49 protein-coding genes (2 of these 49 cut by a window edge) are annotated in these 57,671 nt (G+C 67.0%); 11 read left to right on the top strand and 38 right to left on the bottom strand.

The features are described 5' to 3' along the window. On the bottom strand, positions 1-1,269 hold the 5' portion of the coding sequence (ilvA, locus tag GOACH_RS15165; RefSeq protein WP_005176413.1) for a threonine ammonia-lyase IlvA. Its footprint begins 144 nt before the window's first position; only the first 1,269 of its 1,413 coding nucleotides appear in the window; it begins with the start codon at positions 1,267-1,269; the stop codon falls past the left edge of the window. Positions 1,270-1,425: 156 nt separating this feature from the next. On the opposite strand from ilvA, the gene GOACH_RS15160 reads away from it, so the two are divergent. After that, a complete protein-coding gene (locus GOACH_RS15160) occupies positions 1,426-2,433 on the top strand; it encodes an SMP-30/gluconolactonase/LRE family protein (RefSeq protein WP_005176410.1) in 1,008 nt (335 codons plus the stop codon). Here GOACH_RS15160 and GOACH_RS15155 read toward each other — a convergent pair. From GOACH_RS15155 to lspA, 5 genes are all read right to left on the bottom strand, one after another. Next, a complete protein-coding gene (locus GOACH_RS15155) occupies positions 2,394-2,672 on the bottom strand; it encodes a hypothetical protein (protein WP_005176407.1) in 279 nt (92 codons plus the stop codon). The genes GOACH_RS15160 and GOACH_RS15155 overlap by 40 nt on opposite strands. Before the next feature lie 119 nt (positions 2,673-2,791). Continuing rightward, positions 2,792-4,468, bottom strand: a complete 1,677-nt coding sequence (locus GOACH_RS15150) for an NAD-binding protein (RefSeq protein WP_005176406.1) — start codon at positions 4,466-4,468, stop codon at positions 2,792-2,794. Between the two features lie 22 nt (positions 4,469-4,490). Continuing rightward, positions 4,491-8,033: a DNA polymerase III subunit alpha gene (gene dnaE / locus GOACH_RS15145; RefSeq protein WP_005176404.1), complete on the bottom strand. Its 3,543-nt coding sequence runs from the start codon at positions 8,031-8,033 to the stop codon at positions 4,491-4,493. 194 nt (positions 8,034-8,227) lie between these two features. Continuing rightward, positions 8,228-9,154 carry an RluA family pseudouridine synthase gene (locus GOACH_RS15140; protein WP_005176403.1) on the bottom strand — a complete coding sequence of 309 codons (927 nt, stop codon included), beginning with the start codon at positions 9,152-9,154 and terminating at the stop codon, positions 8,228-8,230. After that, complete coding sequence (gene lspA / locus GOACH_RS15135; RefSeq protein ID WP_005176401.1) at positions 9,147-9,800, bottom strand: signal peptidase II; 654 nt, start codon at positions 9,798-9,800, stop codon at positions 9,147-9,149. Before lspA ends, GOACH_RS15140 begins: the two co-directional genes overlap by 8 nt. 39 nt (positions 9,801-9,839) lie before the next feature. Here lspA and GOACH_RS15130 point away from each other — a divergent pair, with 39 nt between their 5' ends. Beyond that, positions 9,840-10,832: a hypothetical protein gene (locus tag GOACH_RS15130; RefSeq protein ID WP_005176398.1), complete on the top strand. Its 993-nt coding sequence runs from the start codon at positions 9,840-9,842 to the stop codon at positions 10,830-10,832. A gap of 109 nt (positions 10,833-10,941) precedes the next feature. Here GOACH_RS15130 and GOACH_RS15125 read toward each other — a convergent pair whose 3' ends face one another. Beyond that, positions 10,942-11,475 (bottom strand): WKL family lipoprotein, encoded by a 534-nt coding sequence (locus tag GOACH_RS15125; protein ID WP_005176395.1) that lies wholly within the window; start codon positions 11,473-11,475, stop codon positions 10,942-10,944. Positions 11,476-11,763: 288 nt separating this feature from the next. On the opposite strand from GOACH_RS15125, the gene GOACH_RS15120 reads away from it, so the two are divergent. Then, entirely contained in the window at positions 11,764-12,717 is a 954-nt protein-coding gene (locus GOACH_RS15120) for an asparaginase (RefSeq protein WP_005176392.1), read from the top strand. A gap of 82 nt (positions 12,718-12,799) precedes the next feature. Here the strand turns inward: GOACH_RS15120 and GOACH_RS15115 are convergent, their stop codons facing one another. Continuing rightward, positions 12,800-14,197 carry a DNA polymerase IV gene (locus tag GOACH_RS15115; protein WP_083859076.1) on the bottom strand — a complete coding sequence of 466 codons (1,398 nt, stop codon included), beginning with the start codon at positions 14,195-14,197 and terminating at the stop codon, positions 12,800-12,802. 32 nt (positions 14,198-14,229) lie between these two features. Then, positions 14,230-14,670 carry a nitroreductase/quinone reductase family protein gene (locus GOACH_RS15110; RefSeq protein ID WP_005176387.1) on the bottom strand — a complete coding sequence of 147 codons (441 nt, stop codon included), beginning with the start codon at positions 14,668-14,670 and terminating at the stop codon, positions 14,230-14,232. A gap of 109 nt (positions 14,671-14,779) precedes the next feature. On the opposite strand from GOACH_RS15110, the gene GOACH_RS15105 reads away from it, so the two are divergent. Beyond that, a complete protein-coding gene (locus tag GOACH_RS15105) occupies positions 14,780-15,478 on the top strand; it encodes a TetR/AcrR family transcriptional regulator (protein ID WP_040518837.1) in 699 nt (232 codons plus the stop codon). A 93-nt stretch (positions 15,479-15,571) separates the two neighbouring features. Here GOACH_RS15105 and ileS read toward each other — a convergent pair whose 3' ends face one another. The 22 genes from ileS to GOACH_RS14990 all read right to left on the bottom strand — a co-directional run bounded on the left by ileS (position 15,572) and on the right by GOACH_RS14990 (position 42,403). Continuing rightward, on the bottom strand, positions 15,572-18,760 hold the full coding sequence (ileS, locus tag GOACH_RS15100) for an isoleucine--tRNA ligase (protein ID WP_174320836.1): 3,189 nt from the start codon (positions 18,758-18,760) through the stop codon (positions 15,572-15,574). A 448-nt stretch (positions 18,761-19,208) separates the two neighbouring features. Next, the gene (locus tag GOACH_RS23135; RefSeq protein ID WP_005176384.1) at positions 19,209-20,111 is read right to left on the bottom strand and encodes a hypothetical protein; all 903 of its coding nucleotides are present in this window, start codon (positions 20,109-20,111) and stop codon (positions 19,209-19,211) included. 33 nt (positions 20,112-20,144) lie between these two features. After that, positions 20,145-20,984, bottom strand: coding sequence for a DivIVA-like cell division protein Wag31 (gene wag31, locus GOACH_RS15090; RefSeq protein ID WP_005176383.1), 840 nt, complete (start codon positions 20,982-20,984; stop codon positions 20,145-20,147). 337 nt (positions 20,985-21,321) lie between these two features. Then, positions 21,322-21,648, bottom strand: coding sequence for a YggT family protein (locus GOACH_RS15085; RefSeq protein ID WP_005176382.1), 327 nt, complete (start codon positions 21,646-21,648; stop codon positions 21,322-21,324). Positions 21,649-21,784: 136 nt separating this feature from the next. After that, positions 21,785-22,504, bottom strand: coding sequence for a cell division protein SepF (locus GOACH_RS15080; RefSeq protein ID WP_157227745.1), 720 nt, complete (start codon positions 22,502-22,504; stop codon positions 21,785-21,787). A gap of 93 nt (positions 22,505-22,597) precedes the next feature. Further along, complete coding sequence (locus GOACH_RS15075) at positions 22,598-23,347, bottom strand: YggS family pyridoxal phosphate-dependent enzyme (RefSeq protein ID WP_005176377.1); 750 nt, start codon at positions 23,345-23,347, stop codon at positions 22,598-22,600. Next, complete coding sequence (gene pgeF / locus GOACH_RS15070) at positions 23,344-24,075, bottom strand: peptidoglycan editing factor PgeF (RefSeq protein WP_005176375.1); 732 nt, start codon at positions 24,073-24,075, stop codon at positions 23,344-23,346. Before pgeF ends, GOACH_RS15075 begins: the two co-directional genes overlap by 4 nt. A 28-nt stretch (positions 24,076-24,103) precedes the next feature. Then, complete coding sequence (gene ftsZ / locus GOACH_RS15065) at positions 24,104-25,276, bottom strand: cell division protein FtsZ (RefSeq protein ID WP_005176371.1); 1,173 nt, start codon at positions 25,274-25,276, stop codon at positions 24,104-24,106. A gap of 272 nt (positions 25,277-25,548) precedes the next feature. Next, positions 25,549-26,214: a cell division protein FtsQ/DivIB gene (locus tag GOACH_RS15060; RefSeq protein WP_005176366.1), complete on the bottom strand. Its 666-nt coding sequence runs from the start codon at positions 26,212-26,214 to the stop codon at positions 25,549-25,551. Positions 26,215-26,246: 32 nt separating this feature from the next. Next, positions 26,247-27,812: a UDP-N-acetylmuramate--L-alanine ligase gene (gene murC / locus GOACH_RS15055; RefSeq protein WP_005176363.1), complete on the bottom strand. Its 1,566-nt coding sequence runs from the start codon at positions 27,810-27,812 to the stop codon at positions 26,247-26,249. Then, the gene (gene murG / locus GOACH_RS15050; RefSeq protein ID WP_005176361.1) at positions 27,809-29,137 is read right to left on the bottom strand and encodes an undecaprenyldiphospho-muramoylpentapeptide beta-N-acetylglucosaminyltransferase; all 1,329 of its coding nucleotides are present in this window, start codon (positions 29,135-29,137) and stop codon (positions 27,809-27,811) included. The genes murC and murG overlap by 4 nt, the downstream gene beginning before the upstream one ends. Before the next feature lie 129 nt (positions 29,138-29,266). After that, complete coding sequence (gene ftsW / locus GOACH_RS15045) at positions 29,267-31,096, bottom strand: putative lipid II flippase FtsW (RefSeq protein ID WP_005176358.1); 1,830 nt, start codon at positions 31,094-31,096, stop codon at positions 29,267-29,269. Beyond that, positions 31,093-32,673, bottom strand: a complete 1,581-nt coding sequence (gene murD / locus GOACH_RS15040) for a UDP-N-acetylmuramoyl-L-alanine--D-glutamate ligase (protein ID WP_040518833.1) — start codon at positions 32,671-32,673, stop codon at positions 31,093-31,095. The genes ftsW and murD overlap by 4 nt, the downstream gene beginning before the upstream one ends. Positions 32,674-32,678: 5 nt before the next feature. Further along, positions 32,679-33,776: a phospho-N-acetylmuramoyl-pentapeptide-transferase gene (gene mraY, locus GOACH_RS15035; protein WP_005176345.1), complete on the bottom strand. Its 1,098-nt coding sequence runs from the start codon at positions 33,774-33,776 to the stop codon at positions 32,679-32,681. A gap of 79 nt (positions 33,777-33,855) precedes the next feature. Then, the gene (locus GOACH_RS15030) at positions 33,856-34,317 is read right to left on the bottom strand and encodes a UDP-N-acetylmuramoyl-tripeptide--D-alanyl-D-alanine ligase (RefSeq protein WP_005176343.1); all 462 of its coding nucleotides are present in this window, start codon (positions 34,315-34,317) and stop codon (positions 33,856-33,858) included. Continuing rightward, positions 34,314-35,927 carry a UDP-N-acetylmuramoyl-L-alanyl-D-glutamate--2,6-diaminopimelate ligase gene (locus GOACH_RS15025; RefSeq protein ID WP_005176340.1) on the bottom strand — a complete coding sequence of 538 codons (1,614 nt, stop codon included), beginning with the start codon at positions 35,925-35,927 and terminating at the stop codon, positions 34,314-34,316. The genes GOACH_RS15030 and GOACH_RS15025 overlap by 4 nt, the downstream gene beginning before the upstream one ends. Positions 35,928-36,074: 147 nt before the next feature. Then, positions 36,075-38,030: a peptidoglycan D,D-transpeptidase FtsI family protein gene (locus tag GOACH_RS15020; RefSeq protein WP_040518831.1), complete on the bottom strand. Its 1,956-nt coding sequence runs from the start codon at positions 38,028-38,030 to the stop codon at positions 36,075-36,077. Positions 38,031-38,051: 21 nt separating this feature from the next. Further along, positions 38,052-38,948 carry a cell division protein FtsL gene (gene ftsL, locus GOACH_RS15015; RefSeq protein ID WP_005176324.1) on the bottom strand — a complete coding sequence of 299 codons (897 nt, stop codon included), beginning with the start codon at positions 38,946-38,948 and terminating at the stop codon, positions 38,052-38,054. Continuing rightward, on the bottom strand, positions 38,945-39,955 hold the full coding sequence (gene rsmH, locus GOACH_RS15010) for a 16S rRNA (cytosine(1402)-N(4))-methyltransferase RsmH (RefSeq protein WP_005176317.1): 1,011 nt from the start codon (positions 39,953-39,955) through the stop codon (positions 38,945-38,947). Before rsmH ends, ftsL begins: the two co-directional genes overlap by 4 nt. Positions 39,956-40,254: 299 nt before the next feature. Continuing rightward, positions 40,255-40,698, bottom strand: coding sequence for a division/cell wall cluster transcriptional repressor MraZ (gene mraZ, locus GOACH_RS15000; RefSeq protein WP_005176306.1), 444 nt, complete (start codon positions 40,696-40,698; stop codon positions 40,255-40,257). Positions 40,699-41,224: 526 nt separating this feature from the next. After that, positions 41,225-41,617, bottom strand: coding sequence for an SCO2097 family morphological protein (locus tag GOACH_RS14995; RefSeq protein ID WP_005176295.1), 393 nt, complete (start codon positions 41,615-41,617; stop codon positions 41,225-41,227). Positions 41,618-41,884: 267 nt separating this feature from the next. Beyond that, positions 41,885-42,403, bottom strand: coding sequence for an SAV_6107 family HEPN domain-containing protein (locus tag GOACH_RS14990; protein ID WP_052004026.1), 519 nt, complete (start codon positions 42,401-42,403; stop codon positions 41,885-41,887). A gap of 346 nt (positions 42,404-42,749) precedes the next feature. Between GOACH_RS14990 and GOACH_RS14985 the strand changes: the two genes are divergently transcribed. The 3 genes from GOACH_RS14985 to GOACH_RS14975 are packed head-to-tail and all read left to right on the top strand — an operon-like array spanning position 42,750 to position 46,178. Next, entirely contained in the window at positions 42,750-43,430 is a 681-nt protein-coding gene (locus GOACH_RS14985; RefSeq protein ID WP_005176290.1) for a GNAT family N-acetyltransferase, read from the top strand. Further along, the gene (locus tag GOACH_RS14980; protein WP_040518829.1) at positions 43,427-45,061 is read left to right on the top strand and encodes a phytoene desaturase family protein; all 1,635 of its coding nucleotides are present in this window, start codon (positions 43,427-43,429) and stop codon (positions 45,059-45,061) included. The genes GOACH_RS14985 and GOACH_RS14980 overlap by 4 nt, the downstream gene beginning before the upstream one ends. Next, positions 44,997-46,178: an LppM family (lipo)protein gene (locus tag GOACH_RS14975; protein ID WP_245551911.1), complete on the top strand. Its 1,182-nt coding sequence runs from the start codon at positions 44,997-44,999 to the stop codon at positions 46,176-46,178. Before GOACH_RS14980 ends, GOACH_RS14975 begins: the two co-directional genes overlap by 65 nt. Before the next feature lie 13 nt (positions 46,179-46,191). Here GOACH_RS14975 and GOACH_RS14970 read toward each other — a convergent pair whose 3' ends face one another. After that, positions 46,192-47,148 (bottom strand): methylenetetrahydrofolate reductase, encoded by a 957-nt coding sequence (locus tag GOACH_RS14970; RefSeq protein WP_040518828.1) that lies wholly within the window; start codon positions 47,146-47,148, stop codon positions 46,192-46,194. A 30-nt stretch (positions 47,149-47,178) separates the two neighbouring features. Between GOACH_RS14970 and GOACH_RS14965 the strand changes: the two genes are divergently transcribed. After that, a complete protein-coding gene (locus tag GOACH_RS14965; protein ID WP_005176276.1) occupies positions 47,179-48,330 on the top strand; it encodes a polyprenyl synthetase family protein in 1,152 nt (383 codons plus the stop codon). A 9-nt stretch (positions 48,331-48,339) separates the two neighbouring features. Beyond that, positions 48,340-49,845 carry an alpha-(1->6)-mannopyranosyltransferase A gene (locus GOACH_RS14960; protein WP_040518871.1) on the top strand — a complete coding sequence of 502 codons (1,506 nt, stop codon included), beginning with the start codon at positions 48,340-48,342 and terminating at the stop codon, positions 49,843-49,845. Here GOACH_RS14960 and GOACH_RS14955 read toward each other — a convergent pair. Next, the gene (locus GOACH_RS14955; protein ID WP_005176272.1) at positions 49,814-50,179 is read right to left on the bottom strand and encodes an Rv2175c family DNA-binding protein; all 366 of its coding nucleotides are present in this window, start codon (positions 50,177-50,179) and stop codon (positions 49,814-49,816) included. The two genes, GOACH_RS14960 and GOACH_RS14955, sit on opposite strands and share 32 nt — an antisense overlap. Positions 50,180-50,367: 188 nt before the next feature. Between GOACH_RS14955 and GOACH_RS14950 the strand changes: the two genes are divergently transcribed. Beyond that, positions 50,368-51,597, top strand: coding sequence for a protein kinase domain-containing protein (locus tag GOACH_RS14950; protein WP_005176269.1), 1,230 nt, complete (start codon positions 50,368-50,370; stop codon positions 51,595-51,597). A 19-nt stretch (positions 51,598-51,616) separates the two neighbouring features. Here the strand turns inward: GOACH_RS14950 and GOACH_RS14945 are convergent, their stop codons facing one another. Next, positions 51,617-53,047: a class II 3-deoxy-7-phosphoheptulonate synthase gene (locus GOACH_RS14945; RefSeq protein WP_040518827.1), complete on the bottom strand. Its 1,431-nt coding sequence runs from the start codon at positions 53,045-53,047 to the stop codon at positions 51,617-51,619. A gap of 99 nt (positions 53,048-53,146) precedes the next feature. Then, entirely contained in the window at positions 53,147-53,638 is a 492-nt protein-coding gene (locus GOACH_RS14940) for a polyadenylate-specific 3'-exoribonuclease AS (protein WP_005176264.1), read from the bottom strand. A 108-nt stretch (positions 53,639-53,746) separates the two neighbouring features. On the opposite strand from GOACH_RS14940, the gene GOACH_RS14935 reads away from it, so the two are divergent. Next, entirely contained in the window at positions 53,747-55,084 is a 1,338-nt protein-coding gene (locus GOACH_RS14935) for a glycosyltransferase 87 family protein (protein ID WP_040518826.1), read from the top strand. Positions 55,085-55,114: 30 nt separating this feature from the next. On the opposite strand, the gene GOACH_RS14930 is transcribed toward GOACH_RS14935, so the two are convergent. From GOACH_RS14930 to GOACH_RS24300, 3 genes are all read right to left on the bottom strand, one after another. Continuing rightward, entirely contained in the window at positions 55,115-55,834 is a 720-nt protein-coding gene (locus GOACH_RS14930; RefSeq protein ID WP_005176260.1) for a lysophospholipid acyltransferase family protein, read from the bottom strand. A 249-nt stretch (positions 55,835-56,083) separates the two neighbouring features. Further along, positions 56,084-57,079: an ROK family protein gene (locus GOACH_RS14925; RefSeq protein ID WP_005176257.1), complete on the bottom strand. Its 996-nt coding sequence runs from the start codon at positions 57,077-57,079 to the stop codon at positions 56,084-56,086. Beyond that, positions 57,079-57,671: the 3' portion of a hypothetical protein gene (locus GOACH_RS24300; RefSeq protein WP_005176253.1), read on the bottom strand. The gene runs 76 nt beyond the window's last position; the window shows 593 of its 669 coding nt (coding positions 77-669); its start codon lies beyond the right edge, outside the window — the gene reads right to left on this strand; it ends in the stop codon at positions 57,079-57,081. Before GOACH_RS24300 ends, GOACH_RS14925 begins: the two co-directional genes overlap by 1 nt.

Genomic DNA, 57,671 nt, shown 5'->3' with positions numbered 1-57,671 from the left:
GTTGCGTTTGACGTATTCGAACAGGGTGATGTCGTCGTCGGGGCCGAGCACCTCGTCGAGGAAACGACGCAGCGCCCCCGGCTCCTGCGGGAAGTCGACGAGGAAGTAGTGCTTGAGTCCCTTGTGGACGAGCGATCGCTCGATGATCTCGTTATACCGTGACACGTCGTTGTTGCCGCCCGAGATCAGGCAGACCACGTCGGCGTCTGCGGGCAGCGACAATCGCGACAGGCCCGTGACCGCGAGCGCACCTGCAGGCTCGGCGATGATGCCCTCGTTCTGGTAGAGGTCGAGCATCGTCGAACAGATCGCACCCTCGTCGACGTGCGTGATGTGCGTGGTACCCGGGGTCACGACAAGCGGATCATCGACGGAAAGCACTGGTGCGTGCGACGATCCACCCTGCTTCGCGACCTGCCGACGCACCTCGGGATGATCAGCGACAGTTGCTCCCATCGAGGCGAGCACCTGGTGGCCGAGTGCTCCGATGCGCTTGACCGCGGCACCGTCGACGAACGGATCGATCTCCTCGAGCGTGACCGGCCCGCCTGCCACGAGTGCTGCCGACAGCGACGCCGCACCGTGCGGTTCGACGCCGATGATCGCGACGTCCTCGGATCTCGACCGCAGATAGGTCGCGATGCCCGCGAGACAACCGCCTCCGCCCACCGGAAGGACGACGACATCGGGGACCCGGCCGAGTTGCTCGACGATCTCCACCGCGCTGGTGCCCTGTCCCGCTGCGGTACGCGGATCGTCGAAGGCATGAATCCATGCCGCCCCGGTCCGGAGAACATCGTCCTGTGCCGCTGCCGCGGCGGCGTCGTAGGTGTCGCCGACCGCGATGAGTTCGACGAAGTCCCCGCCGTGCCAACGGATCCGATCACGCTTCTGCTTCGGCGTCGTGGTCGGAACGTAGATCCGGCCGGGCACCTGCATCGTGCGGCACGCATACGCGACACCCTGCGCGTGGTTTCCTGCGCTCGCCGCCACGACGCCGGCCGCACGTTCGTCGTCGGAGAGCAGCGACATGGTGTTGTAGGCACCGCGGATCTTGTAGGACCGCACGGTTTGCAGGTCTTCTCGCTTGACGTGGACCCTCGTGCCGTACGCCTCCGAGATGCGCGGCACCGCCTCGAGCGGGGTGCGCGTCACCGCGGGGGAAATTCGCTCGACGGCCGCCTCGATCGCGGCGGCGGAAAGCTGCTGCTCCGACGGCGTTGGCTGCGAATTGTCGACTCCGAGGTGGTGCGTACTCACGCACTCCATCGTCTCACCTCGAAAAATCCCTCGTCGGGCGACCCGATCGTCGTAGCATCGGAAACGTCCATCCATGTCGTCGCGGCCTCGCCGGCACCTCCTTCGTCCAGCACAGTGGCGACTCGACTCACAGCAGTCGCGGCGAACGACACGCAGGAGGTCGGCATGTTCCGACGCCTCATCCCCGGTCTCGGCCTTCGACGGACCGCCGCACTCGCCACCACCGCACTCGTCACCACCGTCGCCGCAGCCACGGCTTCGGTGGTCACCGCTACCTCTATCGGCGCAGGGTCTGCCGATGCTGCTGTACCGTGCGCGGGCGGCGCGGTGCCCGCCCGCCTTGTCGGCACTGTCCCCGGCGCAGCCCTGGAAGGGCTGACCGTCGATGCACGCGGGCGGCTATACACCACCGACCTCGTCAGCGGACGGGTGTTTCGGCTCGATCGTCCCGGCGCGGGTGCCGTGCCGATCGCCAAGGTTCCCTCCGGCGGCGCCGGAGCGCTTGCATGGGCCCCGGACGGCACACTGCTCGTCGGCTACGGCTCCGACCCTCGGGTGTTTCTCGGCGACGCGATCCGTCCGGGCGCGATCGCTCGCCTCGACGTCAACACCCTCGCCCTCCGGCCATGGGTCGGTGGACTGTCCGCGGCAGATGGAATGGACGTGTCGGCACGCGGAAATGTGTACGCCACCAACGGCTTCGGCAATCTGGTCGGCCGTATCACGCCTACCGGGGCGGTACAGGGCAACTGGGGCGCCATCCCGAGCGCGAACGGCGCCGTACTGAACCGCGATGACAGCTTCCTCTACGTCTCCCGAACGTTCGCCAATCCTGGAGTCAGCCGCATCTCCACCGCCAACCCCCGCGTCATCCAGAGTCTGTTGACCCTCGGTGGCGCCGACGCGCTAGCGGCACCGGACGGGCTGACACTCGACGCCGCCGACCGACCGGTGGTTCCGTTCAACGCGAGTGGCCAGATCGTGCGGATCACGTCACCCGGACGCTACTGCGTGCTGGCGAGCGGGCTGCCGTTGTCGAGTGTGGTGTCGTACGGGAGATCGACAGGCGGTTTCTCCGCCGGACACCTCTACCGGGCAGGCTTCGACGGACGGATCTTCGAGATCCCCGGCGGTTACTCGGCCGGATCCGTCGCCGCGTTCCCCGGCCGCTGACCGCGTGTAAGACACCCGACGGCGAACCACACCGCAACGCCCGTCGCGGCAGACGACCACGCGGCGCTCTCGGGTGACCGGGTCACGACAAGGACGACGAGCGCAGCGACGGCGGCAGCGACCACCGCGTAGAGCTTGTGTGCGGGCCAGCACACTCCGGCGATCTCGATCGTGTGTGTGGCATCAACTGAGCGTCCCCGGCTCCGGTGGGAGCCGTTGGACTCGATCAGAACTGTCATCGGACACCTCGTTCGCTTGGCCTTGGTGTCGAGTATAGACCCACCTGCGAGGAATTGTTCGGGCGCCCGAAACATTTGTTTCGCATGCCTCTGGCCAGGTAGTTCGTCGGTGATCGAGGTCACCGTCCGTCGCGGAGTGTGTCGAAGAGCTCGTGATAGGGGCCAACCAGGTAGACGGTATCGTCAGCGGCGAGACGGTCGTCGCGTCGGGGATGGAGGATCGAGCCTCCCCCGCGCACGATGGCAATGATGCGGGTTCTCGTCGGGAGCTCCTCCATGGCAAGGCCGTCGAGTGCACTCCCCTTCCGGATGAACAGTCCGCCGACCATGAATGACCTCTGCCCCGCCGAGAACGTGGCGATCACCTGCAGTCCCAGTGCGGCGCCGATGAACCAGGGTGCGGCGAGTTCGACGGTCGAGCGCACATTCTGAAAGCCGAACCGGTGGGCGACCGCCGAGCCCAGTGCCTGGTCGTAGACACGCATCACCACCGGCACACCCGGCCTGGCTTCGGTGCGCGTCCAGCGCCGACCGAGCAGTTCGCGCACGATGATGCCTGTCTCGATGTTGACCATGTCGTCATGGGTCAGCACCGCGACCGCCCGCGCCCGTTCGATACCGGCGTCGGAGAGCGTTCGACGCAGCGTCGCATCGCCGAAGACGACCGGGACGTCGAGTTCGGCGGCTGCGTCGAGATAGCGGTTGTCGTCGTTGCGCTCGATGACCGCGACATCGTAGCCAAGCGCCGTGAGGTCGCCCGCGACGCGGATGCCGAATGAACCCAATCCCACCACGACGACGTGTCCGGAGTACTCGCGCACCCTGCGACGCCCAGCGGACACCGAGAGACGTTGCGACAGCAAAAGATCAGCGATGAACGCCATGAGGATGGCCGTCGTCGTGATGCCCGCGAACATCAGCGCGATGGAGAACAGCCGAAGCCAGGTCGGCTGCCCGACGAAACTGAAATCGCCGTATCCGACGGTCGCAATCGTCTCGGTGGAGAAGTAGAGCGCGTCGACGAAGCTCATGCCAGGGCGATGATAGGTGTACCGCAGGAGCACGGTCGCCCCGAGGAGCAGTGCGAGCGATACCCCGAGCGCCCGGAAGAGGTTGGGGTTGACGTCATCTCGAAAGGCCCTGAGCCCTGTGAGAATTCGGTGCGGCAGCGGTCGATGGTGTCTGCGGTGCCCACCCGTCGCATCACGGTCGACGACGATGTGCTGCTCGGCGAGCTGACCGGGAGTGCCGATCAACGTCACCCAGTCGCCCTCGGCGACATCGAGGTCGCGGCCCGGTGACGGCACCACCTCGCCGGGCGTGGCGCTGTTCTCGCCGCGCAGCACGGCCACGGGCGCGAGATCGCCATACAAGGCACGCAACGTCGCAGCCCGCGGCGCGTACGCACCGGAAACGACGAACTCGTTGTCTGCGACGGTGATCGGATGAGTTGTCCGGCCCAGGCACGCCTCGACCACGGACGGCCCCGCGAGTTCGGCGACGTCGAGGACGGCACCCGGGCCGTTGCCGAGAGCCACCGCGTCGCGCAGCACCCCATTGGATACGTTGGCGACGACGCGCACGGTGGCACTGAGTTGTCGAGCGAGCAGCGCTATCTCGAGGTTGACCGCGTCGTCGGAACCGGGACACACCACAGCAGCGGCGTGCCCGACGTCGAGGTCGACGAGCTCGGCTGCATCGTGCAGCGACACGACGGTCGCTCCGGCGCTGCGGAGTTCGTCACTGATGCGCTCGGTGAGTGCGTCAGCGCCGTGCACGATGATGTGACCGGGCATTGATGGAGCGTACCCGCGCCGGTCAGCCCAGGCAGGCCGGTCCGAGTAGCGCCTTGAGATCGCCCATCAGTGCCGAACTGGGCGTGACACGCAATGACTCGGTCAGCTTCAGCACCGTCGAGCGCTCGTCGCTGATGAGTGTCACGTGCACGTCCGCCGGACCCGGGTGCCGGGTGAGGACCTGCTTGAGTGCCTGCATGCGGTCGGGAGTGCAGGCACGCGCGGCAAGCGTGAGCGCAACCGGTTTGGTTGCCCCGGCAGCATTCAGGTCGGGAACCGCCAGATCGTTGGCGCTGATCATCATCGAGTCGTCGCGCATGTTCACGCGCGCTTTCACCAACACGATGTTGTCGGCGACGATGTCCATCCCGTAGGTCTGGAATGCCCGGGGGAAGAAGTAGACCTCCACGCCACCGACCATGTCTTCAAGGGTGACGGCTGCCCACGGCTCGCCCTTCTTGTTCACCCTGCGGGTGACCGACGAGATGATGCCGCCGATCGTGATCTGCGCTCCGTCGGAGATGTTGCCCTCGAGCAACTGGGTGATGGAGGTGTCGGTCTGCGCTGCGATCGCGTGCTCGACGCCGCTGAGCGGATGCCCGGACACGTAGAGCCCCAGCATCTCTCGCTCGAGTGCGAGCTTGTGTTTGGAGTCCCACTCCTGGTCGGGCACCTTGACCGCGAACACCTCGGCCATGGTGTCGTCGGCTCCGCCCGCATCGCCGAACAGATCGAATTGGCCGATTGCCTCGGCCTTCTTGGTGCCGATGACCGACTCGACCGCCTCGACATGGATGAGGAACAGTCCCTTGCGCGGGTGATCGAGCGAGTCGAAGGCACCGGCCTTGATCAACGATTCGGTGACCTTCTTGTTGCAGGCTGTGACGTCGATCTTGTTGAGGTAGTCGGAGAAGCTGGTGAACTTACCCTTCTCGTCGCGCGCGGCAAGGATCGACGACACGACGCCGGACCCGACGTTGCGGATCGCGGCGAGACCGAACCGGATGTCGGCCCCGACAGCGGCAAAGTTGTGCTGCGATTCGTTGACGTCGGGCGGCAGCACCGTGATGCCGAGCTTGCGGCAGTCGGCGAGGTAGATGGCGGCCTTGTCCTTGTCGTCGCCGACGGAGGTGAGCAGTCCTGCCATGTACTCGGCGGGGTAGTTCGCCTTGAGGTAGGCGGTCCAGAAGGAGACGAGACCATAGCCGGCCGCATGCGACTTGTTGAACGCGTAGCCGGCGAACGGGAGCACGGTGTCCCACAGCGCGGTGATGGCGCCCTGGGAAAACCCGTTGTTGCGCATCCCCTCGGCGAAGCCGTCGTAGGCCTCGTCGAGGATCTCCTTCTTCTTCTTGCCCATCGCGCGGCGTAGGAGGTCTGCTTGTCCGAGCGAGTAGCCGGCGACCTTCTGAGCGATCTGCATGATCTGCTCTTGGTAGACGATCAGGCCGTAGGTCTCGGCGAGGATCTCCTTGAGTGGTTCCTCGAGTTCGGGATGGATCGGCTTGATCTGCTGCAGACCGTTCTTGCGCTTTGCGTAGTCGGTGTGGGCGTTCACGCCCATCGGGCCGGGGCGATACAACGCGAGCACGGCGACGATGTCTTCGAACCCGGTGGGCTGCATCATCTTCAGCAGCTCGCGCATGGCGGCGCCGTCGAGCTGGAACACGCCGAGCGTGTCGCCCTTGGCCAGCAACTCGTAGGTCTTGGTGTCCTCGAGTGGCAGGGTGTCGAGATCGAGCTCGATACCGCGGTTGAGTTTGATGTTCTCGAGCGCGTCGCCGATGACGGTGAGGTTGCGCAGTCCGAGGAAGTCCATCTTCAACAGGCCGATGGCCTCACACGACGGGTAATCCCAACCGGTGATGATCGCGCCGTCCTGCGCACGCTTCCAGACCGGGATCGCGTCGGTGAGCGGCTCGGACGACATGATCACCGCGCACGCGTGCACACCTGCGTTGCGGATCAGACCCTCGAGTCCGATCGCGGTGTCGTAGATCTTCTTGACGTCGGGGTCCGTCTCGATCAGCGTACGAACCTCGGTGGCCTCACCGAACCGCTCGTGCTCGGGGTTCGTGATGCCCCAGACCGGGATGTCCTTGGCCATGATGGGCGGTGGTAGCGCCTTGGTGATCCGGTCGGCGATGGCAAATCCCGGCTGGCCGAACTGAACCCGTGCAGAGTCCTTGATCGCGGCCTTGGTCTTGATGGTGCCGAAGGTGATGACCTGGGCGACCTTGTCGACTCCCCAGCGCTCGGTGGCATAGCGCACCATCTCACCGCGGCGACGATCGTCGAAGTCGATGTCGATATCGGGCATCGAGACGCGTTCGGGATTGAGGAATCGCTCGAAGAGCAGTCCATGCGGGATGGGGTCGATGTTGGTGATTCCCAACGCCCAGGCGACGAGAGATCCCGCTGCCGAACCACGACCCGGTCCGACGCGGATACCCACCTCGTGTGCGTGACGGATCAGATCGCCGACCACGAGGAAGTACGCCGGGAACCCCATCTGGATGATGACGTCGAGCTCATAGTTTGCTCGGCGCTGATAGTCCTCGGGGACCTCCACACCGGCGAAGCGGCGCTCGGCGAGTCCCTTGGCGACCTCTTTACGCAGCCAGGTCTGCTGCGACTCACCCTCGGGTACGTCGAACACCGGCATGCGGTCGCGGTGTGTGAACACGTCGGCGTAGGACTGGACCCGCTCGCCGATCTCGAGGGTGCTGTCGCACGCACCGGGGATGACCGAATCCCACTGCGCCCGCATCTCGTCGGCGGATTTCAGGTAGTACCCGTCGCCGTCGAACTTGAAGCGGGTCGGGTCGGACAGCGTCTTCCCGGTCTGCACGCACAGCAGCGCCTCATGGCTGGAGGCGTGGTCTTTGGTCACGTAGTGGCAGTCGTTGGTGACGACCGGCTTGATGCCGAGCTTGCGACCGATGTCGAGCAGTCCGTCGCGCACGCGGCGCTCGATCTCGAGACCGTGCTCCATCAATTCGAGGTAGAAGTTCTCCTTGCCGAAGATCTCCTGCCACTTCGCGGCGGCCTCGAGCGCCTCCCGGTCGTGGCCGAGCCGCAGGCGCGTCTGTACCTCACCCGACGGACACCCCGTTGTCGCGATGATGCCCTCGGCGTACTCCGCGATGAGTTCGGCATCCATACGTGACCACTTGCCGAGCTGGCCTTCGATGGACGCCAGCGACGACAGCTTGAACAGATTGCGCAGTCCGGTCGCGTTCTCGGCGACCATGGTCATGTGCGTGTACGCGCCCGAGCCGGAGACGTCGTCGTCCTTCTGATCGCGGGTACCCCACTGGATGCGCTTGGTGTTGAACCGCGACTCCGGGGCGATGTACGCCTCGATACCGATGATCGGCTTGATCTCGTTCTTGACAGCGGTGTTGTAGAACTCGCTGGCACCGAACATGTTGCCGTGGTCGGTCATGCCGATCGCGGTCATACCCAGCCGTTTGGCCTCCGCGAACAGGGGCGACACCTTCGCGGCACCGTCGAGCATCGAGTACTCGGTGTGGTTGTGCAGGTGGACAAACGAACCGGCCACGGATGCCTCTCACCTCGGAGGGACGTCCTCTCACGAGAACGTCACTGATGTGCGTGTGTTGATCGATCCCAACCGATCGATCCCAACCACTGTAGGACTCCCCTCCGACAGTCACGGAGATGCCGCGCCTGGGTGTGACAGATGAGGCGGGGATCCCGGAGTGTCGCCCGCGGCGTGTCGTCGCGGGCGCACGATCAGGTCTCCCGGAGGACGTCGAGAGCGTGCGCAAGGTCTGCCGGATAGGGACTCGTGAACTCCACCCAACGACCGTCGGCGGGATGCGTGAACCCGAGCGAGCGAGCGTGCAGCCACTGACGTTGTAGACCGAGGCGCGCGGCCAACACCGGATCGGCGCCATAGGTCAGGTCACCGCAGCACGGATGGTGCAGCGCGGAGAAATGCACGCGGATCTGGTGCGTCCGACCTGTCTCGAGATGAATGTCGAGCAGCGATGCGGCGGCGAACATCTCCAGAGTGTCGTAGTGGGTGATGCTCGGCTTGCCGTTGGCGGTCACCGCGAACTTCCAGTCCGCACCGCGATGTCGGCCGATGGCCGCGTCGATGGTCCCGGTCGGCGGATCGAGATGTCCCTGCACCAGGGCGTGATACCCCTTCTCGACCTCGCGATCGCGGAACGCGCGCTTGAGCATCGTGTACCCGTGCTCTGATGCCGCGACAACCATCAAGCCCGACGTCCCTACGTCCAGACGCGACACGATGCCCTGCCGTTCTGCCGCCCCCGACGTCGAGATCCGGAATCCCGCGGCATCCAGTGCGCCGACGACGGTCGGACCGCTCCATCCGAGCGACGGGTGCGCAGCGACGCCAACAGGTTTGTCGACGACGATGATGTCGGAATCGTGATAGATCACCGTCAGGTCTTCGACAGGTGTCGGCTCGACACGCAGCGGCTCGTCGGGCTCGGGCAGCAGGACGTCGAGCCAACTCCCGGCGGCGAGCTTGTGCGATTTGCCCACCGCGACCCCGTCGACGGTCACGTCGCCCGCATCGGCGAGGTTGGCCACCACCGTCCGGGAGAGTCCCAGGATGCGGGAGACGCCCGCATCCAGACGCATGCCTGCGATGCCGTCGGGAACCGGCATGGAGCGCGAGTCACGCATCTCGTTCCTCCGTGGTCGACGCCGACTTCTCGTCGGCGCGCGCACCGTCGGCATCGTGATGCCCGGCGCGGCCGGCCGCGAACCCCGAGCGCGTGCCGTCGTAGTCGAAGCCGAGCAGCGACAGCACGACGAGCAGCACCGCACCGCAGACGACCGCGGAGTCGGCGACGTTGAACACCGGCCACCAGCCGACCGAGACGAAGTCGACGACGTGACCGCGTAGTGGCGCCGGGTCGCGGAAGATCCGGTCGATCAGATTGCCGATGGCACCGCCGAGGACGAGACCGAGTCCGAGAACCCACCATCCCGACCGCAGTCGGCCGCTGAACCGGATGATGACGACCACGACAGCGAGCGCGATCAGTGTCAGCACCCAGGTATAACCCGAGGCCATCGAGAACGCGGCGCCACTGTTGCGTACGAGCCGCAGCGTGACCGCGTCGCCGATGATGTGCACCGGTCGTTCTGGATCGAGAAACGCGACGACCAGCGATTTGGTTGCCACGTCGAGTGCGATCACGATCATCGCGATCACCGCCAGCAGTGCCAGTACCGCTGTCGAGGTGCGCAGCTTTCCGCCGCGGCTGTTCTCACCGGTCTCCCCGGGATCGGTCGGGTTCTGCGTCGGGTCGGGTCGCTCATCCACCTCATCATCATCCCTGACACGTGCAATACGCTGACTGGCGTGTCCGATCCGACCCGTCGTACCGCCGGTCAACCGACTTCTCGACGCCACGCCGCGCGCCGTCGACTCGCGCTGGGATCCGCCGCAACCGCACTGGTCTGCGGGCTCGTGCTGGCGGGGTGCGGCTCCGATCCCGCCGACGACCACCCGTCCGCGGACACCTCGTCCGGGGCCGGCTCCGGGTGCACCACCACCTCGACGTCGGGCCACGCCGACGCGAACCTGATCCCCATACCTCCCGCGGCGGTCGTCGTGACCTCAGCAGGCAACCAACCGCACCGGGTGGTCGGCGGCGCCCCCGATCGGACGCGACCACAGACGTCGAACTTGGCCACGACGTCGTCGGTCGCGTCGACCGACGCCACGACCGAGCAGACCGTTGACATCCCGATCACGGCGGCCTTCCATTGCACCGACAACACCGATCTCGAGATGACGCTCGGCGCCCCGACCTCGCCCGACCCGACGCTCGACGAGCAGTTGGCCGCGGCAAGGGACGCGAAGGCAGGCGTGGCGCTCGGCCCCGGAGCTGCGCCGGTGTCGCTGCGGCTGATCCCGACGCGCGATTCGGGGTCCGAGGCCCGCAGCGCGATCGAGCAGGCGCTGGTCCAGACGTTTCAGAACGCGATTCCCTTCCCCACGGAGCCGATCGGTGTTGGCGCGACGTGGCGAACCGAACGAACCATCACCGCGGCCACGACCCTGACGCAGACGATCACCGCGACACTCAAGGCGTGGGAGGGCAACCGTGTGACCGTCGACTTCACCACCGACGAGTCGCCGGTCAACTCGGTGTATGCGATACCCGGAGCGGACACCACGCTGACCATCGCCCGTTACTCCTACACCGGCTCGGGGAGCCTGGTCATGGATGTCACTCGCGGCCTACCCATCAGCGGCACGGGCACCTACACGGGGGCACGCGAACTGATCGGCGCCGATCCGGCCCAGCCGCTTCTGCAGAAGATCGGCTTCTCGTACACCTGGAAGTGACGCGCCGGAGCAATCGCGACACGCACGAACGCCCCTGTCCCGCGCGGGACAGGGGCGTTCGTCGTGACTCGGAGCGCCGACTCGGCAGTTGCCGTCAGCCGGTGTCAGGTCACTTGGGGCACATGGCGCTCTTGACGTTGTTGCCGGACAGGATCGGGCACACCGAGTCGCTCGCGAGCTTCCAGCGTCCGCCGTCGTACACGATCTGGGCGTCGAGCTTGGTCGGCGGGTTGTCGGGCAGCTTCACCTGAACCTTGACCGTCGCCTTGTTCGGTCCGGCCGGGATGACCGGCGGGAAGATCTGGTAGGTGACGTCCTTGTTGTCCTGGCGGGCCTTGACCAGCTTGTCGAAGAGCTGGGGATCCTTCTCCGATCCCTGGACGAGCTCGGTCTTCTCCGAGTTGGGCACCTCCGGGTCGAGTGCCTTGTCCAGCATCGCGTTCAGCGTGGCGACGCTCGGACGGACGTTCGGGTTGGTGACCCCGGCGTCTGCACCCGACGCACCCGCCTCGGACGTTGCGGCGGCGCTGGTCGTCGTGGCAACCGTGGGAGCGTCGTCGGAATCGTCGCTGCCACACGCCGCGAGGGAGGTGGCAACTGCCGCGGCCATGATGGTGGCACCTACGAACTTAGGGAACTTCAAGGATCTTCCTCACATTCAACGTCGACGATGAGAGTTCTCGGCGGAGGTCGGTTCGCGCGGTCGTGCGCTGTTGGCGAACCGTTCACCGGTCACCGCACCACCCCCGTGGCCAAAAGCTCCCACCACTATGCCAAACACATCGACTCCGCCCAACGACAAGTACCCGCCGAGAGGGCACACCGCTGACGATCGTCGATGAGCACTGCTGGTCTCGTGGGTGGTCTCACGAGCAGTGCCGACCGGTGAAACGGTTGACGTCCGACATCGGTTCCGGGGACGCTGTCTGGCATGACGCAACCGCGAATCGCGCTGATCACCACGGGCGGCACGGTCGCCGCTCGGCAGAGCGCAGACGGAGCGGTCCCGGTCCTGACCGCGTCCCAACTCCTCGCCGAGGCGTCGACGCCCGCGACGCCCGCCCCCGCGATCGACGCGATCGACCTCATGTCGGTGGACAGCTCGGCGATCACGGTCTCCCAACAGGCCCAGGTGGTGCGCGCGGTCATGGCGGCGCTCGCCGATCCCGACCTGACCGGGGTCGTCGTCACACACGGCACTGACACCATGGAGGAGACGGCTTTTCTGGTCGACCTCGCCGCCGACGATCCGCGGCCCGTCGTGTTCACCGGCGCCCAGTACCCGGCGGATACCCCCGACGCCGACGGACCCGCGAACATCGCGGCGGCCCTCGACGTGGCTGCCGATCCTGCGAACCGGGCTCGCGGCGTCCTGCTGGCATTGGGTGGACGCGTGCTGGGTGCCCGAGGCGCATTCAAGGCCTCGACCACCGCGATCGAGGCCTTCGACACCGTTCATGAGGCGCTGCCGCGGCCCCTTGTCGTCGACACCCTGCCCGAACGCCTGGCCCGAGTCGACACCTACGCGTTGTACCCAGGGGTCGCCGCAGGGATCATCGCCGCTGCCGTCGCGCAGCGTGCGGCGGGAATCGTGCTCGCCGCAACGGGTTCGGGCAACACCCACCCCGACATCACCGCCGAGGTTGTCGCCGCCCGCCGCGCGGGAGTGGCCGTCGTCGTCACCACACGAGTACCCCATGGCCAGGTGGTGCCCACCTATGGCGGTGGCGGCGGAGCCGTCGACCTCGAACGTGCGGGCGCGGTGGTGTCGAGATGGCTGCGTGCGCCGCAGGCTCGGATGGCCCTGATCGCGCTGCTCTCCACCGGACACGACGCCGACGACGTCGCCGACTTCTTCCGTCGCTCCGAGCCGGCTGGAGCATGAGACCTGATCTCTGACAACGCGGTATCGGGCGGCAGATCTCGTGCCACCCCCGCGTTCGGTGTCGTTCGGCCTTGCGCTGCGCTCACCCGGAGATGTCCGGCCACGCGAGACTGTCGAGCGGATCGCCCCGTCGTAGCGCGCCGTCGTCGCCGGCGAATGTCCGTGCGATACCGGGTCCTGTTGCGCGCGTTTCGAATCGCACGGTCACCACGCCGTGGCCGCTGCCCTGAACCCAGCCGTGGCCGAATTCTGGATGCACCACGTCGGCGCCGGTGGCCCAGCCGTCGCCGCCAGAGGCTGCACCGCCACGGTCGAATCCGTCGGCGCTCGGTGCGGTGTCGATGACCGTGGCGTTCTCGGGGTCGGCGTCGGTGGGCGGCGCGACGTCCGCGTCGCCGAAGAGCGCATACTGCTCTACCGCCGACAGCCCCGAGAATCCCACTCCGACAAGGCGAATGGGGCCGACAGTGTGAGGGTCGATGGCGAGTCGCCGGGCCATCGACGTGAGGGTTTCCAGATCGGTGGTCGCAGCGGGCAGCGTCGTCGAGCGGGTGAGAATCGACATGTCTGCGCGCTTGAGTTTCAGTACGACGGTGCGCGCACCGCGCCCGTCGGCGAGTAGTCTGCGGTGTGCGTCGGCCGCCGATTTCTCGATTGCCGGCCGCAGCCCGGCGAGGTCGACGATGTCGCGCGCAAAGGTCGATTCCGCACTGATCTGTTTGGCCGCTGCTCGTTCGGTGACGGGCCGGTCGTCGTGTCCGCGCGCGAGCATATGCAGCGCGGGTCCGACGCTGGAACCCAGCACCGAGGCGACCTCGACCTCCGACATCGCGGCGAGATCACCGATCGTGTCGATTCCCAGGCGCGCCAGCCGCTCTCCCGACACCGGGCCTATCCCCCACAGTTTGCGCACCGGCAGCGTGTGGAGGAAGTCGAGTTCCCTGCTGGGCGGAATGACCATGACCCCGTCGGGTTTGGCCATCCCCGACGCGATCTTCGCTATCTGTTTGCCACTCCCGAACCCGACGGACGCGGCCAGACCGACAGCGTCGGCGATGCGCCCGCGGATCTCCTGTGCGAAGGCCTCCGCATCGGCGGCTGAGGCGCCGATGAGATCAGCAGGCTCGGCGAATGCCTCGTCGAACGAGAGCATTTCGATCACCGGCACCGCCTCGCGGACGATGGCGAAGATCTTGCCGCTGACCACGCGGTATAGCGAACCTCGTGGCGGCAGAACCACTGCCCCTGCTCCGACGAGTCGGCGCGCCTGGTGCATGGGCATCGCCGACTGCGCACCGAAACGCCGTGCGGCGTAGCTGGCTCCGGCAACGACGCCACGGCCTCCGGTTCCGCCGACGAGTACCGGACGTCCCGCGAGTGTGGGCCGTGTCAGTTGCTCCACCGAGGCGAAGAAGGCGTCCATGTCCAGATGCATCACCCATCGGGTACTGCGCTCGCCGTCGGGAGACGAGGAGGACATGGTCGACACACCGCAAGCCTAGGCATACCCGATCAGCCGAGGAGAAAGACGGGGATCTCATCTGCCCGATCCGCGAGTTCTTCTATCGTCGCGTCGGCGGCCAGCTCCTCGGGGAGGAAGCGCCCGACCTCCCATCCCCAGCGATCGAGGTAGGTACGGATCACTCTCGCGCGTGCCGCGGACTCCACCTCGGTGAACGTCACCGTGCGGCGCCGACGTCCTCGGCGGAGTTCCCCTCTCCCTGCCACTCGCGCATTGCGTACCCACTGTGTGTTGCCTCGGATGGCGACGAGGTACTCGTTCCCGTCGAGGGTGACGGGATTGACCGGAAGACGTTGCGGTGTACCGCTCGTGCGCCGGGTGACGGTCAGTGTGTGTGCGCCCGCGAGGTTCACGCCGTGGTCGGCCAACCAACGTACGGCGATGTTGAGTGTGGCTTCGATCCCCTCCGGGGCGCGGTAGTGGGTGTTCATGGTGGCTCCCGTCGTAAATTTTCGAGAGCACTGCTCTCGAAATGACGAGTATCCACGCCGGGACCCACTCGCGCAAGAGCACCGCTCTCGGTCGTGACACACTGGGAGCATGAGAGCTGCGAGAACACGCGCGGACAACCGGGCGGCCATGCGGGCGGAGATCACCCGCCTCGGCCGCGAACATCTCCGCACCCACGGTGCGGCAGGGCTGTCGTTACGAGCGATCGCCAGGGAACTGGGGGTCGTCTCCTCCGCGGTCTACCGATACGTTCCGAGCCGCGACGAACTGCTCACCCTGCTGTTGGTCGAGGGCTACACCGACCTCGCCGACACCGTCGACGAGGCGGCGGACGCCGCGGGCTCGGACATCCGCACCAGGCTGACCGCAGCGCTGTCGGCCGCGCGGGCCTGGGCCGCAGCGGATCCTGCGCGGTGGGCGCTGCTGTACGGCAGCCCCGTCCCGGGCTATGCGGCGCCCGCGGAGCGCACCGTTGCCCCGGGAACACGTGTGATCGGCCGCCTACTCGCAGAGTTCGATGCGGCATGGCGCGCAGGCGCACTCCGCGACGACCAGACGGTCGACCCTCGGCTACCGCCCCTGTCCGCCGACATCGACGCCATCCGCGACGAATTCGGCTGCACACTCCCCGATTCGGTGATGGTGCGCGCCATGACACTGTGGGCCACCACGATCGGCGGTATCAGTCTCGAGGTCTTCGGACAGTACGGCACGGACACCTTCACCCACCCGGACGCATTGTTTGCAGCGCAGGTGGACGCCGTGTTGTCGACGCTGTTCGAGGAGTGATCCCGCGCAGCCACATCCGGCGCCGACCGACATTGCGGTGATCGGCGCCGGAAGCCGATCGGGGCGGCGAGCCGGCGGAGCTAGCCAGCGAAGCTAGCTGGCCTTCGTGACGTCGGCCGTCACGCCATCGCCGAGTTCGATCGCGCCCGCTGCACCGGCGTCGGTCGATTCCACGGTGAACGATGTCGCGAGCACCTCGCCCGCGATCATGTCGGCATGACGGCGGGCCCACTCGAGTCGCTGAGCCGGGACGACGAAACGCACCGCGATGCGGTCGGATACGTCGAGTCCCAACCCGCGACGTGCCTCCTGCAGCTCACGCACACGATCCTTCGCCCACCCCTCGGACTCGAGTTCTTCGGTGACGCTCGTGTCGAGGACGACCAGTCCGCCCCCGCCGGGAAGTTCGGCCGTCGAATCGGGTTCTTCGGCAACGAGTTTCCTGCTGTACTCGCCCGGTTCGAGATCGATGCCGTCGGCCGAGACGATCTCCGTACCGTCGTCGGCAGTGCGCACGCTCCAGTTGCCAGCCTTGACGGCCTTGATCACCCGCTGCACGTCCTTGCCGAGCCTCGGCCCCGCTGCCCGCGCATTGACCGCCAGTTCGACATGACCGTATCGGTCTGCTGCCGTGGACAATTCCACCGACTTGACGTTCATCTCGTCCGCGATCAGAGCTGTGTACGGTGCGAGGCGTTGCGCATTCGGCGATGCGACGGTCAACTGCGGCAGGGGAAGTCGCACGCGCAGCTTGTTGGCCTTGCGGATACTCGAGGCCGTCGAGCACACCGCCTGGACATCGTCCATCGCCGCGACCAGATCCGGGTCGGCGGGGAGCTCATCGCTGGTCGGCCAATCGGTCAGGTGCACCGACCGTCCACCGGTCAGACCGCGCCAGATCGCCTCGGTCGCCAACGGAAGCAGCGGCGCGGCAAGCCGACTCGCGACCTCCAACACCGTGTAGAGCGTGTCGAAGGCGTCCGGATCGTCGTCCTGCCCCGCCCAGAAGCGTGCGCGTGAACGACGCACATACCAGTTGGTGAGCGACTCGACGAACTCACGGAATGCGTCGCACGCCCCGGAGACGTCGTAGACGTCGAGAGCCTCGGTCATCTCCGTCCGTGTGACCGCGAGCTTGGCCAGGATGTAGCGGTCGAGCACATTCGACGAGTCGGTGCGCCAGGTGGCAGGCCTGTCGGCATACAGCTGCAAGAAGCTGTAGGCGTTCCACAACGGCAGGAGCGCCTGCCGCACACCCTCGCGGATTCCCTTCTCCGTCACCACGAGGTTGCCGCCACGCAGGATCGGCGACGCCATCAGGAACCACCGCATGGCGTCGCTTCCGTCGCGGTCGAACACCTCGTTGACATCGGGATAGTTGCGCTTGGACTTCGACATCTTCTGACCGTCGTCGCCGAGCACGATGCCATGCGCAGCAACGGTCCGGAACGCCGGCCGATCGAACAGTGCAGTCGCGAGCACGTGCAGGTTGTAGAACCAACCACGGGTCTGCCCGTTGTACTCGACGATGAAGTCGCCCGGATTGTGCGCGGGCCGCGATCCGTCGTCCGCCCCGTCGAACCACTCCGCGTTCTCGAACGGGTAGTGCACCTGCGCGTAGGGCATCGACCCCGACTCGAACCAGCAGTCGAGGACCTCGGGCACGCGACGCATCGTCGAATTCCCGCTCGGATCATCAGGATTGGGGCGGGTCAACTCATCGATGTAGGGGCGGTGCAGATTGGTCGGCCGCACCCCGAAGTCGCGTTCGAGTTCATCGAGCGAGCCGTACACGTCGGTGCGCGGATACTCCGGGTCGTCGGACACCCACACCGGGATCGGCGCGCCCCAGTACCGGTTTCGGCTGATGTTCCAGTCACGTGCACCCTCGAGCCACTTGCCGAACTGACCGTCGCGAATATGCGCGGGCGACCAGGTGATCTGCTTGTTCAGCTCGATCATGCGGTCCTTGATCGGGTCGACCGCCACGAACCACGACGGAACCGCCATGTAGATCAACGGCTTTCCCGATCGCCACGAGTGCGGATAGGAGTGCTCGATGGTCTCGTGTCGCACGATGCGCCCGGTGTGGCCATCCGGCCCGGCGAGGACGTGCTCACCGCCGGTCTTGAGATCTTTGATGATCGGTGCGTTGGCGTCGAAGACCATGAGGCCCTCGTACGGTGCAACCTGCGACGTGAATCGGCCACCGGCATCGAGCGGCTGCACGACCTCGATCCCGTTGGCGGTCGAGAGCTCCATGTCCTCCTCACCGAAAGCCGGTGCGAGGTGGACGATTCCGGTACCGCTGTCCGTCGTCACGTACTCACCGAGAAGGACTCGGTGCGCACGAGGATGCCCGAGGAAGAAGTCAAACGGAGGCGTGTACGCCAAGCCCTCCAGATCGCGACCCTGGTAGGTGCCGACGACCTCGGGATCGACGATCTCCTTGGCGTAGCTGCCCAGCAACGGCTCGGCCAGCAGGTACTCCCGTCCATCCGTCGCACGTACATGCACGTAGGTGACGTCCGGATTGACGGCGATCGCCAGGTTCGACGGCAGTGTCCACGGCGTGGTGGTCCAGATCAACGCATTGACACCGTCGAGCGCCGACAACGGGTTGTCGGAATCGACGACGAGCGGCATGCTCACCGTGACAGCCGGGTCCTGTCGCATGCGGTACGCGTCGTCGAGCTTGGATTCCTGGTTGCTCAGCGGCGTCTGCTCGTACCAGGAGTACGGCAGCACGCGGTACCCCTGGTACACGAGCCCCTTGTCCCACAAGCGTTTGAATGCCCACATCACCGACTCCATGAAATCGATGTCGAGGGTCTTGTAGTCGTTGTCGAAGTCGACCCATCGCGCCTGTCGCGTGACGTAGTCGCGCCACTCTCCCGTGTACCGGAGCACAGAATCGCGGCAGAAGTCGTTGAACTTCTCGACGCCCATCGTCTCGATCTCCGACTTGTCGGTGATCCCGAGCTGACGTTCGGCCTCGAGCTCGGCGGGCAGACCATGCGTGTCCCAACCGAAACGACGCTCGACCTTCTTGCCGCGCATCGTCTGGTAGCGGGGCACGAGGTCCTTCACGTAACCGGTCAGCAGGTGACCGTAGTGGGGAAGGCCGTTCGCGAACGGCGGGCCGTCGTAGAAGACGAACTCCGGGGCGTCGGCCCTGTTGGCGATCGACGCCGCGAACGTGTCGTCGGTCTTCCAGTAATCGAGCACGGTGAGTTCGACGTCGGGGAACGAGGGTGCGCCACTTCGCGCACCGCCGGTCATGTCGACGACAGGGTAGACGCGGGTTGTCGATTCTGACTTCTCACTCACGCTGGCTCCTCGTGCCTGGCTCGCACGTCCTCACGTGGGGACGTGTGCATCTGCTCTGGGCACGGGGACGCACAAGAAGTGCGCGGTACCACCCCGCTTGCATCGATCGGGCCGATGCCACTCGGGGTCCTCTCGGATCAAGGTGCTGCCACAGGCGAATGCACGTGCATCCGCTGTGTCTGCATTCGAGACCGAATGGACCGGCGGCTGTGACGGGCCGCGCCCGCCCGGTTCTACTGAAGATCTCTCATCGACACGCTCGACACGTGCGCTGCGATGTCATGATCTCGTTCTTCCGGGTGCTCCCCGGTGATGGCCGGATCGTCGCGGTTCCAGTGTAGCGATCATGGTGAGCCGATCACGAATCGTCCCACGCGCGACGCCGAACCGGCGATCGAGATCAGTCGAGTGGTGGACGCCAGTTGGGATCGAGCGGGTCGAAACGCGCCGTGGGAGTGCCCGTCTCACGATCTGGCTGGCCCCACTGCCGATCCGACGGTTGGCGCTCATCGGATGGACCCGACTGCGGTGTGTGAGGCTGCTGCGGTGTGGACGGCTGCTGCGGTGTGGACGGCTGTTGCGGTGTGGACGGCTGTTGTCGGGGCGTCGACTGGTCGGGACCCGCGTCTGGAAGAGGACCGCGGCCAGGCCACTGCTGCCCCACCGGCTCACCGCGGTCGGGGTACTGCTGGGGCGAGTGCGCAGCGCCGGGCCCCGCGGGACTCGTGGGCGGAGCCGGGTGACCCTGTCCGGATTGACCGGGAGCCTGCGGACGACGGAATCCGCCGGTTGCGGGGTCGCCCCCGACCGAACGTAGGTAGTCGTCGTAGTTGCCCTCGCGCGGTGAGTTCGCCTGGCCTCCGGCCGGATGAGCACCGGCTTCGCGGACTGCGGCTGTCTCTGTCTCCGCGCTGTCCTCAGACCCGGACACCCCGTCTCGAGGTTGGATGACGCCCTGCCACGACGACTGCGGAGGGGATTCACGTCGGGTGGCAGGCGGCGCGTCGGGCTCACGCTGGACGCTCGGCGGAGGCGGCCCACGGAGGTCGGCGTCGGCATCACCGTCTCGGTCGGACACAGGACCTGCCGACCGATCGTCGTCCTGGTCTCCCCGACCGTCGAACTCCTCGTCGAGGACGGACTCGTCCCTACGCCCTGAGCCGACGATGTCGACGATGAGGAACCCGAGACCGATCAGGCAAACAACGATGCACGCCACCGCGAGCCACACCGTACCGGTGATCAACCCGACGATGAGCAGCACAAACCCGACCAGGGTGGCCGCAAGCGCCAGACTCAGCACGTCATCTGCCTAATGGACTTCGCCGTATGCCGATCAGCTCTGCGAATAGCTGCTGAAGCCGCCGTTACCCGGGTCCGACGAGAACGACTGATCGGGACGACCGCTCTCGACAGGCGCTGCACTGCCGCGCTGCTGCAGCTCTTCGAGCTGAGATTCGAGGTAGGTCTTCAGGCGGGTACGGTACTCACGCTCGAAGGTCTTGAGCTGCTCGATGCGGCCTTCGAGGACGACACGCTGCTGATTGATGGTGCCCATGATCTCACTGTGCTTGCGCTCGGCGTCGCTCTGCAGCGCATCGGCACGTTCCTGCGCCTGACGGAGCTGAGCTTCCGAACGGGTCTGCGCGTCGGCGAGGATCGCCTCGGAGCGCTGCCGGGAGTCGGCGAGCAAGGCGTCGGACTTCGTCTGCGCCTCGGAGACCATCGCGTCGGCACGCGAACGAGCATCCGCGAGGAGCGTGTCCGCCTCCTGGCGCGCAGAACCGGTGAGACGGTCAGCGGTGTCCTGCGCGAGGGCGAGAACCCGTGCGGCGCGGACGTTGGAGTCATCGTCGGACAACGCCGCCGCGGGAGCTGCCGCCGGGCTCTGCACTTCGGTGGCGGCAGCGGCGAACACCTGGGTGGAGTCGTCGGCGACCGGCTGGCCGGCGGACGCAGACGACGACGTGTCGCTGCTGCCCGATTTGGCGTCGGCGAGCTCACCCTCGAGCTCCTCGACACGTTGTTTGAGGTCGCTGTTCTCGTCGATCAGCCGAGCGAGCTCTGCTTCGACAAAGTCGAGGAACTGATCGACTTCGTCCTCGTTGTAGCCGCGCTTACCGATCGGCGGTTTGCTGAACGCGACGTTGTGCACATCAGCTGGTGTCAGCCGCATGTCGGTTCCCCTCATTGTCGTTCGAGCTCTGGGTCGTCTCGAGCTTGTGTCGTACAAGCGTGGTCTTCAGTTTGGGCGAGCAAGTCACAGCCTATGCGTCCAGACTGTCACTCAATATTCATACCAGTCAAAATCCGTAACTGGCGTCTCATCCTGTCACACCTGAACCGCTTGTCGCATATGTTCGATGCCGTCCTGCAACGCAACAGTCACGCGATGATGACACTCAACGGTAGAACATGTGATCGCGCCCTGGCAGCGGGACCGAGCCCCTGAACGATTTCCAGACCGCGCCACACCCGCAGCCGGGATGAGGATGCGAGACGATGTTCCCAGGTCAGAGGAGTCCGGCAGCAACCGCCGACGCCGCGGAGCTGCTGGCAAGACCTCGCATGACCGACATGAGGATGAGCACGACGATCATCACGATCATCAGCGACAGGTCGAGCCGGACAGGTCCGAGTGGAATCGGTGGCAGCACGCGTCGGAGCGCCTTGATCGGCGGATCGGTGAGCGTGAACACCGCCTCGATGATCACCACGGCGATGCCCGTTGGTCGCCATTCACGCGCGAAGGTGCGCACCAGTTCGATGACGAGGCGTGCAAGCAGGAGCAGCCAGTAGATGAACAGCACGTAGTAGAGGACTTCGAACAGAATCGCCACGAGTCAAGAGTGCCTGATATGTCGGGCACGCCGCACCTCCGGTACCGCTGGCCTGGTGCGCGGGAGCAGGTGTGTGGGATGACGCTCGTTCAGACGGGCGAATCAGCGGGGATTCGGCCACCTGAACTGGACGTCTTCAGCCGTGGTTGTAGAAGCCGGTCGCAGCGATCTTCTTACGATCTTCCGCCGAGACGTCGATATCGGCGGGTGAGAGGAGGAACACCTTCGTCGCCACCTTGTCGAACGAGCCACGCAGGGCAAACGCCAGGCCTGCCGCGAAGTCCACGAGGCGCTTCGCATCGTCGTTGCTCATGTCGACCAGATCCATGATGACGGGGTTCCCGTCGCGGAAGCGCTCCCCGATCGTGCGCGCTTCGCTGTAGTCGGCCGGGCGCAGCGTCGTGATCTTGTGAAGGGGTCCGTCGGCGAAGACCTGCTCGAGATCGGGCCCCGCAGAGGCCGGTACGGCACTGGAACGAAGCGGCGCGGGATTCGAGCGCTGCAACGGCTCGAGGCGCGAGACCGGGCGCGGCCGATCGACAGGCTCGGAGTGGCGCGGACCCGCGTAGGTGTAGTCACCCTGATAGCCCTGCTCATAGCCGGGTGCAGAGTCGAAGCCCGGGCCGAACCGTCGTTCGTCGTAGCCGGCGTCGACACTGTCCCGATAACCCGGCTCCGGGTATCCGTCGCCGTAGCCGTCGCGCAGCGGAGCGTCGCCGTAATAGTCGTCGCGGTACGCGCGCTCCCTCGACGCCGAACGCACAGGGCCGGGCCCCGGCTCGTCGAAGTAGTCGTCCTCGTACTCACTCGGGGGCACCATGCCGAAATACGCCTTGAACTTCTGCATCGTGGTCATGTGGTGCCTCTCTGTCATCCGACACCCGCGGCGGGTTCGCGAGTGTTGTCAGTGTGGAGTTTGTTCTCGTTGGTTCGCATGTGACCAATGTGACTAGTGAGAGACTAACGGCCGTGGGCCCATGATTGCGGTTCCGACACGCACGCATGTCGATCCATGTGCGACGGCGCTTTCCAGATCCGACGACATGCCCGCCGACAGCCCGGTCGCCTGAGGGAATCGGCCACGAAACCGCTCGTGCACCTGCGCGGTTCGCTCCATCCAGTCGTCGATCTCGCCGTCGAGTGGCGCGATGACCATCAGCCCGCGCAACGCAAGCGAGTCGCTCTGCTCGACCCTCTCGGCCAGTTCGGGCAGATCGTCTTCGAGTGCCCCACCGCGCGTCGGATCGCCGTCGAGGCTGAGCTGGAGATAGACCTCGAGCGGAGTGCTCCGCTCCCCCGCATCGAGTGCGGACACGCCTGCCGTCGACAGATGATCGATGAGCTTGGCGCGGTCGACCGAGTGCACCGCACGTGCCCATCGGGCCACGGTGCGGGCTTTCTTGGTCTGCACGGACCCGATCATGTCGAACGAGATTCCCTCGAGGCCGCCAGTCGGCGCATCCCGGAGCTCGTCAATCTTGCGGCTGGCCTCGGGTTCGCGTGACTCGCCGAACTCCTTCTCCCCCAGCGTGATCAAGCGTTGCACGTCGGATGCCGGGAAGAACTTGGTCACGACGAGCAATTCCACGTCGCCACGTCTGCGGCCCGCGGCGTCGACCGCGGTGTCGAGTCGCGAGCGCACCCTCGACAGCGACTCCGCCAGCTGGGCCGTCCGCTCATCGTCCTCGGCGGTCGTCACGACGGTTCCCCACCGGACGGCTCGGGTGCGTCGGGGTCGATCCAGATCACGGACGCCAGTCGTCCGGTCGGTGCGCTACGCCGGTGACTGAAGAGGTCCTGGTCCTCGATCGTGCACCTCGGGTCCTCCGCGACAGCGGCCACACCGAGCGCGAGGAGTTGCCGGCGCAGGCCGGCCCGCAGATCCAGACCAGGGGTGCGCTTGTCGGTCAGACACGCGCTGCCGGGGAGATGCTCTTCGACGTCGCGCTGCATCTCGGCCGGAACCTCGTACTGACGTCCACACGCGGCGGGGCCGAGAAACGCACCGATCCGCTCGGGCCGCGCGCCCAGCGAGATCATTACGCGCACCGCTTCGGGAACGATCCCGATGCGTGCACCCACCCGTCCGGCGTGCACGCCGGCGATCACGCCGGCCTCATCGTCGCTGAGGAGCACCGGCACACAGTCGGCACTGAGAACTGCCAGCGCCAGGCCGGGGGTCGTCGTCACGAGACCATCGGTGGCTTCGACCGCATGGTCGACGGGACCGTCGACGACCGTGACGTTGCGACTGTGGATCTGCTCCATCCAGACCACATGATCGGGCGCGAGACCGAGTTGTGTGGCGAGGCGAGATCGATTCGCTGCAACGGCGTCCGGCTCGTCGCCGACGTGATCACCGAGGTTGAAGGTGTCGTACGGCGGTCGCGAGACACCTCCCTGCCGCGTGGTGACCACACGACGCACCCGGGGCCTGATCGACCCACTCACGTCGTCAGCGCTTCATGAACGACGGCACGTCGACGTCGTCGTCGTCGAGCGTGACGCTGTTACGCCGGGGCGGCGCCGCCGGACGATCGGCGAACGGATCACCACCACCCTCCTGCGGTACCTGCCCGATCAACGGATCGCTCTTCTCGGCCTGGTTCACCGTCCCCGCCTGTCCTGCTCCGACGGCGGTCTTACCGACGGCCGCGGGCGTGTCGGTGCGCTTGCGGGGGGTGCCGCCGTCGAACCCTGCGGCGATCACGGTGACTCGCACCTCGTCGCCGAGGTTGTCGTCGATCACCGTGCCGAAGATGATGTTGGCATCCTCGTGCGCGGCCTCCTGGACCTGCGTGGCAGCGTTGTGGATCTCGAACAGGCCCAGATCGCTGCCACCGGCGATCGACATCAACACGCCGCGCGCGCCCTCCATCGACGACTCGAGCAACGGGGAGTTGATCGCTGCCTCGGCAGCCTTGCGCGCGCGCTCCTCGCCGCGCGCCGACCCGATGCCCATGAGCGCCGAACCCGCGTCGCTCATGACGCCCTTGACGTCCGCGAAGTCGACGTTGATCAGGCCGGGGGTGGTGATCAGGTCCGTGATGCCCTGGACACCGTTGAGCAACACCTCATCGGCACTGCGGAACGCGTCCATGAGGCTGACCTGGGCGTCGCCCAACTGGAGAAGTCGGTCGTTGGGGATCACGATCAGCGTGTCGCAGGATTCACGCAGCGCAGTGATGCCCGCCTCCGCCTGGCCTCCGCGACGTTTACCTTCGAAACCGAAGGGGCGGGTGACCACACCGACGGTCAGCGCGCCCAGCTTGCGGGCGATCGACGCGACGACCGGGGCGCCACCGGTTCCTGTGCCACCACCCTCGCCGGCGGTCACGAACACCATGTCGGCGCCCTTGAGAAGCTCCTCGATCTCGTCGCGGGCGTCCTCGGCCGCGCGACGACCCACTTCTGGATCGGCACCTGCACCGAGTCCGCGCGTCGAATCCCGTCCGACGTCGAGCTTGACGTCGGCATCACTCATCAACAGCGCCTGGGCGTCGGTGTTGATGGCGATGAACTCCACGCCTTTGAGGCCCTGCTCGATCATTCGGTTGACGGCGTTCACGCCGCCGCCGCCGATGCCGACGACCTTGATCACGGCCAGGTAGTTGTGCGGTGGCGTCATGGCGCTCGCCTTCCTTATCGATCCAAAACCCTAAACCTGAACCATAGATTTAGAGTTATGTCAAGTGGTCTGTTGTCGAAAACGCTAAGCACCGTCGGGCCATGGAGCCAGCAGGCGGCGCGGCGTGTCGCTGGATTTCTTTGTGCGACGACCGGGTTCCACCCTGCCGAGCCGTCGAGGCCTGTGCCACAACACCGTCGGCGTCCACGGCGCAGCCGCCGGTGTTGTGGCACAGCCGTCGGGGCCGCACCTCGACACCGTGGCGTCGGCGCTCACTTGTAGGCCGGAAAGTCCGGACTCGACACGTTGTACTCGGACGCCTTGCGCGACAACAGGTAGCCGAGGGTCCGCGCCTTCTCGTCACCCCGCGCCGAATCGCCCCAGACGACCTTGCGGTTGCCCTTCAGGGTGAACTCGATGTCGACGGGTGAGGACGCGTCGACGGCGACCAGTTGCTCGGAGATCTCGGCGGGCAGGCCCGCGGTGGCCTTCATGGCCGCGACGGTGGTCGGATCCGACGGCCCCGGGTTCGGCGTGGTGAACACGGGCAGCGCGGCGAACTCGCCGGGCAATCCCTTGGTGGCATAGGTGAGATACGAGACGCCCGTCCGGTCGAGGATGTGCACCTTGTCGGAGTCGACCACGCGAGCGGTCGGTCGGCGCTCCACGACCGTGATCCGTAACGACGACGGGTATTCACGCTGGACCCGCGCCGACTCTATGGATGCGATCGCCGCGACCCGCTGCGCGACGACGCGGGTGTCGACCCGCAGCAGCGGGGTCCCCGACGGGACGTCGGCCGCGTGCAGGATCTCACCGCTCTGCACGCCCTTCGCGCCGTCGATCGTGGTGTTGCGCACTGACATCAACGGCGTGAAGAAGGCTACGAGGACGAGCCCCACGACGATGACGACGACGGCGCCGACACCGAGTAGCATCCGCGCTCCTCGACGCTCCGGGAGGAACCGGGTCACGAGATGTCCTCGCCCCCAGCGACGGACGGCGGTGCGGGGCGCGCCCCCTCGAGGGCGGCAAGGATCTCGGAACCCTGCATGGTGATATCGCCGGCGCCGAGGGTCAACACGATGTCGCCGGGCTGCGCGATGGTCGCCACCACGTCGGCCAACACCGACAGATCGGGAACGAATCGATGGGGCCCGGCCAGTCGGTCGGCGATGCTGCGGCCGCTGACCCCGGGAATCGGCGCCTCCCTGGCACCGTAGACGTCGGCGACGATCACCTCGTCGGCGGCGTCGAGCGCTGCCGCGAACTGTTCCGCGAATTCTTCTGTGCGCGAGTACAAATGGGGCTGAAACACCGCGATCACCCGCCCCCGGCTGCCACCGCGAGAACGTTCGACGCCGCCGCGGCCGACAACTCCCCTTGCCGCTGCGAGTACCGCGGCGACCTCGGTCGGGTGGTGCGCGTAGTCGTCGTAGACAGCGACGCCTGCAGCGCTTCCCTTGTATTCGAATCGGCGTCTGACACCGCCGAATGCCTCGACTCCCTCGATGACCTGGTCGAGTTCACCGCCCGCGCACACCGCACCGAGAATCGCGCCGAGACTGTTGCGGGCCATGTGGATTCCGGGCGTCGTGAGCGTGAGGGGAACCTCGATCGCGGCGTCGACGACCGGTTGCGCGAATCGCACCGTGGCCAGCCCCCCGGCGCCGTGCGGTGCCCATGAGAGCAACGTCGCCGCCGGAATGACATCCGGGATGGCCACCGCGTCGGCATCGGTGCCGTAACCGAGTACGGTGACACCACGGGCGCTCAGTTGTGCCGCGCGTCGCTGCACGAGCGCGACGGTACCCGGATCATCGAGACAGACGATGAGCGTGCCGCCCGCGCGGATCCTCGCGGTGAACTCGTCGAACACCGCGACGTAGGCATCGACACTTCCGAAGAAGTCCAGATGATCGACCTCGATGTTGGTGATCACCACGATGTCAGGGGTGTACTCGAGAAGTGACCCGTCACTCTCGTCGGCCTCCGCGACGAACACGTCGCCGCTGCCGTGATGTGCGTTGGTCCCCGACTCGTTGAGTTCGCCGCCGATCGCGAAGGACGGGTCGAGTCCCGCATGCTGCAGCGCGACGACCGACATCGACGTCGTCGAGGTCTTACCGTGTGTGCCCGCGACGAGCAGCGTTCGGTGATCGGCCATCAATCCCGCGAGAACGTGCGGGCGCAGAAGAACCGGGATGCCCCGCTCACGAGCAGCGACGAGCTCCGGATTGGTCTTGGGAATGGCGGCGTGCGTCGTGACCACGACGGTCGGGCCGTCGGGCAGGAGGTCCAGAGCGGCAGCGTCGTGTCCGATCGCGATCTGCGCACCCCGCGCACGCAACGCGATGATTCCGCGACTGGTCTTCGCGTCCGATCCCGACACCTGGCCACCCCTGGAGAGGAGGATGCGCGCCAAACCCGACATCCCGGCTCCGCCGATGCCCACCATATGGACTCGACGCAGTTCTTCGGGCAGCGGAGCTGCGCCCGGCTCGCCGTGTGCTGAGGTCACGTCCTCGATTGTCACCGGTCGCGGGCCGATTCCGCCGAATGAAACGCCGCCCCGGCGTCGGGAAGGCCCGATCCTGTTGCGGTGTCGCCAGTCGCGCGGGAGGCGCGCTCCTCGGTTGCACCCGATCCGGCCGCGTCGGTTCGCCTCTGCCGACCGGCCCGCCCTCGACGGCCCGGCCGGTGTGCTGCAGCGAGATCGAGGGCCGCGCGCGCGACCGCATTCGCGGCATCTCCGTGCCCTGTCCCCGACGCGCCCGCCGACATCGCGGCCAGGCGTTCGGGATCGCCGAGCAACGCCGGAACCTCTGTTGCGACCCACTCGGCGCTGACCTCGTCGTCGGACACCAACACACCACCGCCTGCCTCGACGACGGGCAGGGCATTGAGCCGCTGTTCGCCGTTCCCGTGCGGCAACGGCACGTAGATGGCGGGCAGTCCGGTCGCCGACACCTCGGCGACCGTCATCGCGCCCGAACGACACATGACCAGATCGGCCGCAGCGTAGGCGAGGTCCATCCGCTTGAGATACCCGACTGCCCGATACGGAGGGGCGTCGTCGGGCGAGATCGGATCGATCGTGTTCTTGGGTCCATACGCGTGCAGCACACCGATTCCCGCGCGCCCCAGGGCATCGGCAGCCCCGGCCACCGCATCGTTGAGTCGTTGCGCTCCCTGCGATCCGCCGAACACCAACAGCGTCGGGGCGTCCTCGTCGAGGCCGAAATAGTGACGGGCCTTCGCACGCAATCCCTGACGGTCCAGGTCGGCGATCACACCGCGTACCGGGATGCCGACCACCTCGGCACCGTCGAGACCCGAGCCGTCGACGGCCGCCATCACGACGTCGGCGAAGCGTGCACCCACCTTGTTCGCAATACCCGCACTGGCGTTGGCCTCGTGGATCACGATGGGCAGGCGTCGACTCGGCCGCAGGTGCGCCCTGGCGGCGAGGTACGCGGGCATCGAGACGTAACCGCCGAATCCCACCACGACGTCGGCCCCTACGTCGGAGAGGACCCTGCGTGTGGCCATCACCGACCGGAGGAGCCGCGCCGGGGTCTTCGCGAGTTCGAGGCCCGGCTTGCGCGGCAACGGCACGGGTGGGATCAGCGCGAGGTCGTAGCCGCGCTCGGGGACGAGTGTCGTCTCGAGCCCCCGGGAGGTACCCAGTGCGGTGATCCGTGCGGTCGGATCGAGTCTGCGCACCGCATCGGCAACTGCGAGTGCCGGTTCGATATGGCCTGCCGTCCCTCCTCCGGCAACCACGACCGAGAGCTTTCGGTAGCCGCCGTCTGCAGACTCGTGGTCCGTTGTCGTGACCCGCGTTTCATCCGGACCCATTCGGTCTGCACTCCGTTCACATCTGTTCTGCTCACATCGACTGTTGCCGCGGCCGACCCGGGCCGGGCGCACGTGCGCACCGACACGATGGCCCACCGACCGCCGCCGAAGCGCTTTCCCGCCGAGGCTCTAGCGGCCGTTCCCCGACCGCCGCGGCCCACCCGACATCTTGTCAGCCCTGCCCGGGTGACCGGAGTAGCGTCCCGACCCCGTCCGCACCGAGCCCGACGCGGCTCTACTCGTCGCGCGACGTTCCGGTTGGCCTGCGCGAGCGGTCCCCGCCGAACGGGTGGTGCGCCCGGGCGCGCCGCCACGGCGTTCCCCCCTCCCGGAATACCCGACACGGTAGTCGACCCGCACCGCCCCCGACCGAGGTGCCCCACGCCGGTCGACGGGTGCCGGGCTCGGTTCGGGTGCCACACCGAAGAACCGCACACCGATCGCTCGACGCCACGCGGGCACTCGGCGCTGCGGCGTCGACCGACGTGTGCCCGACACTGCGGGTGGGCGGCGTCCGCGCGCGTCGAGACGGTCTCGGGCGCTCTCCGCGCGGCTCGGCGTGTACGCCACGGGGATAGGCAGCCGGAACCACCGGCTGACCCGGCTGCGCTGACCCGTGGTCAACGCGGCGACGGCCTCGGGTTCATGGCGGGCCGCATTGGCCAGCAGGCCGAGCATCGCCAACACCGTCAGCGTCGACGTCCCGCCCGCCGACAGCAGCGGTAACTGGATTCCGGTCACGGGAAGCAGCCCGATCACGTACCCGATGTTGATGAACGCCTGCGCTGTGATGAGGACCGTGATGGTCGAGGTCATCAGGCGCAGGAACGGATCGGTGCAGCGGTGCGCGATGCGGAACCCGGTGAACGCCAGGACGACGAACAGGAAGACGACGAGCAGTCCCCCGATCAAGCCGAGTTCCTCGCCGATGATCGCGAAGATGAAGTCGTTGTGCGCATTGGGCAGATAGTTCCACTTGGCTCGGCTCTGTCCGAGTCCGACGCCGAACACACCCCCGTTGGCCAGCGCGAACGTCGCCTGTCGCGCCTGATAGCCCGCGCCCTGCGGATCGTCGATACCGCCGAGAAAGCTCATCACGCGCTGTGATCGATAGCTCTCGACCAGAGCGAGGACCACGGCGATGCCGACGCCGGTGAGGACGAATGTGACGAACACCTTGATCGGCAGACCCGCGAACCAGAGCAGCGCACCGACGATGATCGCGATGGTGATCGTCGTCGAGAGGTTGGGTTCGAGAATGATCAGCAGACAGATCAGCAGGCCGACCGGGACGAGGGGCACCAGCAATTCGCGCAGTGACGCGTTGTCACGTCGACGCGACGCGAGCAGATGCGCGCCCCAGACACACAGCGCGACCTTGACCAGTTCGGACGGCTGCACCGAGAGTCCGTTGATGTCGAACCAGCGCCGGGCACCCTGACTGAGGGTGCCGATACCCGGGACCAGGACCAGACCCAGCATGACCGTCGTCACGGCGATCATCGGGACCGCCATTCGACGGAAGAACCGCACCGGCATGCGCAGCGTGAGGTAGAAGACGATGGCGCCGAGCACCACGAAGATGACCTGGTTGGCGAACAATCCGTACGCCGAGCCGTCCGCGGAGTACCCCTCGACAGACGACGCCGAGAGCACCATGATCAGCCCGAACGATGTCATCAGGGCGGCCATCGTCAGGATCAGGTGATACGACGCCAACGGCCTGCTCAGGAGATTGCGAATCCCTTCGACGATGGTCGCGGGGACGGCGGCGAGATCACTCCGCGTACCGGATGACCCTCCGCCGAGAACTCGACGACCCGACCGGATGCTCGGTTTCGCGGACTCGGCCTTCGACGTCTTCTTCTCGGCCGCCTTATCCGCTCCGGTCTTGGTTGCTCCGGTCGCCGGCCCGGAGGATTCTGGTGCGCCCGCCCGGGTCGCGTCCGTCGTCGTCACGGCTGCGTCGCCCGGGGAGCGGTCCCCGGCAACGCACGCGCGGCGGCCGCGAAGGCATCACCACGTCGTCCGTACCCGGGAAACATGTCCAGCGACGCCGCCGCAGGCGCAAGAAGCACCGCGTCGGGTCGCGGACCGCCGGCTGTGGCCAGCGCCCACGCCTCCGCGACAGCGCGGTCCATCACCGCGGTCGCGAGGTCGTCGGGATTCCCGGGGTGCTCGAGCGAGGATTCGTCCCCGCTGCGCACTGAACCCATCTCTGATCCGAGGGCGCGCTGTGCAATCACGCTGCCATCGTCCCCTGTGAATACTGTGACTGTTGGGACTTCTGGGGCGTGTCGCGAAATCGCGGCGACAATGATGTCCCGGTCACGTCCGATTGCGACGACCCCGGCCAGCCGGTCCGCGGACGCGACGATCATGTCGTCGACCGACGCGCCCTTCAGCAAGCCACCCGCGATAAGCACCACACGGCGATGCGCGCCGATCGCCGCGCGGGCCGCGTGCGGATTGGTGGCCTTCGAATCGTCGACGAAGTCGATGCCGTCGACTGACACGACGACCTCGCCGCGATGCGCCGCGGGACGGAAAGCACGCAGTGCCCGACCGATCGCCGCGGATTGCACTCCGATGGACAGGGCCAACGCTGCCGCGGCCAGTGCGTCGGATACCCCGGACGGCCCGGCGGGGTGAATCGCCTCCGCCGCGATCAGCGACGTACCACTCGACGAGTCGTCGTCCGCACTGCTGAAAGCCCGGTCGACGAGGTACCCGTCGACTACTCCGAGTTCGCCGGCTGCCGGCTCGCCGAGGGTGAAGCCGACGCGCCGTCCCGGCACCGGCAGACCTGCGGCGACGGTGTCATCGAGGCCGACGATCCCCACATCGCCGTGCAGCGCGATCTGTTTGTCGGCGGCGTACGCGGCGAACGACCCGTGCCAATCGAGATGATCGTCGGCGATGTTCAGCACCACCCCCGCATCGGGAGTGATGGACGGCGCCCAGTGGAGCTGAAACGACGACAACTCGGCGCACACGACGTCGACTCGTGGTTCCAGCTGCATCGCGTCGAGCACGGGCAGCCCGATGTTCCCGCACGCCGCGGCGGCGAGCCCGCCCTCGGCGACGATGTCGGTCAGCATCGATGTGGTCGTGGTCTTGCCGTTGGTCCCGGTCACCACCAGCCAGGTACGCGGGGTACCCAGCAACCCGGCACGGTCGACCCGCCAGGCCAACTCGACCTCGCCCCACACCGGGATCTCGTGTTCGGCAGCCGCGAACATGAGCGGATTGGTGGGCGCGAAGCCGGGTGATGCGATGACGAGATCGGTTGTCGCAACCCACGAGTCATCGCCGACGAGCGCCGCGACTGAGGAGAGCCGCGCGCCCTGGTCTCTCAGCGCGTCCGCTCCGACGATCCCCGTCGTCCCGGCATCCGCGTCGAGGAACCGGTCGTCGGCGATCGTGACCTCCGCTCCGACGCCGAGCAGGAATCGTGCAGCCGACAGACCCGCTGTTCCGGCACCCGCAACGATCACACGTATGCCCCGCAGGTGCAGTTCCACTGACGACGTCATCTGACTCAGCCGCTGAACGTGAGGAACTCGCCGTAGAACAGCGAGAGGCCGAGGGCACACGCGATTGCGGTCAGCAGCCAGAATCTGATGATCACCGTGGTCTCTGCCCAGCCGCCGAGCTCGAAGTGATGATGGAACGGCGCCATGCGGAAGACCCGACGACCCGTCGTACGGAAGAACGCGATCTGGATGACGACCGACATGATCTCTGCGACGAACAACGCGCCGATGACCACCGCGAGGAGTTCGGTGCGGGTCGTGATCGACAGACCCGCCAGCAGACCTCCGAGCGCCAGTGAGCCCGTGTCACCCATGAAGATCTTGGCGGGTGCCGCATTCCACCAGAGGAAACCCAAACAGGCGCCGCCACCGGCGACGGCGATCAGCGCCAGGTCCAGCGGATCGCGTACCTGGTAGCAGCCACGCGGGATGTCGGCAGCGGGTTTGGCGCCACCCGAGCACGCGTTCACGAATTGGAAGAACGTGACCAGCACATAGGTGCCGAGCACCATCGCCATCGACCCGGCGGCGAGACCGTCGAGACCGTCGGTGAAGTTGACGGCATTCGACCACGCCGCAACCACCAGCCAGCAGAAGATGACGAACGCGACGGACACCATCGAGATCGCGTCGATGTCGCGGACGTAGGAGAGGTGCGGACTCGCGGGCGTGTAGCCCGAGTCATTTCGGAAGCCGAGCACCAGCACGCCGAACAGGATGGCCGCGATGAACTGGCCGATGGACTTGGCTGTCTTGTTGAGTCCGAGGTTGCGGTGCTTACGGATCTTGATGAAGTCGTCGAGGAATCCGACACCGCCGAGCGCGGTCGCGAGACCGAGTACCAGCAGGCCAGAGGCTGTCGGACCGTTCCCGTCGTGGGTGAACAGGCCGACGATGTGCGCGCCGAAGTAACCAGCCCAGAGAGCGATCAGAATGGCCACGCCGCCCATCGACGGCGTGCCGCGCTTGGTCTGGTGGCTCTGCGGCCCCTCGACGCGGATCTCCTGGCCGAATCCCTGGCGGGAGAAGACGCGGATGAGCACCGGCGTGAGCAGGATCGACACCGCCACGGCGATCGCACCCGCAATGAGGATCTGGGTCACCGCAGTATCTCTCCCTCAGTTCGCCCGACCGTCACTCGCCGCTCTCCTTGTTCCTGTCTCGTCATGTCGCAGGCCACGCTCATGAACCGGTCACCGCCGCAAGGTCGGCCATCGCGGGATCGGTTCCCGCGATGAGCACCATGTCGCCGGGCGCCGGGCGCCATCCGTCGGTGGCCAGTGTCGCGGATGCGTCGTCGACCGACGCAACCAACCTGGCCTCGTCGCCCCAGGAGCCCTCCATCACCGCGCCCTGATGCAGTGCACGGACCCCACGCGACTCCCCCACGCAGAGGGCCTTGTCCACCGCGAGCCGCACCGCGAGCCTGCCTACCCTGTCATGTTCGACGACGCGCTCGTTTTCGCTGAGGCCGTCGCGCGTCGCCAGGTCGCCGATGATCGCCCATGTGCGCACGCGATCGGTTGACCCGCGCGCACGTGTGACCAGCTCCCTGAGAGCGCGCGAGACCTCGTCGACGTCCGCTGGGACGATGACGACAGTTCGCTGTGCGCGGCGATCACCGGGGCCGCCGTCGTGACTCACCGAGCGGCCCCCGGCGTGTTGTCGACGACGTTCGTGAGTGCGTCCGCGACAACATCCCTGTCATCGAACAAATGCTTGACACCGTCGATCTCCTGACCGGCCTCGTGCCCCTTACCCGCCACCAGGACGATGTCGCCTGTCCGTGCCCACGCGATCGCGGCCTCGATCGCGGCCCGACGGTCGCCGATCTCCACGATCTCGGCTCCCGGTCGGCGCTCGTCGTCGGGTACAGCCTGGGCCCCCGCGAGCACGGCGGCGCGAATCGCGGCCGGATCCTCGGTGCGCGGATTGTCATCGGTGATCACCACGAAGTCGGCTCGACGCGCCGCCACCTCGCCCATCAGCGGACGCTTGGCGCTGTCCCTGTCTCCGCCCGCACCGATCACGACGGCGACGCGCCCACGCGCCTGCTCATCGAGAGTGGCCAGCACGGCTTCGAGCGCCCCGGGCTTGTGGGCGTAGTCGACGATGGCCAGGAAGTCCTGTCCCCGCTCGATGCGCTGTAGTCGGCCGGGGACCGACACGTCGGCGATCGCCGACGCCGCTGTCGTCACCGGCGCACCCGCCGCGACCGCGACAGCGACCGCAAGCGTCGCGTTCGCGATGTTGTACCGACCGGGGAGCCGCACGGTCAGATCGTGCGAGATACCGGCGGAGTCGGTGATCTCGACGCGCTGCGAGCCGTCGGATTCGATTGTCGACGGACCAGCATGCCAGTCTGCGGGCACATCGGTGGTCGAGACCGTGACCGGTGCGATCGCGTCGCCTCGACGTGCGACGTCGAGCATGCGTCGGCCCCAGTCGTCGTCGACGCACACGACCGACCGCACCGCGCGGGTAGACGAGCCCGCCGCGAACAACTGGGCCTTGGCCTCGAAGTAGTCGCGCATCGTCGGGTGGAAGTCGAGGTGGTCCTGCGAGAGATTCGTGAAGGCGCCCAACGAGAAATGGGCCCCGTCGACACGGCCGAGAGCCAGCGCGTGGCTCGACACCTCCATGACCACGACGTCGACTCCGCGCTCGAGCATCGCGGCGAGCAGCGCCTGCAGGGTGGGGGCCTCGGGCGTGGTCAGCGAACTCGCCTGTGCCACACCGTCGACACGCGTCTCGACGGTGCCGATGAGTCCGACAGTGTGGCCCGCGGCCATCATCGCGGCCTCCACCATGTAGGCCGTCGTCGTCTTTCCCGACGTGCCGGTGATCCCGATCAGTTTGAGGCGCTGCGACGGATTGCCGTATATGCGCGCGCTCACACCACCGAGGACCGATCGAGGGTCGGCGTGGACAAGAACCGCGCATGCGGCGTCGGGCGGTAGTACACGGCCGAGTTCTGCGCGACCGGCCGCATCGGTGAGGATGGCCGTCGCGCCCCGCTTGACGGCGTCCGCCGCGAATCGTGCACCGTGCGTGCGGCCGCCGGGCAACGCGGCGAACAGGTCACCGGCAACGATGTCCTGCGCGCGCAGCGAGACCCCCGAGACTGCGGCATCGGTGGGCACGGAGCCGATCAGGTCGAGTCGTGCGCCGGTGGCCGTCGAGAGCACGGAGACGGCCGTGGGTTCGACGTGTCGGGGCCGTATCAGTCCTGTGGTCCGGCGATTCGACGCCATGATGCGATCGCCTCCCTCAGCAGCGGTATCGGTGTCGCGTGGTCGTGTCGGTGCGGCGCGACCATGGGTACGTGCGGATGCGTTCTCGCTCCGAACGCACTCACGATACCGTCAGCACGATTCGTGACGGTCGGCGCCACTGGCACATCAGCGCGCCTCGAGCTTGATCCACGGCGTGGGGGTCGGCGACAGCGGAACCTGCTGACGCTGCAGTATCCACGAGGCGATCGTGCCGAACAACGGCGCAGCCGACTGACCACCGCTGCCGTCGGAACTCCGCTTCGGATTGTCGAGCATGATGCCGACCACGAAGCGCGGGTCGTCTGCCGGCGCGATGCCCGCGAACGTGATGTTGTAACTCGAGTTCGAGTAGCAGCCACACGACGGGTCGACCTGCTGTGCGGTACCCGTCTTGCCGGAGAGTTGATAGCCCGAGACCGCGCCCTTGTAGCCCGTGCCCGACTGCACGCCCATCGGGTCCTCCTGGAAGACCCCGCGAAACATGTCCCGCACCGTGCGCGCGGTCTGCGGACTGACCACACGGATGCCCGCGGGCCGGTCGGCGTTCTCGGCATCGGAACCGTCGCGCTGTTCGGATTCGAGGATGCGCGGCGGGACGCGAAGCCCGTCGTTGGCGATCGTCTGGTACATCGCTGTCATCTGCAACAGCGACATCGACAAGCCCTGCCCGATGGGCAGGTTGGCAAAGGAGCCCCCCGACCACTGGCTGAGCGCGGGGACAGCGCCGCCACTCTCCGCGGGCAGACCGACGCCGGTTCGCTGCCCCAGCCCGAAACGCTTGACCATGTCGGCGAAGCGTTGCTCGCCGACGCGCTTGGCCAGCATCAGGGTTCCGACGTTGGACGACTTACTGAAGATTCCCGCCGTTGTATAGGGCTCGACACCGTGCGACCACGCATCGTTCACGGTCACCCCGGCCATGTTGATGCTGCCGGGAACCTGCAGGACCTCGTCGGGCTTGGTCAGCCCGTACTCGACGGCTGCCGCTGCGGTGATGACCTTGTTGACCGAACCCGGCTCGAACGGCGAGGTGACGGCCGGGTTGCCGAGGTCGGCCTTGGTTTGTTCCGACAGCGGCTTGGATGCGTTGAACGTGCCGTCGTTGGCCATGGCGAGCACCTCGCCCGACTTCGCGTCGAGCACCACTGCCGATGCCGACTTCGCGCCGGAGGCCTGCTTGGCCTTGTTGACCTCGCTCTGCACGAACCACTGTATATCGGAGTCGAGCGTCAGTTTCACGGTGGCACCGTTGATCGCCGGATGCACATTGCGCGTACTTCCCGGGATCACCGCCCCGTCGGAGCCGCGGTCGTAGGTTTTGGAACCATCGGTTCCCGCGAGCACAGAGTCCATCGACGCCTCGAGGCCGATCAGACCGTTCCCGTCATAATTGACGTCGCCGACGACGTTGGCTGCCAGGGAGCCGCCCGGGTAGAGCCGGATCGCCTGCGGGTCGGCACCCACCTCCGGATAGTCGGCGACGATGCGCGCCGCCACCTCCGGACTGACCGAACGCGCGAGATAGACGAATCCGTCGTCACTCGTCAGCTTCTTGTGCAGGTCGTCGGAACTGATCGACCCGCCGAGCGCCGATGACACGCCATCGGCAATCTCCTTGAGCCGCTTGTCGACGTCGGGATATTCGGGATTCTTCTTGTGCTCGGCCTCGATCGACTTGCGAACGGCCTTGGGTAGGAACGTCAGCGAGCGCGCTTCGTCTGTGTACGCCAGCGGACGCCCGTTCCGGTCGAGGATCGCGCCGCGCTTGGCCGTCATCACCTGCGTGTATTCGCGCTGCTGTGCCGCCTCGGCCGATATCGACGACGCCTCGATGGTGTGCACGAAGATCATCCGGACCGCAACCGCCAACACCACCAGGATGATCACGATTCCCACTGCACGACTGCGGAATTCGAAGGTGCGGGGACCACGCCGGCCTCCACCACCGAAGCCACCACCGCCACCGGTTCCCGACGCTCCGCCTCCTGAACCGCCGGACGGTCTCGGTCGCCGGCCCGACCCCGGCTGCGCAGCGGGCGGGTCGAGACGTTCACCGATCCGCTGAAAACTGGCGCGTGTCATGGTTGTCAATTGTCCACCGCCCTAGCGGGCTCCCGCCGAATTTGCGTTCGGCGGGTTGCCATTCGTCTGAGCCGACGGCGCCACATTCGGGTTGGGTGCGGCCGCCGCCCCCGGCGCGGGGGCATCACCGTTCGCATCGGCACTCCGGTTCGGTGCCGGTGTCTGCGGGGTCGTGTTCTGGTTGGGCGTGGCAGGTGGGGTCGTATTCTGGTTCGGCGCTGCGGAATTCGATGCACCGGAATCACCGCGATTCGACTGTGCGGAACCCGACGAGTCAGCCCCTGTGGAATCACCCCCGCCGAGGCCCATCGAATCACTGACCTTGCTCTTGTCGATCTTGCTGGCGGGATCGGGTGCGTCGTCGGGGTTGATGGTCCCCATCGGCTTCCCCGAGGCGGGTTTGGGGTCGCCGAGCACCTTGGGTTTGCCGTTGGCACCGACAACCATCCGGGCCGGATCCTGCACCGGGATCATCCCCAATTTCGCTGCCTTATCGGACAATTCGGGCGCAGAGTCGCCGGATTCGTAACTACGTTTGAGGCTGTCCCGACGGTCGACGAGCACCTGGTTGGCCTTGCGTTCGATGCCGAGCCGATAGGAGTCCTGGGCGGCCTTCGTCGACAACCACAGGCTCAGACCCAGGCCTACGACAAGCAGGGCGATCACGGGTACCACGAACGGCACCGACCGCGCCCGACCGAGCATCGATACGCGCCCCGCGCCGGTGTCGAGGACCCTCCGACTCGACGTAGACCCCTGTGTGGCAACGCGATTGCGCCGACGATCGAGCGCACGCTGAGCAGCCCGCGAGCGGTTCGCTCGCTGGGATTCGAGGTTCTCCCGACGTGGACGACGGGTCGGTGCACTGGTGTCTACACCCGCCCTGTCGGCGACGGTGCGCTCATCGAGCACTGTCATGACCGGTTCCTCTCGATACGTTCGATGGCTCGGACCCGCACCGGGGCCGACCTCGGATTCTCGGCGAGCTCCGCCTCGCCCGCCTGCTCGGCACCCCGGGTGACGAGCGTGAAGTGCGGTGCCGTTCCGGGTAGTTCCACCGGAAGCCCGGGAGGAGATGTCGAGGTGGTGCGAGAAACGAACTCACGCTTGACGATTCGATCCTCGAGCGACTGGTAGCTCATGACCACCACACGGCCTCCCACCGCGAGCGCGTCGAGGGCTGCAGGCAACGCGACACGCAGCGCGTCGAGTTCGTGGTTGACCTCGATCCGCAACGCCTGGAAGGTGCGCTTGGCCGGATGCCCACCCGTACGTCGCGTGGCGGCAGGGATTGTGGCATACAGCAATTCGACGAGGCGCCCACTCGTCGTGAAGGGTTCCCGATCCCGTTCCCGCAGCACCGCGGAGGCGATTTTCCCGGCGAATCGCTCTTCTCCGTACTCCGACAACACCCGTGCGAGGTCGCCGTGGGAGTACGTATTGAGCACGTCAGCAGCAGTGAGGTCATCGTCGGAGTTCATCCGCATGTCCAGCGGGGCGTCGACGGCGTAGGCGAAGCCGCGGTCAGCGCGGTCGAGTTGCATCGACGAGACGCCGAGGTCGAAGAGCACGCCGTCGATGTGGTCGACGCCCGCGGCAGCGAGGACGTCGACGATGCCGTCGAAGCGTGACTGATGGAACGACACCCGATCTCCGAAGCGCGCCAGCCGATCTCGTGCGATGTCCAGCGCGGACTCATCGCGGTCGATTCCTATGACCCGCGCCTGCTCGAACTCGGTCAGGATCAGCTCGCTGTGGCCACCTGCGCCGAGTGTCGCATCGACGAAGACAGGCTGGTCGCCAGGCGCGAGATCGGGGTTCTGGCGAGTCAACGCTGGTGCGAGGAGTTCAGTGATCCGACGCGCCATGACCGGCACGTGGCCGAACTCTCCGGAACGACGCTCGTCGTCGCGCGACGCATTCACCGAATCACCTCCCGAAGCGTGCGGTCTGCACGCCCCGACCCGTTGCGGTCGCGCGTACTCGTGAATCCCCTGTGTCGATACAGCCCCGACGACCGGCAGGCAGACGTGTCGTCGGACACCGTGCCGCGAGTGCAGTTGCTCTGTGCCGCATACAGCGTGCCCGGGATCGCGGGTTGTCTTGCCGGGTGAAGCGGGGTCCCGGTCCGGCTACGCACCTGGCGTTGGGGAAGTACGCCAGGGTCGTTCCGGACCGGGGCCTCGATCCACCCGAAGCCCTGTCCATCGTGTGCACCCCTCGGCTACAGGACCGCGTTCAATGCGGCCGAGTTGGCTGCCGAGAAGTTCTCCTCGTGCTCGTTCTGGTACTCGCGCCACTTCTGCGCGTCCCAGATCTCGAGGTGATCGAAACTGCCGAACACCACGCACTCCTTGGTCAGTTCCGCATACTCCCGATGATCGGGAGACAGGCTGATCCGACCCTGCCCATCCGGGCGCTGCTCTTCGGTGCTGGCGAAGAAGTAGCGCTGGAAGGCCCGCGCCTGTGGATCGTTACGGGATGCCTCCACGATTCGGGCGGCGATCTCGTCGAACTCCTCGGCTCGGAACACCGACAGGCTGTGGTCCTGGCCTTTTGTGACCATCACGCCTCCTGCCAGTGCATCGCGGAACTTTGCGGGCAACGTCAGTCGCCCCTTGTCGTCCAACTTGGGCGTGTAGGTGCCGACGAATCGCACAGACGACATGTCGACACCTCCTGCCCCCGAGTGATCCGTTCCGGTCCGTCTCACCCAGTGCTGCCACAGTACCCCACTTTCCTCCACTTTCCACCCCATTGACCCCCACAGCCGATCCGCTTTCAGAATCTATGCAGTTCAAAGCGCAAAAGTCGAGTGGTGGACGCGTGCGAACGACGCGTGTCGAGAGCGTCGACTCGTGCGAAAAGAGGGACGTCGAGCGATCAGAGTGACTGGTGGGACGAGATCAGCCGGAGTGAGAAGCGCAGCGAGAGCCACGGTGGGGCGAAGTGGGGAAACCGGGTGGGGCGAAGTGGGGAACTCGGGTGGGGCGAAGTGGAGAGCCCAGGGGGCTGGGGTGGAGAGCCCGAACGCGCCGGCTGGACGCGTGGCGCGTCGGGTGCGGTCGATGCGACAGAGCCCATGACTGCGCAAGAAAAACGACGGCAGGGCCGCGCATCGTGTGAGATGCACGGCCCTGCCGTCGTGAGGACATGGGTGACCGGGCGGGGTTCGCCAGGTCAGGCGGTCTGAGCTACTCCTGCTCGAAGCGGCGGTTGAATCGCTCTTCCATCCGCTCGGAGAACTTGCGCTTGTTCCCTCCGGGACGGGCGGTGTCGCCGCGGGGAGTCGAATCGCCCGGCGTCGAACGGCCACCACCCCATAGAGCCAGAATCCCCGCGCCGAACATCACGAGGAAGCCGATGAGACTGACGACGGGAAGTCCGGCGATACTCAGACCCACCAACGGACCGACAATCAGCAGCACCAGCCCGACGACGAAGATCGCCGCCGCCTGCAGCCGACGACGCCCCGACGACCGACCCAACCTGCGGCGCTCGACGCTGGACGCGAACTTCGGGTCCTCGGCGTAAAGAGCACTTTCGATTTGTTCGAGCATGCGCTGCTCGTGCTCCGAGAGTGGCACCGACCCTCCTTACTACGTTGCCGATTGACACATCAACGAGATCGTGGCGACCGCGGACGCCAGTCTCGTGACATGTGTTCGCGGCTTACGTCTTCCATGATACGAGGTGATCGCACGCGCGACCACCATAACCACCCGACGGTCACTTATCGGGCGTACAGCGGACTCATCGGGCGTACCACGGCGGACTTATCGGGCGCAGCGACCAGTGGACGTCGCGTGCGCCTCGATCGACGGTGGCATCGGCGGGTAGTGGCGGCATGCGGCTCAGGCGATGTGGTCGTAGCCGTAGTCGGACCGGTCGACCGACTGGTGCGAGAGCTTTCCCTGCTCGTACGAGACGACGATGCCCTCGACCGCGTCGAGAAACGACAGAACACGCGCCCGGAGCCCGGTCACGGCCGAGCCCTCGACCGATCGGCGCAGACCGGACTCGATGTCCATCCGAACGGTCGACAGCCGAGCGAACGCGCCGGCGAAGTCGGCGAGTTCGGGAACGGCCGACGAGATGCGTGACCAAGCGTTCGGCGACACCCGACGCGACGCCCTCCTCGTCGGCGGTTCGTACACAGCGAGAGCTGCACCCGCCGCACGCAGCGCGGCGAGGTAGTACTGACGGAACCGCTCGGCGTCGTCTGGCACGCCGTCGGCGTTCTCGACCAGGATCTCGGCACGTTCGAGTAGGTCACGCGCACGGACCACGACCACCGGGTCGATCTCCGGGCGCACAGTCGCACCACGCCGTGCGTGACGCGCCGTACCGCGCGTCGGCCTGCGTACTGCCATGTCGCGCTCCCTTCGTGCTGGTTCCGTCTCGACACCCGTTCGGCTGTCACGCGTCTCGAGTCCGGGTACGGTCCGGCGATGCACGCTTCCCTCGTCCGTCGCCGGACCGCCCGGAATGTCGGGGGTGAGCTGAACGGCTTGCGGAGGCACGTTCATCGAACACCCGTTCGACATATTCAATATAGCTAGAACGGCCACACTCTTCAAGAGGAGATGTGGCCCCATTCCGACAGCAGAAGCGTAGAACTCGGTACCGACATTCCCGATCTGCTCGCGCGGCCCCGCACATCCGACGCGAGCAGCCCTGCGGAAGAAGAACGCTGTGCAAGAGAGGACGACGAGCAGTTTGGCGACCCGACTCGTCCGGTTGACCGGCCAGGACACCCCGGTCTGGCTCGACGCCGCCCTGAATGTCTACGTGACCGCGATGGACTACCCGCGGGGTACCGAGCACCACAGGGTCCCGCTGTGGCGCGAGCACATCGCTCGACGCGGCTGGACGGCCTACGCTGCGCTGACGGCCGTCTCCCCCGAGCTGCGGCTCGACCAGGACGCGGAGCGGCGCAGGATCGGGCCGCCGGTATCCCCGTCCGGACACGAGATCATGGTCGGTATCGCCTACGGCTATCGCGGCGCCGACGACCAGTGGTGGAATCACCAGCTCAGGACCGGCCTACGCCTGTCAGGATGCGACCGACAGACCATCGAGCGCATCGCCACCGACTACTTCGAACTCACCGAGTTGCATGTCCACCCGACTGCACAGGGCCACGGCATCGGTGAATGGTTACTGAAGGCGCTGCTGCACGACCGCGGCGAAGATCACGTCCTCCTCTCCACCCCGGAGGTCCCCTCCGAACGGAATCGGGCATGGCTTCTCTATCGTCGGCTTGGGTTCGGCGACGTGCTACGCAACTTCACCTTCACCGGGGACCCGCGCCCGTTCGCCTTCCTCGGCCGACGCCTGCCGCTCGACGTCCCGCCCGAGCCGATCGCCGGGACGCCGCCACCTCCGGTGACCCGGTGAACAAGCCCTTTCGAACAGGTCATCGCGCACGCCACGATGCGATCGTCGTGGGCGCCGGTCACAACGGCCTCATCGCTGCGGCCTACCTCGCCCGTGGCGGTCGGTCGGTGCTCGTCGTCGAACGCGACGTCGTCCCCGGCGGCGCAGTCTCGACCGTCGAGCGCTTTCCGGGGTACCGGGTCGATAGCGGGTCGTCGGCGCATCTGATGATCCGGCACTCCCCGATCATCGACGAGCTCGATCTCGGGTCGCATGGGCTGCGCTATATCGATTGCGACCCTTGGGGTTTCGCGCCCGCCACCGAGGACGGACCGCCGTTGGTGTTCCGCACCGACCTGGACTCGACCTGCGCGTCGATCGCGGCCGCGTGCTCGAATACCGATGCCGACGCCTATCGACGGTTCGTCGGCGAATGGGGACCGCGGTCACGCGCGGTGCTCGACGCATTCAACTCACCCGCCACACTGCCGAGATTCGGCCGGGCCTTCGCGGGCATCGGCACAACGGCCCACACGGCACGGAGGGGGTTGTTCGGTCGACGTGCCGGGTCACTGATGGCAGCGACGCAGGAACTGATGATGTCCGGCGACGCACTGCTCGACCGCTGGTTCGACTCGGAGCGGCTCAAGGCTGCCCTCGCGTGGTTCGGTGCGCAATCGGGCCCGCCGATGAACGCGCCGGGCACCGCGCCGATGGTCGGGTTCGCGGCGCTCATGCACCGTATTCCTCCCGGCAGGGCGGTCGGCGGCAGCGGAGCGCTCACCGAGTCCCTCCTCAACCGACTCGACGCCGACGGCGCGCAGGTGCTCACCGGCGCTCCTGCGACGTCGATCAGCCGGTGCAGCGACCATTGGCGCGTGCAGACCGTAGACGGCGCCCACTGCGCCGACCAGGTGGTCGGCGCGTGCCATGTTCTCGCGACACTCGACATGCTCGAGGCAGGCGGAAGCGTCCCCGCGTCCCAGATCCACCGGTGGCGCCGCGAGATCGATATCGGCTCCGGCATCGGGATGGCCGTACGGCTCGGCACGCGCGAGCTTCCGGCGTACCGCGACCTGCCGTCGGATCTGCCACCGCACGGCGTTCATTCGGCGCTGGGGCTTCTGGCCACCGACCGCGCACAGCTCCGCCGCGCATACGCCGCGGCCTCGGTGGGCGAACTCCCGCCTCACCCGCCGTGCGTGGTGATGAGTTTCTCGGCAATCGATCCGACACTGGCTCCCGCACAGCGTCATTCGATCACGGTGTGGTCGCAGTGGCATCCACGGCGGCTGCGCGACGGAGAATGGTCGACGGCGGCGGGTCCCGCCGCGGACGCGATCCTGGGCGAGGTGGATCGTCATGCACCGGGGTTGAGCACGTCGATTGAGCACCGCCTGGTGCAGTCGCCTGCCGACCTGGAGTCCGAGCTGGGGCTGGTGGGCGGCAACATCATGCACGTCGAGATGACGATCGACCAGATGTTCACCTATCGGCCGCACCCGGACCTCGCCGGGCACCGTGTACCCGGTGCGGATGGACTGTTCCTCGCCGGGGCCTCGACCCACCCGGGCGGCGGCGTGACCGGTGCCAGCGGACGCATCGCTGCGCAACTCGCGCTCCGGGCCGGCCGTCGGCCTCGATCGCGCTGATCAGTTGCGCAACTCGCGCTCCGGGCCGGCCGTCGGCCTCGATCGCGCTGACACACGCCGCCAGGTGTGCGAGGCGACGGCACGCTTCTGGCACGATGAGCACGTGCAACCGGCAACGATGCGACGACCCACTGATCCGACGCTCAGATCCCTTTTGCGGACGTCGCGCCCGCAGAGCGCGGGTGACGCATCGCGACCCCGGCCCCGACCCCGCGTCACCGCGGTTGCCTCGCTGGTGATCCTGCTCGCGGCGATCCCACTGCTGTCGGGCTGCCTGACCCGATCCACCACAGTCGGCGATCGTTATGCCGGCACGATCATCGTCGCGACCTCGCCGGACAATCCCAGCGGTGCGCCGCGACTCGACATCCCTGAATCGATGCACAACAACGTGTCGACGTCGGACTACCGTGAGGGGCCCCAGACAGGCGCCGGCGGTGGATCGTCGAACCCGTCGGCGAGTGCGGAGCCGGGAACGACGGGGCAGGGCGCCACCCGGGTCGGCACCAGGGCGACGTTCTCCGATCTCACCTCGGGCCAGCTCAGTCAGCTCGGCGACATCGTCGCGAATGCGTTCGGCGACACGTCGATGACGATGGACCTGAACGCCAAGCGCAGCGGTGACGTCGTCCGTTTCCGCGGCAGTGCCGACCTCAACGGGCTCGAGGAGCGCGACTATCTGAAGTTCACCCTGGCGTTCGCCGGACCGATCACCGCGAGCAACGTGGCGAAGCAGGATTCGGAAACCTCCGCCACGTGGACACCCGAGCCGGGCAAGGTCACCGAGTTCATCGCCGATGCGACCTACCCCGATCCGGCGACCGCCGCCTTCACCGGGTGGACCTGGCTCCTCGTGGTGGTGTGTCTGCTCGTCGTGGCACTCATCATCTGGCTGGCATACACGCACCGTGACACGAGCCCCCGCCCGGGCAGGCCCCGCCCCGTGCGCCGCGCCGCGCCGGCGAAGGCAGCATCCCGGAAACCATCCGCGAACGCATCGCCGTCGGCCGCGGAGACCTCCGGCACCGGCGCAGGATCCTCCACGGAGGTGGGCGCGACGAAGGGTGCGCCGTCCGGCGGCGAGGAGCCGAAGAACACCGCGGGCCCTACCCCGTGAGTGCCACGCCGGACTAGCCCGAGGACACGAGCGGGAGGGCGTCGGACGTGTCGACGCCGAGGCGGTCGAGCACCTCGCAGGTGGCCTTGGCGAAGTTGAGGCTGATGAAGTGGAGTCCGGGAACGCCTTCGGCGATGAGTCGTTGCGACATCTCGGTGGCGATGTCGATCCCGACCGCGCGCACCGCTGCGCGGTCTTCTTGCTCGCCGGAACCCGCTGCGGCGATCAACCGCTGCTCCACGCTGACGGGCAATACCGACCCCGACAGTTCCACCATCCGCCGTACCGAGGCCAACGAGGTGATCGGCATGATCTCGGGGATGATCGGTTTGGCACCCTGCTCGGCGTCGGCCGCGGCCACCCGATCGCGCAGCCGGAGATAGAACTCGACGTCGAAGAACAACTGGGTGACCGAGTACTCCGCGCCTGCGCGCAGTTTGCTGACCAGCACACGCGTGTCGTGGTCGAGGTCGACCGCGCGATGATGTCCCTCGGGAAACGACGCAACACCCACGTGGAACTGACCGAGGTCACCGATGAGGTCGACGAGTTCTTCGGCGTAGGAGACCCCCTCGGGATGCCTCACCCACTCCCCGAGCGGATCGCCAGGCGGATCACCGCGCAGCGCAAGGATATTGGTGATGCCTTTGTCGGCGTACGCACCGACCAGCGAGCGCAGTTCGGCGATCGAATGGTTGACCGCCGTGAGGTGAGCGACCGGCACCAGGGTGGTCTCGGTGGCCAGCTGTCCCGCGATACGCACCGTGCGATCTCGGGTGCTGCCACCCGCGCCGTATGTCAGGGACACGAAGGCGGGGTTGAGCCTCTCGAATACACGCACCGCCCGCCACAGTCGCGCCTCGCCCTCGACGTCCTTGGGCGGGAGGAACTCGACCGAGAACGGCACCCGACCCGGATGCGGCGCGGACAGACGTTCGACGACGGACGGCACCGGGGCGGATGAATTCACCGGACCAGTGTAAGGGCTAGCCTGTGACACGTGACCTCGACCGTACCTGTACCGACGCGCCTCCCCGAGGTTCCCGGCGCCGTCGAATCAGTCCTACGTGAGTTCCTCGACACCGCGGTGTCCACCGCTGCGGGAATCTCACCGGTGGTCGGGTCCTCGGCGCAGGTCGTCGCGGACTTCGTCCTGTCGGGCGGTAAGCGGATCCGTCCCGTCTTCGCCTTCGCCGGGTGGCAGGCGGGCCTCAGCGACCCTGCGCGCGTCCCGACGGGATCAACAGATTCTGATGCCCTCCGGGTCTGCGCCGCACTCGAACTCGTACAGGGGTGCGCGCTCATCCACGACGACATCATTGATGCGTCGGACACACGACGCGGCAGGCCGACGGTGCACAGGGTGTTCGAACGGGGTCATCGCGAGTCGGGATGGCGCGGCGACGCCGCCGCGCATGGCGTCGCGTCGGCCATCCTGGCAGGCGATTTCGCGCTCGCGTGGGCCGACGACCTCGTACACGGCTATGTGCCCGCCACCCTCACTCCTGCGGGTAGGCCGGCTGGGCACGCCGACGTGCGGCCACTACCGCCCGCGGCGATCGCGACCTGGGCGGCGATGCGCACGGAGGTGCTCGGCGGTCAGGTACTCGACATCGTCAACGAGGTCAGCGGCGAGGAGTCGGCGGACGCCGCCTACCGGGTCATGGAGTTCAAGACCGCGGCGTACACCGTCGCACGTCCGCTGGAACTCGGCGCTCGGGTGGCGGGCGCCTCCGACGGCCTCATCGACCAACTGCGCTCGGTCGGGCACGATCTCGGGATCGCTTTCCAGCTACAGGATGACCTTCTCGGTGTCTTCGGTGACCCGGAACGAACCGGAAAGCCCTCGGGCGACGATCTCGCCGCGGGCAAGCGGACAGCGCTTCTGGCACTTGGACTCTCTCGCGCCGACGACCGCGACCCCGCACTCGGCGACGCGTTGCGTTCGGTGGTCGGAACCGAGTTGTCGGCCGACGATTTGGCCACCGCACGTGGGATTCTCACCGATGTGGGAGCCGTCGCCGACATCGAGCGCACGATCGATACGTTGCTCGACTCCGCCGTCACGACTCTCGAGAGCACCGACATCGACGATGCCGTGTACACCGACCTCGTCGCCGTTGCGCGTCGTATGGCGCATCGCGACGCCTGAGGCGTGACCGTGGCCCCAGAACCGAGCTCGACAAGTGTGCGGCGCACCCTCGTCGCGGGTCTCGTCGGGTCGATCATGGTGTGCCTCGGCGGATTCGGCATCGCCGACATCCCGCGCAACCACCCGATACTGACCGACACCGGATTGAGCTGGCTCACCTACGGCCACGGAAAGTCGCTCTGCGGCATCACCTTCTGGATCGGCGTGGCCGTCATGGTGATCGCCTGGATACGGCTCGGCCGCGTCCTGTACGACCCCACCACCGACCACAGCGGACTGCACCTGCGTCGCTGGGTTCTCGCCTGGGCTGCCCCGCTGATGGTCACCGTGCCTCTCTACAGCAGGGACGTCTACGCCTACCTCGGACAGGGAGCTCTGTTCGGAGCAGGCTTCTCGCCGTATGCGGACGGGCCCGCGCACAATCCGGGTCCACTGGTCGACAGCATGGCGCAGGTCTGGGCGTCGACCACCGCCCCGTACGGTCCGCTCTTCGTGTGGGTGACGCATGGGGTCACCGCCATCACCGGAGAGCACGTCATCGCGGGCGTGCTCGCGATGAGAGTGGTGTTGCTGCCAGGGCTCCTGTTGTCGCTCTGGGCGATTCCGCGACTCGCGCGACATTTCGGGGCGTCCCCCGCGGCAGGGCTGTGGTTGGCACTGTTCAATCCCCTCGTGCTGATCCACCTGGTCGGCGGACCGCACGTCGAGCTACTCATGATGGGTGTGCTGGCCGCCGGGATGGCGTTGGTCGTCACCGGACGTCACGTCGGCGGTCTGCTACTTCTCGGATGCGCCGTCTCGATCAAGATCACCGCGGGCATCGCGGTCCCGTTCGTGTTGTGGATCTGGTTGGCGCACATACGTGAGCGCCGCTCGGTGACCGCGCGCGACGTGGTGACCGTGCTCGCCGCGATCGTCGGGATCACCGTCGCGGTCTTCGCGATGTGGACAGCGCTCGTCGGCCTCGGGCTCGGCTGGCTCACCGGTTTGGGCTGGGCGGATCGGATCGTGAACTGGTTCACGCTGCCGACGGTGGCAGCCCACCTCGTGACGCTGGTCGCCGCGCCGTTCACACCGCTCAACCTGCAGACCGTCCTCCCGATCACCAGGCTCGTGGGCGAGGTGATCCTCGCGGTCATCCTCGTCGGATTGTGGTGGCGTCAGCGCCATTCCGAGCGTGAGGCGATGGCGGGCATCGTGCTCGCGATGCTGGCCGTGGTTCTCCTCGAACCGTCGACGCTGCCCTGGTATTACACGTGGGTGCTGTGTCTGGCTGTCGCGTTCACGCTTCCGGTCCGGGTGCGCGCAGTGGTCGTCGGTGTATCGACGTTCATGCTGATCGTCTTTCAGCCCGACGACTCGATCCTGTTCTACAAACTCCCTGAGACCCTGTTGGCCGTGGTACTGAGCGGCCTCGCCGCGGCATCGGTCCTGCGGGCCGACCCCGTGCGGATCGGTGTGCTCGCTCGTCGCGCGTGGGGTGTCAGAACGCCTGTGCCTGCGCGCGACGGATGACCTCGCGGGCCGAGTGGGTGTGCAGCGCAGCTGCCGGGGTCAGACCGAGATCGTCCTGTTCGGTGAACAGCCACGACATCGCCTCGTCACGGGTGTAGCCGCCGTCGAGCAGCACCTCGACGAGACCGATGAAGTGCTTGGCGATCCCCTCGTCGTCGAAGAACGCGCAGGGCACCGCGGGCTGACCGTCACGCGAGACCGCGAGCAACTGGTGGTCGCGGATCAGATTGCGCACCTTGTTGCTGGAGACACGCAGGCGCGCGGCGACCTCGTCGAGGCTGTAGGTGGGGGTGTCGGCGGGAAGGGCTGCGGTCGAGAGGGGCAGAGAACTCACGCGCCCGAGATTACCGGTTCGCCGTTCGAGCCGACAGATCCCGCGCGCCCCTGTGCACAACTCGGTGGCCAGCGCACAACCACATCACCAGGGCACAACTGCCGACCCGGGCATGCTCGCCGAATGGGGGACGCCACGCGCAGCCGCGCGCGGGCCGCACGTTCGTGCTGCCGGGTAGATTCGACGTCGTGAACAGCCCGGCCGACGCGCTACTCGGTACGGTCCTCGAGGACCGCTACCGTCTCGACGCACCGATTGCGCGCGGTGGGATGTCGGCGGTGTACCTCGGCGCCGACCTGAGGCTGGGCCGCGACGTCGCGGTCAAGGTGATGGATCGGCGCTACTCCGGTGACCCGCAGTTCCTCCGCCGCTTCGAGTTCGAGGCGCGGGCCGTCGCAGGACTCAAACATCCGGGTCTCGTCGCGGTCTACGACCAGGGCATCGACGACGGAACCGCTTTCCTCGTCATGGAACTCGTCGAGGGCGGCAGCCTGCGCGAGCTGCTGCGCGAGCGCGGGCCGATGCCGCCGCACGCCGTGGTCGCGGTCGCCGATCCCGTTCTCGGCGGTCTGGGTACCGCGCATCGCGCCGGTCTCGTCCACCGCGACATCAAACCCGAGAATGTGCTGATCTCCGATGCGGGCGAGGTGAAGGTTGCCGACTTCGGACTCGTACGCGCTGTCGCCGAGGCCGGGGTGACGTCGGCGAGTGTCATCCTCGGCACCGCGGCGTATCTGTCCCCGGAGCAGGTCGAGTCCACCGACGCCGACGCCAGGAGCGACGTCTACTCCATGGGCGTGATGATGTTCGAATTACTCACCGGCAGAACACCTTTCCACGGCGACTCACCGTTGGCACTCGCCTATCAACGACTCTCCTACGACGTCCCGGCACCGGGGGACGTGATCGACGGGGTCCCGGAGGAGATCGATGAGGTGATCCTGCGCGCAACGGAGCGTCGGCCGCGCGACCGCTACGTGGACGCGTTCGAGATGCGCGACGCGCTGCTGGCAGCCGCCGACGATCTCGAGCTTCCGCCCTTCACCGTGCCCGCACCGCGTCGCTCCGCCGAGCGGGAGACGATGATGAGGATGCGCGCGGCGCAGGCCGCAGCCGTGCGTCCGCCACAGCCAAGGCGGGTGGCCGGTCCCGGCCAGCCGGCGCAGGTCCGCGCGGTTCCCGCCACTGCTCAACAGCCGATCGCGGCGTCGTCTGTGGTGGCTCGTCCACACGACACGGCGGTGCCTGCGACGACACAGCGACCGACGATGATCCCCGAACACGCGTCCGACGATCTGCCCACCCACGATCCGGGGCGGGGCAGGCTGCAGGCCCTGATCTGGCTGACCGTCGTCCTACTGGTGGCCGCGGGCGTCGGATCGGTCGGGTGGTGGGTCGGCGCGTTGCTCGTCGGCTGACCGACGTCGGCTGACTGACCTACCCGCGCAGCATCTCGGCCACGAGGAACGCCAGTTCGAGCGATTGCTGGGTGTTCAGACGCGGGTCGCACGCGGTCTCATACCGACCCGACAGGTCGAGATCGGAGATGTCCTGTGCGCCACCGAGACACTCGGTGACGTTCTCACCGGTGAGCTCGACGTGGATACCGCCGGGGTGTGTGCCGAGCGCGTGATGGACCTCGAAGAAGCCCTGGACCTCGTCGACGACGCGGTCGAAGTGTCGCGTCTTGTACCCGGTCGGCGAGGTGTGGGTGTTCCCGTGCATCGGATCGGACTGCCAGATCACCTTGTGGCCGGTCGCCTCCACCGCGCTCACGATCGGCGGGAGCGCCTCGCGCACCTTCGAATTGCCCATCCGGGCCACGAGGGTCAACCGTCCGGGGCGATTGTGCGGGTCGAGCCGTTCGACGTAGTCGACGGCCTGCTCGGGCGTCGTCGTCGGTCCGATCTTGACCCCGATGGGATTGCGGATGAGCTCGGCGAAAGCAACGTGCGCACCGTCGAGTTGACGTGTGCGCTCACCGATCCACAAGAAATGAGCAGACAGGTCGTAGAGCACCTTCTCGTCCGGTTCACCACCGGTCTCGCCCGCCACGGCACCGCTGCCGAGGTCGGGGTTGTCGGCCAGGCGCAGCATCGCGCGTTCGTAGTCGAGTACGAGAGCTTCGTGCGAGGCGAAGATCGCGGCCGATTTCAGGCTCGAGTCGGTGACACCGCAGGCATCCATGAACTTCAGGCCACGATCGATCTCGCCCGCGAGGGCCTCGTAGCGAGCACCGGCAGGCGAGGTGCGGACGAACTCCCGATTCCAGTCGTGAACCCGACGCAGGTCGGCTTCGGCACCGGTCAGCGCGCGCACCAGGTTCATCGCTGCCGAGGCATTGGCGTAGGCGCGGACGAGCCGCGACGGATCGTGGACCCGAGCCGACTCGACAGGAGGGAATCCGTTGACCATGTCGCCGCGATACGACTTGAGGCCGAGTGCGTCGACGTCGGCCGAGCGCGGCTTGGCGTACTGCCCCGCGATCCGGGCCACCTTGACCACGGGCAGGCTCGCGCCGTAGGTCAACACGACGGCCATCTGCAACAGGGTGCGGATGTTGCCCTTGATGTGCGGCTCGGTGTTGTCGGCGAATGTCTCGGCGCAATCACCGCCCTGGAGCAGGAAGGCGCGGCCCTCGGCGACGTCGGCGAGCTGTGACGAGAGCGCTTCGACCTCGGCAGGCATGCAGATCGGCGGAACACTCTCGAGCACCGTGCGCATACGGTGGGCGTCCTCGGGATCCCAGCTCGGCTGCTGCAGCGCGGGCCTGCTCATGGCGTCGGCAAAGCGCGCCTGCAGGTCGCCGGGAAGCGGGGGCAGTTCGGGTAGTTCGTCGATCGGAACGTCTACGGTCCAGTTCACCACCCCTCCAGCGTAATGGGCTGGGACGACTGGCCCGCAGGTCGGCCCCGTCGAGACCGCTCGGACACGCCGATCGTCGCCGTGGCACGGCACCGCGCCAGGTCAGCGCCGCGCAGCCCGCGCCCGCTCGATGGCCTCCCATTTGCGGGCGTTGTGTCGAGCATCACTGAGTGCGTCGTGAGCATCGTCGGGAGCCGCAGGCAGCGGTGGGCGGCCCGCGGCGTCCCAGTGCTGTTTGAGCTCGCGGGTGAAGCGCGGAATGGCGCGCGGCAACTCGGTCATCGGTCCCCACAACTGGCACAGAACCACGTGGTCATAGGCCCCGACCCATGCCCAGAGTTCGATGTCGCCGCCCTGTTCGGTCAGGAACTCCAGGAGTCCGTCGCGGATCTGCGACCGCGATCTCCACACCGGCGACGCCGGTGATGGGAGCTTGGGCAGCACGTTGGCGCGCACCCAACTCCCGGCGCGCCCGGGGTCGAACTCCGTCGACACCGCATAATATTCACGACCGTCCTCTGCGACGACACCGATCGATACGAGATCGATCGTGCGGCCGTCCTCGATAAACTCCGAGTCGTAGAAGAATCGCATACCGCCAAGTATTCGCCACCGAACGCGTACACCGACACCCGACCGACGCACACACCCCTGCCACGGAGCCGACACCGGCCCGCGACGGGACCGACACAAAGGCCATCGATGCCCACATTCTGCAGCGCCGCGGACGCCCGGCTCCGTCGGTGGGTTCCGACCCGGTGGATGCGCGCGCTCATCGTCGCCGTGTTCGCGGCGTCGTCGCTGCTCCAGATGATCGGCGTGCCGTTCACCAGCAGCTTCGGCACACGGACGCGTATCGATCTCGACGTGTACCGGCTCGGCGCCCAGATCTGGCAGCAGGGGCAGAGCCTGTACGCCGACGGCTCGATGCCGTTCACCAGCGACGGCATCTGGCTCCCGTTCACCTACCCGCCGTTCGCCGCGATGGCCTTCGTGCCGCTCGGTGCGATGACGCTGACCGTCGCGGGCGTCCTGATGTCGCTCATCACCATCGGTTTGCTGGTCGTCGTGGTGCACATCGTGCTGACCGTGTTGTCCGTCGGCCGCATCGGCAACCGCTGGTGGCTGGCCCTGGTGGTCTCCACCGCCGCGCTCTGGCTCAATCCGATGTGGATGACGCTCGGCTTCGGTCAGATCAACGTGATCCTCATGGCGATGATCATCGTCGACGTCTTTCTCGTCGGCAGTGGTCGCCGTCGCGCGCTGGGACCGTTACAGGGCGTCCTGACCGGTCTCGCCTCGGCGATCAAGCTGACCCCCCTGGTGTTCATCGTGCTCTACGCCTCTGCACGACGCTGGCGTTCGGTCGCCACCGCTGCCGCGACGTTTGTCGCCGCGGGCGCGCTGGCATGGATCTGGATGCCCTCGGACTCCTGGGGGTACTGGACGCACACCCTGTTCCACACCACGCGCATCGGCGATCCGTCGGGCCGTATCAATCAGAACCTCAACGCCATGTGGATTCGCCTCCTGCCGGATGCGAGCGCAGCACAACTCGCCTGGGTGCTCAGTTCGCTCGCGGCCACCGTGTTGGCAGGCCTTGCGCTCTTCGCGTGCAGACCCGCCGCCGCGTTCGCCCCCGGGGCGGGGCGCAACGGTCGCGTGAACGCACTCCTTGCCACCTGCGTCGTCGCGGTCTGGGGTCTGCTCGTCTCGCCGACGTCCTGGGCCCACCACTGGGTGTGGTCGATCCCGCTGATCCTGACGTGCCTCGTGGTGGCAGCGCGCACCGACTCGCGCCGCACGTTCGTCGCCTACAGCGCCCTTGCGATCAGCGGCGTGCTGATCTTCGCTGTCGGCCCCTACCAATTCCTCCCGATGGTCGCCAGACACTGGACCGTGTTCGACCACATCGTCGGAAACGCGTTCTCGCTGTGGGGAATCGTTGCGTTGGTCGTCATCTGGCTACTGCCGTTCTCGCCGGCGCGCACCGCCGCACGGGCGGTGGATCAGCCGCTCGCCGAGATCCGATCTGCCTGAGCGGTAGTCGCGCCGGACGCCGGTGGTGATTCAGGCGGCCGATGCCTGACCCGACTGCGGCGTCGCCTGCTGGTCGGGCTTGGGGTCTTTGAGCGAGGCGGCGTAGATGTCGACATACTGCTGACCGGAGAGCTGCATCAGTTCGTACATGATCTCGTCGGTCACCGCGCGCTCGATGAAACGGTTGCCCTGCATGCCCTCATAGCGGGCGAAGTTCAAGGGTTTGCCGATCTTCACCTTCACCCTGGTCGGTCGCGGCAGCACCGTCCCGGGTGGATTGAACGTGTTGGTGCCGATCATCGCGACGGGGATCACCGGGACCCCCGTGTCAAGTGCAACCCTGGCCAGTCCCGTCTTCCCCTTGTAGAGATTGCCGTCAGGTGATCGGGTGCCCTCCGGGTACATGCCCATGAGTTCGCCCGCCTCGAGTTGACGACGCGCCGCCTCGAGCGCACCCGCTGCGGCCTCGGCTCCGGACCGGTCGATCGGGATCTGCCCCACAGCGGTGTAGAACCATGCCTGGAAACGGCCTTTGAGCCCGGTCCCGGTGAAGTATTCGGCCTTGGCGAGGAAGTAGATCCGACGCGGCACCATCAACGGCAGGAAGAAGCTGTCCATCACTGCCAGGTGGTTACTGGCGAGGATTGCCGGTCCGCGTTCAGGGATGTTCTCGAGACCTTCGATCTCCGGACGGCCGAGCAGCCGGAGCAGCGGTCCGAGGAGAACGAACTTGAACAGGTAGTACCACATTGAGACTCACTCCATCATTCGCCAAGTCGCCACTCGTGAAGTCGTCGCCGGACGTGTCGCCATTCGGACTCGATCGGATGTGAGTCACGCGGCGCATCGTCGGACGTCGTGAGATGACTCTACTCAAGCGCCACGACGTGTGTGCGTCATAGGGCTTGCCACACGTGACCGTTCGGACCCCGCACGCACAGGATGGACGGGCGGGTGAAAGCTGCCGGTACCGGGACGTGTCTCAGCCCCCGACACCCCTCAGCGCGCTGGTGACCATCCCGGGTCACCGAGCGCGGCATCGTCTGCGTGCAGCGCCGCGCGCGCCACTTCCGCCGCACCGATCACACCCGCACTCTCGCCGAGTTGCGTACCCCGGATGCGGGCGAGTTGCCGGTGCCCGGAGCCCGTGATCAACCGTGCGTAGTGCTCGCGCGCCTCGTCGAGGAACAGCCCCGACGCCGCGCCAACGCCACCCGCGAGGACGATCAGATCGGGGTCGAAGATGTCGGCGATCATCGCGAGTCCCTGGCCCAGCGAGGCCGCGAACGCGGCGAACGCTGCGATGGCCACCGCATCACCGTCGGCTGCCGCGCCGGCGACCCGACGCCCCGTCAGCGACCCCGGATCGGCCGCGACGTCGGCGGCGAGCTGACTTCTCCCCCAGTCTCCGTCGGCGAGCAATTCGACGACCGTGTCGACCAACGCGGTTCCGCTGCAATACCTCTCCCAGCAACCGCGCTTGCCACACGAACACGGCCTGCCGTCGGGCACGACCGTGAGATGGCCGAGCTCCGGAGCCACACCGAAGCTTCCGCGATAGATCTCGCCTTCGATCAGCAGCCCGGCGCCGATGCCCGTCCCGATGGCGAGGACCAGCGAGTTGTGGCCGCGTGCGGCAGCGCCGAACCGGAACTCGGCGACAGCCGCTGCGTTGGCATCGTGCTCGGTGACCACGGGCAGTCCGATGCGCGCACTCATCTCCTGCGCGACGCGCGCCTCACGCCACGGCAGGTGCGGCGCGAACCGGACCACCTGGCGATCGGGGGTCAGAAAACCTGCCACCGCAAGTCCGACCGCGCGCGCCGCCCACCGCGACGTGAGTTCACCGACAAGGCGATCGAGGCAGTGCTCGAGCGCGAGTGCCGTGCCGGGGGTCGCGGCCCTAAGCGTGTCGAGCATCCGTCCGCGATCGTCGACGACGGAGGCACGAACACTCGTGCCTCCGATGTCGATGCCGATCGTCAACTCGCCCATCACTTCTCGTTCTCTGACTCGAGGTGGCCGCGGCGCACGGCGCCCCGCACCGGGTCGTAGGGCAGCGACGAGGGACTCTGCCCGGCGGGAGTCTGAGGCCCGGCGGGAGTCTGCGGGCCGGCACCGTCGGAGTCCGCGCTGTTCGGCGCTGGGCTGTTCGGGTCTGGGCTGTTCGGGTCTGGGCCGGCCTCGTCTGCGCCGGTCCCGCCTGCGCTGGTCCCCTCGGCGCGGCTGCGCCTCGCGGCCTGGCCGGTGTGGGGCTGCGACCCCCCGCGCGGCGTCGACGTGCCGATCCGAACCGTGATGGGCTGGTACTGCGCGGTCGGGCGGGCCTGCGCCGCAGGGGCGGTGCGCAGTGCGTTCGCAACCGCCTCCAGCACCGCGATGAGCGCGGCGACCAGTCTCGAGATGAGGTCGCCGATCTCGGCGACGAGTGAGCTGATCTCGCCCGCGACGTCACCGAAGCCCTGGTGCCGCGCACCCGAGCCCGTCGACGCCGACGACTGGCCCGTACCGCCGATGATCGCGGCGAGGTGGTCGATCTGCGTGGCGATGCCCAGTACGAACTCGCGGATCGGGTCACCAACGGGGT

The organism is Gordonia aichiensis NBRC 108223 (assembly GCF_000332975.1).
Taxonomy (GTDB): domain Bacteria; phylum Actinomycetota; class Actinomycetes; order Mycobacteriales; family Mycobacteriaceae; genus Gordonia; species Gordonia aichiensis.
This window is presented reverse-complemented; position numbering and strand designations above follow the sequence as displayed.

What these genes read in the sequence shown, in the direction of transcription:
- GOACH_RS15115 (WP_083859076.1), bottom strand. Translation starts at nt 14,197, where the DNA reads ATGTCCTCCTCGTCTCCCGACGGCGAGCGCAGTACCCGATGGGTGATG.
- murG (WP_005176361.1), bottom strand. Translation starts at nt 29,137, where the DNA reads ATGGGTCCGGATGAAACGCGGGTCACGACAACGGACCACGAGTCTGCA.
- GOACH_RS15080 (WP_157227745.1), bottom strand. Translation starts at nt 22,504, where the DNA reads ATGACCACGATGCAGAAGTTCAAGGCGTATTTCGGCATGGTGCCCCCG.
- GOACH_RS14940 (WP_005176264.1), bottom strand. Translation starts at nt 53,638, where the DNA reads ATGCGATTCTTCTACGACTCGGAGTTTATCGAGGACGGCCGCACGATC.
- ftsZ (WP_005176371.1), bottom strand. Translation starts at nt 25,276, where the DNA reads ATGACGCCACCGCACAACTACCTGGCCGTGATCAAGGTCGTCGGCATC.
- GOACH_RS15140 (WP_005176403.1), bottom strand. Translation starts at nt 9,154, where the DNA reads ATGCGTGACTCGCGCTCCATGCCGGTTCCCGACGGCATCGCAGGCATG.
- GOACH_RS15150 (WP_005176406.1), bottom strand. Translation starts at nt 4,468, where the DNA reads ATGCCCGGTCACATCATCGTGCACGGCGCTGACGCACTCACCGAGCGC.
- ftsL (WP_005176324.1), bottom strand. Translation starts at nt 38,948, where the DNA reads ATGACAGTGCTCGATGAGCGCACCGTCGCCGACAGGGCGGGTGTAGAC.
- GOACH_RS14930 (WP_005176260.1), bottom strand. Translation starts at nt 55,834, where the DNA reads ATGTGGTACTACCTGTTCAAGTTCGTTCTCCTCGGACCGCTGCTCCGG.
- GOACH_RS15105 (WP_040518837.1), top strand. Translation starts at nt 14,780, where the DNA reads ATGAGAGCTGCGAGAACACGCGCGGACAACCGGGCGGCCATGCGGGCG.
- GOACH_RS15155 (WP_005176407.1), bottom strand. Translation starts at nt 2,672, where the DNA reads ATGACAGTTCTGATCGAGTCCAACGGCTCCCACCGGAGCCGGGGACGC.
- GOACH_RS14935 (WP_040518826.1), top strand. Translation starts at nt 53,747, where the DNA reads ATGCCCACATTCTGCAGCGCCGCGGACGCCCGGCTCCGTCGGTGGGTT.
- GOACH_RS15025 (WP_005176340.1), bottom strand. Translation starts at nt 35,927, where the DNA reads ATGGCGTCGAATCGCCGGACCACAGGACTGATACGGCCCCGACACGTC.
- mraZ (WP_005176306.1), bottom strand. Translation starts at nt 40,698, where the DNA reads ATGTCGTCTGTGCGATTCGTCGGCACCTACACGCCCAAGTTGGACGAC.
- GOACH_RS14925 (WP_005176257.1), bottom strand. Translation starts at nt 57,079, where the DNA reads ATGGGCGAGTTGACGATCGGCATCGACATCGGAGGCACGAGTGTTCGT.
- GOACH_RS15020 (WP_040518831.1), bottom strand. Translation starts at nt 38,030, where the DNA reads ATGACACGCGCCAGTTTTCAGCGGATCGGTGAACGTCTCGACCCGCCC.
- ileS (WP_174320836.1), bottom strand. Translation starts at nt 18,760, where the DNA reads ATGACCGGCGGTGCGCGAAGTGGCGCACCCTCGTTCCCCGACGTCGAA.
- wag31 (WP_005176383.1), bottom strand. Translation starts at nt 20,984, where the DNA reads ATGCGGCTGACACCAGCTGATGTGCACAACGTCGCGTTCAGCAAACCG.
- GOACH_RS15060 (WP_005176366.1), bottom strand. Translation starts at nt 26,214, where the DNA reads ATGCTACTCGGTGTCGGCGCCGTCGTCGTCATCGTCGTGGGGCTCGTC.
- GOACH_RS15120 (WP_005176392.1), top strand. Translation starts at nt 11,764, where the DNA reads ATGACGCAACCGCGAATCGCGCTGATCACCACGGGCGGCACGGTCGCC.
- GOACH_RS14990 (WP_052004026.1), bottom strand. Translation starts at nt 42,403, where the DNA reads ATGGCAGTACGCAGGCCGACGCGCGGTACGGCGCGTCACGCACGGCGT.
- murD (WP_040518833.1), bottom strand. Translation starts at nt 32,673, where the DNA reads ATGACGTCGTCAGTGGAACTGCACCTGCGGGGCATACGTGTGATCGTT.
- GOACH_RS15110 (WP_005176387.1), bottom strand. Translation starts at nt 14,670, where the DNA reads ATGAACACCCACTACCGCGCCCCGGAGGGGATCGAAGCCACACTCAAC.
- GOACH_RS15160 (WP_005176410.1), top strand. Translation starts at nt 1,426, where the DNA reads ATGTTCCGACGCCTCATCCCCGGTCTCGGCCTTCGACGGACCGCCGCA.